The sequence below is a fragment of the Enterococcus sp. BWR-S5 genome, assembly GCF_016745255.1.
GTDB lineage: Bacteria > Bacillota > Bacilli > Lactobacillales > Enterococcaceae > Enterococcus_L.
Genome location: NZ_JADOEQ010000025.1, coordinates 1 through 45,989, shown reverse-complemented (window position 1 = coordinate 45,989; position 45,989 = coordinate 1). Strand labels below are relative to the sequence as shown.

Genomic DNA, 45,989 nt, shown 5'->3' with positions numbered 1-45,989 from the left:
GGTAGCCTTTATCTAGTATATCGAAAGGAGTTTTATCGCTAAAGCTACTTCTTCCACGCGCAGTACGCGTGGTTTTTTTGTTTCAATCACTTTAGTGATTGAAACCGACTAAAGTCATTAACATAAAAAACTGACAAGGAAAGAGCGACTCTCTCCTTGCCAGTTTTCTAATTGTCTATCAGACAGTTAGATGCTAGACATCTAATAATTCTTTTTCTTTATCAGCTGCGATTTGATCAATGTTTTTCACACTGTCGTCTGTGATTTTTTGAACATCTTTTTCAAAGCCTCTCAGCTCATCTTCAGTGATGTCGCCATTTTTTTGTTGCTTTTTCAAGTCGTCCATCGCATCACGACGTACGTTTCTTACTGCTACTTTAGCATTCTCAGCTTCTTTTCTTACGTCTTTTGTTAATTCTTTCCGACGCTCTTCTGTTAGCTGAGGAATCACCAAGCGGATAACATTCCCGTCATTGGTTGGGCTGATACCGATATCGCTGGCTTGAAGTGCTTTTTCAATATCCTCCAATGAGTTCTTATCAAATGGAGTAATCATTAGAATACGCGCTTCCGGAATCGTAATACCTGCAAGTTGGTTCACAGGAGTCGGTGCTCCATAATATTCTACAGTGATACGATCAAGCAGACTCGCATTTGCTCTGCCGGCACGAATTTGTCCCAGTTCACGTTGTAAATTTTGTTCTGCTTTTTTCATTTTTTCTTGTGCAGTTGCTAAAATTTCTTTCGACATATTATTTCCCCCTAACAGTTGTTCCGATATTTTCGCCAAGACATGCTCGACGGATATTTCCAGGTTCATTCAGGTTAAAGACAAGCAATGGAATATCATTATCCATGCTTAGAGAGCTTGCTGTAGAGTCCATTACTTGCAGACCTTTAGAAATCACATCTAAATGTGTCAGCTCGTCAAATTTTACCGCATTGGCATCCAGCTTAGGATCTGCAGAGTAGACACCATCAACATTGTTTTTCGCCATTAAGATGACATCAGCATCAATTTCAGCTGCACGAAGTGCGGCTGTAGTATCCGTTGAAAAGTAAGGATTCCCTGTTCCGCCAGCAAAAATAACTACACGGCCTTTTTCAAGGTGACGTTCTGCTCTTCTGCGAATATATGGTTCTGCAATCTGACGCATTTCAATAGATGTCTGCACACGAGTTGGTACACCTAGATTTTCCAATGTATCCTGTAAAGCCAGCGCGTTCATCACTGTAGCCAGCATACCCATGTAATCTGCCTGAGCTCTTTCCATACCCATTTGAGCGCCAATTTGTCCGCGCCAGATATTGCCGCCGCCGACAACGATAGCCATCTCAATGCCCAGTTCGTGTACTTCTTTGATTTCTTCGACGATTTCCGCAATAACTGGAGGTTTGATGCCAAATCCATCTTCTCCGGCTAATGCCTCACCACTCAATTTCAATACTACACGTTGATATTTAGGTTTTACCATCTTGTCTTTTCCCTCCAACAATTCTCTATAGCCATTCTATCATAAGATGGCTGTTCTTTCAGATAAATCTTTGATATTGCTTAAAAAAAGGGAGCGCAGCTGCCTGCGTTCCCGAGTGGCTGACACAGAAACGATTCACCTCAAAAAATTAAGAAGAAACTGCTTCGGCATCAGCCGTTGATTCAGTTGAATTATTTTTTCATTTGGCTCATTACTTCATCAGCAAAGTTATCTTCACGTTTTTCGATTCCTTCTCCAACTTCAAAACGTACGAAAGATTTCACTGTGCCGCCTTTAGAAGCAACATATTTTGCCACTGTCATATCTGGATCTTTAACAAACGGCTGATCTACAAGAGAGATTTCAGCTTTGAATTTATTCAAACGGCCGACAACCATTTTGTCAACGATATTTGCTGGTTTACCTTCATTTAATGCTTGTTCAGTAAGAACTGATTTTTCATGTTCCAGTTCTTCTTGAGGGATTTGAGACTCATCAACATAACGAGGATTGATTGCAGCGATGTGCATTGCAACATCTTTCGCAACTTCTTCATCAGTTGTTCCATCAAGAACAGTCAATACAGCAATACGTCCACCCATGTGCAGGTAAGCGCCAAATGCAGCATTGTCAGCTTTTTCAACTAACTCAAAACGACGGAAGCTGATTTTTTCTCCAATAACAGTTTGAGCTTCGATTAATTCAGTTTCGATTGTACCCTTTTCTGTTTTAAGAGCTAATGCTTCTTCCATAGAAGCTGGTTTGTTTGTCGCAATTTCTTGTGCAACAGTTTTAACTAAGTCTTGGAACATTTCATTTTTAGAAACGAAGTCAGTTTCTGAGTTGATTTCTACGATTGCTGCAAAGTTTCCGTCTACAGCTACGTTTGCCAAGCCTTCAGCGGCAATACGGTCATTTTTCTTACCAGCTTTTGCCATTCCTTTTTCACGTAGATAGTCAACAGCTTTATCCATGTCGCCTTCTACTTCTACCAACGCTCTTTTCGCGTCCATCATACCGACACCAGTCATGTCACGTAATTGTTTAACTAATTTAGCTGAAATATCTGCCATTTTTCTATATCCTCCTCAAAGTGGTTGTATCAATTGTTTCAAAAAAGCTATCTCAAAGGAGCAGCAGGCTTTTTCGCCCAGCCCTTGAGACAGCTCCGTTCATTTATTCGTATAGTTTTTACTGCTTTGGATTACTCAGCAGCGCCTTCGTTAGTACCTTCAACAACTTCAACGATTTCTTCGATTGATGTTGCTTCTTCAGGTGCTTGCTCAACGAACATTTCTTCTACTGCTTGGTCTTCACCTTGGTTTCCTTCGATGAATGCATCAGCCATTTTAGCTGTAATCAATTTAACGGCACGAATTGCATCGTCATTTGATGGGATTACTACATCAATCTCATCTGGATCACAGTTAGTATCAACCATTGCTACGATTGGAATGTTCAATTTGTGTGCTTCTTGAACAGCGATGCGCTCTTTACGAGGGTCAACGATGTACATAACATCTGGAATTCTAGGCATATCAGCGATACCGCCCAAGAATTTTTCAAGACGTTCACGTTGTTTGTTCAAGCCAACAACTTCTTTTTTAGGAAGAACGTCGAATGTTCCGTCTTCTTCCATTCTATTGATATCTTTCAAACGTTTGATACGTTTTTGGATTGTATCCCAGTTAGTCAATGTTCCACCTAACCAACGGTGGTTTACAAAGTATTGACCTGCACGGATTGCTTCATCTTTGATTGCTTCCTGTGCTTGTTTTTTAGTACCTACGAACAATGCAACGCCGCCTTCTTCAGCAACATTTTTCATGTAATCGTAAGCTACATCTACCAATTTCACTGTTTTTTGCAAATCAATGATGTAGATTCCGTTTCTTTCTGTGAAGATGTATTTCTTCATCTTCGGGTTCCAGCGACGAGTTTGGTGTCCAAAATGTACGCCGGCTTCAAGTAATTGTTTCATAGAAATTACTGCCATGATGTTGTTTCCTCCAATTTGGTTTTTTTGTTTCCTCTCCTGTTCTCTTCTTTATGAAGAACCGTAAACGGCACCACTTCATAAATCAAATCAGGATGTGGATTTAGCGCCTAAAAGCAGCACCTTTGATAGTATACAACAGAAATGTATCAAACGCAAGGCAATTAAAAGGAAATCCTTTATTACTCTTGATTGTTTCAAAAATGGAATCGTTAGAGTGCTCTTCCATCCGTTCATTCATTTAATGATGCATCCAGCTGTTTTTCACACTCCTTACACCCAGCTAGACCGACTCGATGTATTGATTCCGTTATCGAATTGAAGCATTTCTCTGTGATATGGTACCATATAGATAGGTCTTAAACGAAATGACAGGTTCAATTATTTCGTTATCGTTCGTTGATTTATGAAGACTTTTACAAAAGGTATATCTTTAGAAAGAGAGGTTTTATATCATGTCAGATTACAAAGAAGCTTATAAAGAATTAGCACATAACCAAGCAGTACTGGTAAAAAACTGTCCTGAATTAATGACTGCCTTCAGAGGCATTCCCAAGGAAGCACTTAAACCAAAGCATTTAGACACAAAAACGAAGGAACTGATGGCTGTTGCGATTGCTATCTCCGTTCGTTGTGAAGGATGTATTCTTGCCCATGTCAGAGATGCCTTGAAAGCGGGAGCTACGATGGAAGAACTCGCGGAAACAGTTGAAGTTGCGGTCTTGATGGGTGGCGGTCCTGCAACAGCTTATGGAGCTAAAGCGTTGGCTGTCGCAGAATCATTAGTGAAAGAAAAGTAAAAAAGCATGCAGACTGTCTCAATTGGGGCAGCCTGCATGCTTTCACTTTATCATCACAGAAAAACACGAACAATATTTTACTTCCAACGAAGCGGAATTTGTCCTTCTCCAGAGTAAAAGAAGTTTCCCTTTTGAATATCAAACTCAAACGCTAGAAACTCTTCCTTACCAGTTAAGCCAGACCAAACGAGCTCTTCATTACTTCTTGTACTCTCAGTCCCATTACTGTCAAATGTACAATACGTAAGCTGGGCGCCTTCAAACTGAGAGGATAAGATAATCGGATCATACAACTGATAACTTGTTGTATCCTTTTTCATTGTTACAGGTGTTAAGATACCTTGAGTTGAAATATCGGCCCTATTCAACTGAGACAACTCAGATAGTGCAGAAATATCTGTTAGTAATGGCTGGGTATAGGGAGCCTGCCACCCCTCGTCACCAATTGAATTACCCACAGTGTACAGCTCCAATACTTTCAATTGCGTATTGTTTTTGAAATCGTCCAAATTAACAACGCCGGAAACCGCTGTTCTTACATACTCCAACGAAGTCATTCCTCTAAACGGACGAATATCAAGAATTGGGCTCGCACCAAATTCGCCAGTTACTTTCTTCACATTTTCAAAGTTTTCAAATCCGGCAATGTTATTATAGGTTTGACACCAATCCAAATCAATTACTTCAATGGTTGGCAAAACATTTTTATGAACCAAGCCATAGGTATTTAAAAAATCACTTTCTTCTACGTGTGTTTTATCTAAGCTTGTTATACCTTGCTCATATTCACTTGCCAAGAGCTCAAGCTTTTGCTCTTTTTCCTCATAAAATGCAGTAGATTGCAAATCAATTTTTTCTGTTTCTTTGTCATACTCTTCCTTTGACAGCTCGCCATTAGACAACTTACTATCTAGTTCAGCCAAAAGAGCTTCAAGTTTTTTTAATTCTGCTTCATAATCCACATTTAATGATTCTTCCTTCGCTGCATAAGCAAACTCTATTTCAAATTTTTCAACATCTGTCGCATATTTGTTATCAATGTAGTTTCTGCCTTTATACGCCAATACTTGTTCAAGTAAATCTGTGTTAGAAAACTGAATATAGTTCTCGGTTGGTTTCTCTGCTTGTGCTGCAGAAGAACCAACTACCCCTCCTAGAAAAATAACACTCATAGACGCTAATAACTTCCAACATTTCATTTTCCACCACTCCTTTTAATAGTATAATTAAACTGTAACACCAACAAACTCAAGCAGTCAATTAGTATTTTAAATATAACTAAAAGATGTAATTTGATATTTATATAAAATGAAAATAATTCATTTTTTATTATGGACATACGCCGAAACCTTCAAAAAATCCTACGACGTTAAAAAGTGTCTTTGCATTAGCGCAAAGACACCTTCTTTTCGTTAGTAAGTATACTGATAAATCAGTCTAAAAATCCATTTTTCTCAATCAGCTCTTTATACCACAACCCGCTCTTCTTCAAGCTTCGCTCAAAATGATTGTCAAGATCCACGCGATAAAAGCCATAACGGTTTCGATACCCATTTAACCAAGACCAGCAATCGACAAAGGTCCATGTATGGTAGCCAAAGCAATTACTTCCTTCTGCGATTCCTCGATGGAGCTCTCGAAGATGCTCTTTCATAAACTCAATACGATAATCGTCTTGAATCATTCCTTGTTCATCCATAAACCGTTCTTCCTCAGCCACACCCATGCCGTTTTCAGAAACATACCACGGAATATTCCGGTATTGTTCCTTCATCATTACAGCAACATCGTATAGAGCCTCTGGATAGATTTCCCATCCTCTGTAAGGATTAATGCGTTTTCCAGGCATATCATAAGGGATATAGAAATCTGAAGGCATTTCAGCGGGAAAATGAACAGTAGTTGGTGCCTGCACCCTTCTTGGCTGATAGTAATTCAAACCGATAAAATCTACTGTGTTCTGTCTAATCAGCTCTTTATCCTGCGTTTCAGTTACTGGTGTCAGCTCATGCTCTTTTAGAACAGTAATGAGTTTTTCAGGTATTTCCCCATGGACTGCTGGGTCAAGAAAACTGTTGGTATTGAATAAATCAGCTAATTCCTTGGCTTTGAGATCCTCTGAGGACTGACTTTTCGGGTACGCGGGAGAGATGTTGAGGATAATCCCTATTTGCCCGTTCTCAATTTGCAGCTTTCTAAATTCTTCTACTGCCCGCACATGTGCCATTAGAGTATGGTAGCCCACCTGAACAGCCTTTTTAAAATCGACAATAGCCGGATAGTGAAAACCATATAAATACCCACATTCAATATGAACTAGCGGCTCATTGAAGGTTGTCCAATACTTGACTGTATCCCCAAACAACTCAAAAGCAGTTTTTGCATAAAAAGCAAATGCTTCTACTGATTCTCGTATCTCCCAACCACCTTTTTCCATCAGCCACCAAGGCAAATCAAAGTGAAAAAGATTGATAATTGGCTCGACACCATTTGCTTTCAACTCAGAAAAATAGGCCTTATAAAAAGCAGTACCCTCCGGATTTACTGTACGTCCATCCGGAAGCAAACGTGTCCAGGCAATCGATGTTCGATAAGAGTTCATCCCCAGTTCCTTCATACGCTGGATATCCTTGCTATACTCCTCATAAACATTTGATGTATCACTCGGTCCTTGCTGCTCATTAAATTTTTCAGGCGCCAGCTTGAACCATTCATCCCAAGTTGAAGCAGATTTTCCATTTTCCAAGCTGTGTCCTTCTGTTTGCGGTGCTGAAGCTGCTGCACCCCATAAAAATGCTTTTGAGAATTCTCTCATTTCTGTTATCCCTCTGTTCCTATTTGAATTTCTATTCCAGTGACAAACTCCCTTTGGTCTTTCTCAGTTAGTTGGATTTTGCCATTCTGAATTAAATACCTATCATTGCTCTTTAAACCGCTAACCGTTACTACTGACGCATCCACTGCCAGTTCGTCAAGACACAGTTCCGGTACTGCCTCTGTCTCTTTATTAAAATGAAACGCATAAATCGTCTGACCCTTTTTGGTAAAGTACCAATGATCGATTTGCGATACACTGTTCTTTCTTGTGCCATAAATCCCTTGACCATATATTTGAAGCCAATCGCCTAACTGCGCCAGCAACGAAACAGCCTCTTTCGGCAACGTCCCATCCAGCTTGGGTCCAACACCTAACAGAAGGTTTCCTCCCTTGGAAACAATCTTAATTAAAAGTGATAAAATTTCTTCAAATGATTTATACTCATCATTTGGAACATATCCCCAGTTTTTCGCTAAAGGGATATTGCTCTCCCATACCTTTTCCGGTAGAGTGTCAGGCACTTTTCTTTCCGGCGTAACGTAATTTTCGTAGGCTCCTCCAATCGTGCGATCCACCACAATTAACTGCGGTTGTTTTTCTCTTAGTTGAGGGATGATTTCATCCATTGCCAGATACTCATTATTCGCCGAATTGACCCAACCTGCATCCAGCCATAGAATATCTATATCCCCATAGGAACTACATATCTCCTTCAGTTGGCTAAAAACAAATTGCTGATATTTCTGCCATTTCCTCGGTTTTTCTAAAGGATCATAGCTGGCGTATCTGCCGACAGGTCTGCTTTCAGGCTCCCAGTATAACGGACTTGACCAATCTGCTTTTGAATAGTAAGCACCTATAGACAGACCTTCCTTGCGAAAAGCGTCAACTACCGTTTTAAATATATCCTTATGTTGGTTTGTATGAAACGGACAGTGCTCCCCTGATACCTTATACTCTGAAGCCTGTGTATCATACATATTGAAGCCATCATGATGCTTTGTTGTAAAAATCATGTAATTGAATCCCGCTTGTTTACACAGAACAGCCCAGTCCTCCGGACAAAATTTCTGTGGGTTAAAGCTTTCTTCTAACTGCCAGTAATCTCGTCTAAGTTGATTCAAATCGTTTCGCCAAGGTTTTTTCCTTGCCCAATCATCTTCCTCAGAAAGCTGCCACGACTCAACAATCCCCGCTACAGCATACAAGCCCCAGTGAAAAATGACACCTAGCTTGTCATCCTGAAACTGTTCCAGCTGTCTTTTTACTTCTAAAGGAAGCTCTCCGTAGGCTTCTTGCTGCGTTTGGCTGTTTTCTTCAATGTCCTGCCTGATTTTCATCCTTCGTCTCACCTTTGTCATTGTTTGAATTAACGCTTGCTGATTGAATCCCGCCAAAGAATGTCATTTTCAATAATAAACTGCTGTCCGGCTGCTGTCGTTCGATCCTTGACACGCTGCAAAATCCGCTGTGCAACCAATGTACCAAACTCGGCTACTGGCTGCTTGATGACAGTCAGCTTGGGATAAAAGATATCGCTGGCTTCAAAATAATCGTAGCTGGCAAAGGAAATATCCGTTCCGATCTTCATTTCATGCTGGTAGATAGCCTCTAATGCGCCTAGCGACATATTGTAGTTACAGACAAATACAGCAGTGATTTCTTCAAGCTGCAGCAGCTCTTCCATACACGCATACCCGCTTTTTCTTGAGTAATCACCATAGACGATGTAGCGCTCATCTAACACAACATCCGTCTGGCTAAAGGCATCATAAATACCACGCAGTCTTTCCTTTGCTACATAATCAATTTGAGGCGCTGCAATAAAGCCGATTTTTTGGTGTCCCTGTGCCAGAATACGCCGAACCAGCTCCGCCGTACTTTGCCGATTGTTCAATAAAATAGAGTCCACATTGGGATACTCCAATGGTGTGATTGCTGAAATAACGGGGATATCAAGCCTCTCAATTTTTTCAATCCCCGGCCAGCTTTGCTCAGCACCAAAAACAACTAATCCATCCACACCACGTGAAAGCAGGAAATCCAGCTTGCGTTCGATTTGCTCAGCGTCATCTCGATAGCCGGAGAGCAGTGTACCATAACCCTCCTGCTCAAAGACATCCTCAATCGTTGCCACTACAGAAGAGCTGAACTGACTCTGCATGTTGTTCATCAGCAGGCCAATCGAATAGCTTTGATTGCTTTTTAAACCCTTTGCCCAAAGATTCTCTGTATAATTCAGTTTTTCGATTGCTATTCGAATACGCTCCATGTTTTCCGGACGCAATGTATGTCCATTCAAATATCGAGAGACACTGCCTACCGAAACCTGCGCCGCCTTTGCTACTTCCTGTATAGTGGCCACCTGTTGTTCCTCCTAGTTATCAGCTATTTTCGAAGCTGATTAATTGTTCTAACTCATTGATTCTAATTGTCACCTGATCTGTCAGCTCAAAAGCGCCTTGACTATTACAATATGCCAGCTCTTCAACCCCAAGCTTGAAGCTTATCCGTTCAGCCTGATTAGGGGAAAGTTCAACCTTTTCAAAGCCGCGAAGCAACTGCTTTCGTTGAATAACATCCCCACCATGAAGTTTCACAAAAAGGAGAGCTGTTTCCTTCCCTATATACTGACCAGTATTTTTCACTGTGACTTCTACTTGGAGTTTCTTTCCATCTTTCAGCGCTTGCTTCGTCACTTCTGGATTCAGCACAGTCAATTTCTCATAAGAAAATGTCGTAAAGCTCTCTCCATAACCGAATGGGAATAACGGTGCACCGGATAAATCATAGTAATTCTCATTCATCGCAATATCTCGCTGATAATGATAAACCGGTAATTGTCCACTACTGCGCGGATAACTAATACTGAGTTTACCGCTTGGGTTGACAGTACCAGTCAGAATTTGTGCTAAAGCAAGACCGCCCTCCTGTCCCGGATACCAGGCAGAGATAACCGCAGCTGAGTGCTGGCAGACAGTCTCTATATCATGGGGACGTCCTTGAACCAGAATTGTGATAATCGGCTTTTCTGTTGCCTTTAAGCGAGCTAACAATTCAAGCTGTTTCCCACCTAAAGAAAGTGATGCAACATCTACATTTTCTCCGGAGTCCATATTGACCCCTTTTGAAGAAACAGCACCATTGGCAAAGAATTCCATGTCAAAATTTCTAGCACTGGAACCGCCAAGTACAAGAATAATTTTATCACTTTTTTCGGCTAGCTCAACAGCATTTTCTATTAAGGTTTCCTGATTTTGCTCATCACGTACATCACAGCCCTGACTATAAGCAACCTGCGAGCGAGAGAAAGCCTGTTTGACACTGGTAAAAATAGTTTTGCCCAACTGTTCATCTGTCTGCGGTGCGGTATAGTCTCCTAACTGATTGTAGAGCGCGTGTGCATTGGGACCGATAACCGCCAGTTTCTCTCCGCTGTCCGTCAAAGGAAGCAGCCCTTCATTTTTCAGCAAAGTCATACTTTCTGCAGCCATCTTTTGATTACCTTTCTGATAGCAGTAAATTCGTTCCTTATAATTCGTTTCCGGTTTTTCAGTAAACGGACGATCAAAAAGACCCAGCATAAATTTGAGGCTCAAGATTCGATATACCGCTTGGTCTAACGCCTCCATCTGAATAACGCCTTGTTTGAGTCCATTCTCAATGGTCAAGTAGGTTCGATCCCAAAGGCTTAAATCAATCCCCGCCTGTAAGGCTTGCCCGGCAGCTCGTTCATCTGATCCGTAAATTGGTTTTAGTCGATCCAAGGCTGTCCCATCTGCCATGACGATTCCTTGATAACCGATAGCTGTCCGCAACTGCTCCTGAAACAGCTGTTGATTCGTATGACAAGGAACACCATCGATGTCATTATAAGCTGCCATAATTCCAGCTGCATTTTTTGCACTATTCAACAATGGGTAATATATTTCCATAAATTCACGTTGCCCAATAGTCACAGCACCGGAGTTATGACCGCCAAGTCCATCTCCTTGAGCAATACAATGCTTTAATACTACGCCCAGCTGATTCGGCTTTCTGTCAATTTCTGCTACCGTTTGATGAACAAATGCCTGATGATCATTAATCATGTCTCCCTGAAATCCGGCAATGATTGAGCGATTAAATGCAGCTGCCACATAGGGGTCCTCTCCGTAACACTCCTCTGTTCTTCCCCAGCGCGGGTCGCGGCTTAAATCAAGGGAAGAAACAAGCGCCAGATGAACACCTTTCGCAGCAAGCTCTTCCGCCATCAATCGAGAGGTTTCTTCAATTAGTGACGTATTGAAAGAGTTTCCTCTCCCAATATTCGTCGGATAAGAAATACTGCCCAGTCCTTGATGACCATGAGGACATTCTTCAGCTAGTAACACAGGTATCCCCAATCTTGAATGGTTTATTACATAATCCTGAATGTCATTTGCTACCTTCCAGCTATCCTCAGCAGGTATGCCATTCAACTGATTCACCTTTGACCAGGGATCAGCACGAAATAATCCATATAGTGCACCCATCCCCTGCCCCCAGCGAACATGTTCCTTGAAATAGTCTGTTAATCGAAAGCCTGTTTTGTCCTTTTCGTAAGCTTTCCACCCATATAAATGCTGATTAACTTGTCCAACCTTCTCTTCTACTGTCATTTGCTTCAGTAAATCTTCTACACGCTCATGAATCGTTCTGTCAGGATTCTTATAGCTCATCTTACTTGTTCCTTTCCGCTTCTTACTATAATATTACGCGATTTCCAGACCTTTAGCTTTATTGCTCGCCATGATAAATGGAATGAAGAGTAAGATATCCATAATGAAGAGCAGTAATGCCAAAATTGCTGCCGGCAAATTACCACCAGTTGCAATCCATGCTTGGAACACAGGTGGTGTAATCCATGGCGCAGCAGCAACTGTTTTTCCAATTAACCCAACACTTGTTGCAAAATAGGCAATAATCAAATTAATAGAAGGAATCAATGCACAAGGAATCATAAAGATTGGATTCATTACTACCGGTAGACCAAACATAATCGGCTCTGCAATATTGAAACAGCTCGGTGCCAGACCTAGTCTTGCAACATCCTTTTGTTCTTTTCTTTTTGAAACAATAAAAATGGCGATAATCAATGGTAAAATACAGCCTCCGCCTCCAAGTAAACCGAAGCTGCCTACAAATGGTTCCGTTACAATATTTGGAATTGCTGTTCCAGCTTCAAAGGCTGACATATTTTCTTGAATCGCCGCCAGCATTGGTGCGGATTTTATTGGAGACAGAATACTTGAACCGTGCATTCCGAATACCCACAGCGTATCAGAAATGAATTGAATGAACAGCATACCAGGGGCAGAAAGTACAAATCCCTTCAATGGCGTTTGAATGATAACATCCACTACCTCCGGAACAGTCAGGCCAGTTGTTTTATCTAAAACAAATACGGCGATAGCAAAAATAATAATAACCAATACTTCCGGAATCAACGAATTGAAGGATGTACCCACAGCCGGCGGTACACTTTCCGGCATTTTGATGCGCAGCTTTTCTACTTTAGAAAATAGAACAAACAGTTCAGTTCCCACCAACGCCGCCAGCATTGCTAAGAACAGACCGGAAGAAGAGGTTAATGACTGAAGATACACACCACTCACTTCTGCAGTTGCTCCATCAGCTAATGTAACCGTGCTGTTCAATGGAATCATGATAAACATCAATGCAACACTTAGTCCGCCTGCATGTGTTGGACTAAAGCCTTTATTCTCGATTTTTCCAGATGAAGCATACCAGGTGGCTAAGTTGAAGCCGATATTATAACAAACTAAAATTGCTAAAATCCCCATCGTTCCGTTGTTTACAATACCAGCCAACCCTGCCAAAAAGCTTAAATCAACAAATTGCTGTACCCAAGCATTTGAAAAGACCACCGCATTCAGTAAAATGAAAAAAGATGCTGCCATGATTAATGGCATGGTGATAATAAATCCATCTCGAATGGCGCTTAGGTGTCTTTGGTTATTGATTTTCGCAGCAACAGGCAACAATTTCTCAGATAACTTGTCAATAAATTTCATTAGGACTCCTCCATATCTCATTAGTTAGTTTAATGTCCTAACTAATTGATTAAAAAAATAGTTGATATTACTTGAATCGATTCAAATATATTCTAGCAGTTCTTTTTTCTATTTGCAACCGCTTTTTTGAATCGATTCAACTTTTTATCTTTTCCTAATTTTGAGCACCCCTTCTATCATTTGTCATACGCATTCGATGAGCTAAATAATTGCCATAAATAGAAAACAAGCAGCCATTTTGCTCCTGCTTTCACATCCCCACTCTTTTGATAGCCAACGTACAAGAAACTGCTTCTCATTCTTCTCAAGCACTCTCTCATTTTTCATTTTTTCCTCTAAGTTGCCTAAGAAAAAACGATTCATTCAGTTGAAGTCTGGGCTTTAATCGATAGGCAAAAAAAGAGCGGGCATCATCGCTGGCCCACTCACTTCCTTCTTTTATTCCGCATTTAATGCAAACATCAATACACCAGCAGCAATCGCAACATTTAGCGACTCGGCTTTCCCTTTGATTGGAATATACAGGTTCTCCGTTGTATGAGCCAACACTTCCTCACTTACCCCGTTGCCTTCATTCCCCATAATCAACAAAAAGTTTTCCTGTGCAGATACCGTTGAATAAGGAACAGCTGCCTCGTTGAGCTCCGTTCCGTACACTGCGCTTCCCTGCGCTTTAAACTTTTGGATAAACGGCAAAAGCTCCCCGCGAATGATAGGCAAATGAAAATGACTGCCCTGCATCGCACGTAACACCTTTGTACTGTAAATATCCGCTGCGCCCTCTCCCATAATGACTCCTGAAAAACCGGCAGCATCCGCCGTTCGAATCATAGTTCCTACATTTCCCGGATCTTGTACTTGATCCAGTGCCAGCCACGAACCAGTCAAATCAAGCTGTTCTTCCGCTTCGACAGAGGGCATGTTTACTACAGCCATAATCCCTTGCGGAGTAGGCAAATCAGACAGACTTTTCATTACTTCATCGCTGACAAGCGTTAGCTTTTCCGTCTCTTGCTGCTCAATCCATTCCTGCCATTCCGCCAATCCACGCTTCGTTACAAGAATCGCTTCTACAGTGGCCGAATAATTGATTGCTTCTTCCACCAGATGAAACCCCTCTAGCAAGTATTGCCCCATTTCCTCTCGCTGTTTTTTTCGATGCAATTTTTTTATCGCTTTAATCCATTCATTTTTACTGGATGTGATTTCTTTCATGCCGTCACCTCGTTTGCTATTATACCATGGTTCAAATTGAACAATGAGAGAAAACTTGAACGATTATGAAAAAAACGCTATCATTGATTTAGATAATTGAGTAACGGAGGGTTGACTATGAGAAAAATCAGGATGAATGTGCAAGGTCGTGTTCAAGGTGTTGGCTTTCGGTATACAACAAAAATGGTTGCCGATCAGCTGGAAATCACCGGAACTGTGCGAAATGAAGAGGACGGCTCTGTATCGATTGAAGCTGTCGGTTCACTAGATGCTATGGATGCTTTTATAAAAAAAATCAAAGATTCACCCACGCCAGCTGGTCGTGTTACGTATGTGGATATTCAAGACGATCCCTTAATTGAAGACTACAAGTCATTCAAAGTCACAAATTAGTAAATATCGTATACCATTGAAAAGTTCCAATGCTTGAAACATCTGTTTATTCTCATACAGAAAAAACAGGGAGTGGACTAACGGTTACCCACTCCCTTATTTGTATTGATTCAACGGATATTCAATAAGATTCCTGTAGTTTTCTGAATTATTATTGAAAAAGCAGTGGATTTAAAGTATAGTTAAATTTGTGCAAATTTTAGAAAAAGGAAGAATTTTATGAAGAAATTTAATAAATGGCTACTTGGATCAGGACTTATCACATTAATGTTATTTTTATCTGGCTGTGTAAAAACAGGCAGTGACGGACAACCTACAGGCGAAGGCTTCGTCTATAATTACTTAGTTCGACCGATGAGCACGATGATTACATATCTGGTTGATAACTTTAACTGGAATTACGGTTGGGCAATTGTTGTTATCACAATCATTGTTCGTTTAATCATCTTACCGATTGGGCTAAACCAATCACGGAAAAGTATGATTCAAACAGAAAAAATGCAGGCAATCAAACCGCAAATTGATGTCATTCAAGCAAAATTGAAGCAAGCGACAACAAGAGAAGAACAAGCAGAAGCGCAAATGGAAATGCAGCGTGTCTACAAAGAAAACAATGTCAGCATGATGGGCGGTATCGGCTGTCTGCCTCTATTGATTCAGATGCCGATTTTCTCAGCATTGTTCTTTGCAGCACGATATACTGAAGGAATTAGTGATGCCAGCTTCTTTGGAATTAATCTAGGACAACCAAGTATTGTCTTTGTTGTTCTGGCCGGTGTAGCTTACTTGATTCAAGGGTATATCTCAACAATCGGTATTCCCGAAGAACAGAAGAAAACAATGAAATCCATGTTGATTGTTTCACCTTTAATGATTGTATTCATGTCCTTCCAGTCTCCTGCAGGTGTCGCTTTATACTGGGTTGTCGGTGGTGTCTTCAGTTGTATACAAACATTTATCACTAATATTCTTTTGAAGCCTCGAATCAAAGCACAGGTTGCGGAAGAAATGAAGAAAAATCCGCCAAAACAGGTGATTACACCAATTAAAGATGTTACGCCTGAGAAAGAAGCTGTCCAACTGGATAAAAAACCAACAAATAGTGGTCGTAATGCCGGAAAACAGCAAAATAGAAAATAAACTTAAAAAAGTGGTTCAACCTATCTTCTTGATAGCTGAACCACTTTTTATTTAGTTTAGCTGCTTTCGCAACTTCATTGTTTCAATTTCATAACCAAGGCGCTGATAAAAAGATACTGCATGCTGATTTGTTGCTATGACCATCAAACTGATACCTGCATAGCCTTGCTTTCTTGCCCACTCCTCTGCATAATTCATCAGTTTCTTACCATAGCCCTGCCCTTCGCTCTCTTTTCCTAAACAGATTCTCGATAAATATGCTTGTTTTTCATCCGTGAGCCAATCCGTCTCAACAGTTATCTCTAAAAAACCGCCAATAGCTTCATCTTCGTCTGCCAACACCCACCAATGACTATTACTATTCTCAGCTTGCTGTTTTAAATCCTCAGCCAACCAGCTTTTTTGCTGTTTTCCTAATGTCTCTTTATTGGTTCTCTTAGGCAGATTGAAGTCTGCTAATCGTTCACTCAAAGAAAGAACAGCCTCATAATCCGTGCCTGCCTGATACCTTCTAATTTCCAATTGCTTTATCCTCCTACACTCTTTCGAATTACATAAAAAGAGAGTCCGGAAAACCAAGAGCATTCTCTTCCCGCTCTTGGTTTAACAAACTCTCCAGCTTCTATTTTACATTCAGCAGATCCAAGCTTGCCAATGATAGAACCATGCGGGCGATACGAGTCAATTCCGCCAGTCTGTTCATTTTCACTTGCTCATCATCGACCATAACCATCGTGTTGTCAAAATAGTTCTCAATTAATGGCTTCAAGCCTACCAATGCCTGATAATTTTCAGCCATAGTATTGTCTTTAAACACGGATTCTACATCGTTTACTGCTTTATGCAGTGCTTTTTCAGAATCATTTTCAAAGAGCTTCGCTTCAACAGTCACCTCTTCACCAAACAGTTCACTGCTTTTCTTCGCCAGATTCAAGACACGTGTCAATGCTTCAATGGATGGTCTGAAATCTGCATCTGCCAAGTGTTCTCTAATAATCATGGCAGAAGCAAAGAGCTTCATCATATCTCTCTGATCCGCAGAAATAACCGCATCAATGATGTCATGGCGAATATTTTTTGTTAACAGCAGCTGACGTAACCGTGCCTTAACAAAATCAATAACTTCGTTTTGACCGCTTGTCAGCTGGATACCAAAACGTTCGATATCGCTATTGATTTGATTATCGATATCCTTTTGCAGCTCCGCTAACGGGAACTGCCATTTTTTACTTTCTACAATACGGATAACGCCATATGTCTGACGACGTAGTGCATACGGATCGTTCGAACCGCTCGGAATCATGCCAACTGCAAAGAAGGTCAGAACGCTATCCAATTTATCTGCAACAGCCAAGACAGAACCAATGATTGATTCCGGCAGCTCTCCCTCACTGGAAATCGGCATGTAGTGTTCACGAATTGCTTGAGCAACAGCTGGTGTTTCTCCTTGCAGCAACGCATATTTTTCACCCATAATCCCTTGAAGCTCAGGGAATTCGCCTACCATATTTGTTACTAAATCAAATTTATAGATTTGAGCTGCTCGATTCAAATCAGTCAGCTCTGCTTCCGTTAAGCCTACCTGTTTTCCGATAATCTCGGCAATCACTGATACACGCTGCATCTTCTCATAGATAGAACCAATTTTTTCATGGAAGGTAACATTTTTCAGCTTGTTCACACAGGCGTCAATCGATAGTTTTTTATCTTCATTGAAGAAGAACTCTGCATCCTCCAAACGAGCGACAAGGACCTTTTCATTCCCTTTAATAACATTTTCTAAATGAACGTTATCCCCATTTCTGACAGCGATAAAGTGAGGAAGCAGCATTCCACGTTCGTTTCGAACATCAAAATAGCGCTGGTGCTCCTTCATCGAAGTAACCAATACTTCATCAGGAACCGATAAGTATTTTTCATCGAAATTACCGATAAAAACAGTCGGGTACTCCACTAAGTTGTTAACCTCTTCCAACAGCTCTTCATCTAAATCCAATGCCCAGCTGTTTTTAGCTGCCAAAGTCTCAGCTTGTTCAACAATCATTGCCTGACGCTTCGCCGGATCAGCAATAACGAATTGCTCAAGAAGCTTTTCTTCGTACTCGTCCGCATGAGCAAAGCTTGTCTCATCGCCTAAGAAGCGGTGGCCTCTTGAAACATTACCAGTTGTTACGTCTAAGATTTCAAATGGAATAATTTCATCATCTAATAATGCTACAATCCAATGAATAGGACGGATATATTCAAAGTCATAGTCTGCCCAATGCATCGTAACTGGGAATGTCAAACTAAGAATGACCTCTTTCAAGCCTTGCAGCACTTCTTTAGATTCTTTTCCGTGAACGTACTTTGTTACGTAAACATACTCTACGCCATTCAGCTCTCTGAATGTAATGGCATCTGTTGTCAGTCCTTGACCACGAACAAAGCCTTCTGCAGCCTTAGACCAATTTCCCGCTTCATCCTGCGCGATTTTTTTGGCTGGTCCTTTTACCTCTTCCTGTGTATCCTCTTGTCTTTCAGGAATGTTAGTAATATGGATTGCCAATCGTCTTGGCGTTGAATATGTCTGAACAGATTCATAGCCGAGATTGTTTTCGTCTAGAAACTTCACGACTTTCTCTTCTAATTGCAAACGACTCGGTGTCACTACATGAGCAGGCATTTCTTCCAAACCAATTTCCAATAATAAATTATGGGCCATGTCTATTCAGCTCCTTTCTCAGTATGTTCTTTATTTAACAACGGGTAACCCAGCTTTTCTCTTTCTGCTACAAAGATTTTTGCAACCGCACGTGCCATGTTACGGATACGTGCCAGATAACCGGCACGCTCAGTGACAGAAACTGCACCACGGGCATCTAAAAGATTAAAGGTATGGCTGCATTTCAAAATATAATCATACGCCGGGTGAACAAGACTTTCATCAATACAACGCTTTGCTTCTTTTTCAAATTTATCAAAATTTTCCAACAGCATATCCTGATTGCTGATTTCAAAGGAATATTTTGAATGCTCATACTCAGGCTGCTTAAAGATTTCGCCGTATTTTACTTCTTCTGTCCACTGCAAGTCATACACGCTCTCTACCTCTTGGATATAAGAAGCCAAGCGCTCCAAGCCATAAGTGATTTCTGCTGTTACTGGTTTACAAGGTAAGCCGCCTACTTGTTGGAAATAAGTGAATTGAGTAATTTCCATCCCATTCAACCATACTTCCCAACCTAAGCCGGCACAACCCATTGACGGGTTTTCCCAGTTATCCTCAACAAAACGAATATCATGTTCCAACGGCTCAATTCCTAATAATCTCAGACTTTCCAGATATAACTCTTGAATATTTTCAGGAGAAGGCTTCATGACCACTTGAAACTGATGATGCTGATACAAGCGATTTGGATTCTCTCCATAACGACCATCTGCAGGACGTCTGGACGGCTCAACATAGGCTGCATTCCAAGGCTCTGGTCCAATCGCCCGTAAGAACGTATACGGACTCATTGTTCCCGCCCCCTTTTCCGTATCGTAGGACTGCATTAGCATACAGCCATTTGATGACCAAAATTTCTGCAAAGTTAGGATCATGTCCTGTAAAGTTAATTTCTGCTTCATTTCTTTTCCTCCCGTTTCTTTCATATCTGCTAAACACGTACACTGTTTCCATTTACTCACGTAATAACCAGCTAAACAGAATAATTATGTTACTCTTTTCTCTGATTTACCTGCACAAAAACAAAAAGTCCCTATGCCTCCAGAGAGACATAGGGACGAAAATTCATTCGCGGTTCCACCCTACTTCTGATTCATAGAATCAGCAGCTTCATTCAGCGTACTCAAAAGTGCCATTCAAAAGGATTGAGTTTCGGCTTCCACTCTCCCGAAATCGCTTTTCACACAATAACCTTCCTACTCTTCTTTATCAACATACGTATTTCATTACTATCAATAATAAGGCGTTCTAATAGAGTTGTCAAATGATTTTTCATTCTGCAAAGAGTTTTTCAAAAAAATGGTCCTTTCGATCGAAAATCATAGCCCATTCTTGATAGAGTTTTGTTTCTTCCAGTGCTTTTTCACTAATCCCAGCTTCAGTAAACTCATAAATTTTGGCCTTTGGAAAAAAGAGCAAAATCGGAGAATGCGTCGCAATGATAAATTGAGCGTTGTCATCGGCCAGCTCCTTCAATAAAACCATTACCTTCAGCTGTGTACTCAGTGACAACCCTGTTTCCGGCTCATCAAGAAGATAGATTCCCTTTCCAAAAAAACGATTGGAAAGCAGCTCGTAAAAGGATTCCCCTCTGGAAAATTGATGGAGGCTTCCTTCAAAAGCGGTAGAACCAGTCCTTTCTATATCTGTCATCAAATTATAAAAAGATTCTGCGCGATAGAAATAGTAATCCTTTGGATGATTTGGGTACCGCACCGGTCGACACGCTTCAACTAAGGCATTCGATTCCTCATAAGTTGAAAACAGCTGATTCCGCGATCCGCCTTCCAAATTCATCCCCATCAATTCAGCCAGTAGTTCCATGATGGTTGATTTTCCAGTACCATTTTCACCAATGAAAAAAGTAATTGGTTGATCAAAAATCAGCTCGTTAAGATTAGATAAGGCAGGCAAATGAAAAGGAAAGTCATCACAACATTCAGGCGCTGTGTAGATAACACTTTTTAAATAGCCGCTAGTTGTCATGCTCTTCCCTCTTCTCTTTGAGTGTATTTTCCCACGTCTTCATCTGATCTATAAACTTTTTGCTTTTCAAATGGATACCGACATATTCATCATACAGCTCATCAATAATTTTACGAATCTCCGCTTTTATTTCAGTGTTAACCTCGATTTTATTCAGCTTTTCATAGGAAACCGCTGAAAATAGTCGAATAAAGTGGATTGCCTTAGGATCGCCGTGGTATCGATGCTGATCCATCGGCCAATGCTGTTCACAAAGTACGCCGCTATATTTCGAGGAATAATCAAAACGGCCATGGGTTTGCCCACAAACACGACAGCTCCGCCAATCGATTGCTACACCAAATCTATGTAAAAGTTGTATCTCGTAAATGTTGGTTATCACCTCAGGGTCTTTCCCCTCATCAATCAATTCCAAGGCTTGCAGACTAAAAGAAAAGAGACCAGGATCGTACACCCTATCTTCAATTGCTGTATCCGCAAGATTCAAAATATACGTTGCATATGCATTGAGGAAAATATCCTGTTGAATCGCTAAAAATGGTTGCACGTCTTTACTGCTATTGATAAAGGACAATCCTTCGGTTCTGAAATCCCCGATATAGACAGCTTGTGTAAACGGCAGCAACGCAGGTACCAAAGGATTATTCTTACGATGGGCATTCTTAATAAAAAACATTTGCTTTCCAAAAGACTCAGTAAATATTTTAACCAGCTTATCCTTTTCCTTATAGTCCTTTGCAAAAAGAACCAAGCCTTTGCTTTCCCCTAATACCATTTTTTTCACCGCCTTCCTTTCCTATTTTATCAAACAATACAAAAAAGAACAGCAACTATATTTCTCCAATTTAATTTCTTATGAGGGGCAGTCTTAAACTCCACCACAAACTACCTTAGTAGTCAGCTGACTGCTGCTGGATTCACCAGAAATAAAAAATCAAAGCACAGGCTCAGACCATTTCGGCTGTTCCTATGCTTTGAAGGCTCATTAATAGTCTTCTTTTCTATAACCAAAATCCTGAAGATAAACTTTTTTATCTCGCCAGTCTTTTTGTACCTTGACCCATAGCTCCAGATAGACCTTGTCATCTAACAGATGCTCAATATCTCTTCTTGCTTTTGTCCCAATTTGCTTGAGCATTTTTCCGCCTTTTCCGATAATGATGCCCTTTTGGCTATCTCGCTCAACAATGATTGTCGCTTGGATATGCACCTTATCATTCTCATCACGCTTCATCGAATCTACGACTACAGCTACGGAGTGGGGAATTTCATCTCTTGTTAAAAGTAAGACTTTTTCTCTAACAAGCTCGGAAACGATGAAGTATTCCGGATGGTCTGTTACCTGATCCTCTGGGAAATACTGAGGTCCCTCAGGCATTCGATCCACTAGAATCTCCATTAAGCGATCGAAATTGTTTCCTTCTGTAGCTGAGATTGGCACAACCTCGGCGAATTCCATTTGGCTGGCATAATCTTCAATAATCGCCAGCAGCTCATCAGGATGTACCTTATCAATCTTGTTAATGACTAGAAAAACAGGGGTATTCTGCCCTTTCAGGCGCTCAATGATGAAATCATCCCCTTTTCCTCTTTTTTGATCGGCACTAATCATGAATAATACGGCATCCACTTCACGGATTGCACTATACGCAGTTTCCACCATAAAGTCCCCTAAGCGATGCTTAGGCTTGTGGATTCCAGGTGTATCAATAAATATTAACTGAGCCTCCGGTGTCGTATACACTCCTTGAATTTTATTTCTAGTTGTTTGAGCCTTATCGCTCATGATGGCAATTTTTTGCCCGACAATTCTGTTCAACAAGGTTGATTTCCCAACATTGGGTCTGCCAACAATTGCCACAAAACCGGATTTATGTGCTTCGGTCATTACATCCTCCTTCTAATCGACAGTCGTTATTAAAACAATTCAATCCTGTCGATGTCTCTCTCTTTTCAAGCTTTTTCTACTTCATTAAAATATATTCTTCAACTAACTGCCAGACCTTGGGTAAAAAAATGATACAGCCAACAATGACTGAGAAACAAGCGGTAATCAACACCGCTCCGGCTGCCATATCCTTAATCTTTTTGCCAATAGGATGGAAGTGAAAGTCTGTACACATGTCTACTACATTCTCAAAAGCAGTGTTAATGATTTCCACAATCAATACCAGAAATATCACAAATAGCAGCCATAGCCATTCCATTGTATGTAACCCAAATAGAAAGCCTGCAATGATAGCCAATACCCCCATCAATACATGGGTCCTCATATTTCGCTCTTCTTTAAAAACCGTACGAATCCCTTGAATAGCAAACTCCAACGAGGTGATAAAATGCTTATTTTTCTCTGTCTGTTTATCTTTCAAGGCCATAGGCATTCAATATCTCTTTCTGCAGCCCGAACATCTCTTTTTCATCCTGTTCATTCATATGGTCATACCCATTCAAATGCAGGAATCCATGAACAGCCAGAAAACCCAGCTCTCTTTCAAAGGAGTGCCCGTATTCAACCGCCTGCTCCTCTGCACGTTCAATAGAAATCATCAGGTCTCCAAGATTTCGAGGAAAGACAACATCCTCGTCTTCATCAAAAATGATTGGAATCTCTCCGGCGCCCTCTTCCTCCATCGCAAAGCTGATAACATCTGTTGCGGTGTCTTTGCCACGGTAATCACGATTGATTACACGAATCCCCTCATTATCCATAAATGATACAGATAGCTCTGCATCATCCGGAATATCCAGAAAATCTGCTGCGAACTGCAGCAGATTTTCTACCTCTTTTATATGCTCAGAGGAGACCTTTTCCGTTTCATCAATAAACGTTATGTCCATTAAACATCTCTCTTTTCTTGTTCATCTTTCATTCGTTCCGCTTCATCCTTCATCTTTGGATATTTGATTCGGGAATGGAAGGTACTACATAACCCATTGATTAAAGATTTCTCAACCAAACGAATCTCCTTCATTGTCAATCCACATTCATCCATCTGCCCATCGGAAATCCGTTCCTGAATAACCGAATGAACAAACTCTTTGATTTTTTGATTGGAAGGATCTGTCATTGCTCGAACCGCCGCTTCACAGGTATCGGCAATATTGACAATTGCTGCTTCTCTTGTTTGAGGCTTCGGTCCAGGATAGCGGAAGTCTTCTTCTTTTGTTTCAGGGTTACGTTCCTTTTCCTTCATATAGAAGAATTTCATCAATGTTGTACCATGATGCTGACGGCAAATATCAATCACCATTTGCGGCATGTTGTAGTCCTCTAATATTTTAGCACCGTCAATCACATGACCGAAAATAATTTGTTTACTGTCTTCAGGCAAAAGGAAATTATGCGGGTTTTCTGCACCGGAAGGTAAATTCTCAACAAAAAAGTTTGAGTGCTTAATCTTACCAATATCATGATAATAACAGGCCACACGGGTCAATAATGAACGACCCCCAATTTCGGCAACAGCATTTGCACTGAGATTGGCAACCATCATACTGTGATGATAAGTCCCTGGTGCTTCCTCCAGCAACTGCTTCAAAAGCGGATGGTTTGGATTGCTTAGCTCATTTAGAATAATCATACTATCATCGGTTACGACCAACTCAATATACGGATGAAGACCAATTGTCAGAAGAAAGGCCAGCACACTTCCTGCAAAGGTTGAGATGATTAACGTAATTGTTTTAGCATCCAATAAGCTCATCCCTTGATAAATGGCTAGAATAAAAGCCAAAACAACAGGGAAGATGATAACCCAGACGGCTGCTGTCCAGCCCTGTTGGCTGACTCTCGTTCGATTAACCACTGCCGCCAAGGCTCCTGAAAACAGATAGGTGACCAGAATAATTGTTAACGTATTGGTACCAATCGTGTCATAGAAGACAAACAAAGCAAAAAACACTTGAAATACAGCAGACAAAATTCCCGCTCGTCGATTGACAAAATAGCTTAAAACCAACGGCACAAATGCTGCTGGGAAAAATAACGGAATATAAAGCAGCTGCTCACTTTGGAAAATCTGAAAGAACTTCATCAATAAAATACTCAACGACATTGCACTGACATAAAACAGAACAAAGGAGCGTCTTGTATACTCATGGTTCATTTGTTTAGTAAAGAACAGCAGAACACCAATTTGGAAAAGAATCGTCAATGCCAACGCAACAATCGGAAAAGCTGAGGGATTCTGATTCATCATCCCTAAAAGCTTCAACTTCTCAATTGCTTTGGAGTCAATCTGCGTTCCTTCACGAACAATAATCTCTCCCTGATAAATCATTACCGGCTGTACAGCATCACGTGCGCTTTGCCGCAGCTCTTCAGTTTTCTTTTCATTTGGAAAATCATTGACAACGATTCCCGCATTAACGACATAGCGAATCTGTTGCTGCATGCTTGAACCCACGTCCAGAAATTGAATCTTGTTAATGGCTTTCTGACGAATTTCAGACAGCTCGTTTTCACGTACATGATTCTGCATCGTTTCATCAATCAGCTTAAGGCTTTCTGTTTCAACGATAGCGATTTGTTCTGAACTTAGATTAAATATGTTTTGATAGAACACACTCGGAAACGATTGATACAGCGTTACTTCATCCTGATCCAGCTTTTCAAACTCAGATTTCAACGCAGCGACACGTTCTTCATTTGTAGGCTGAGGAATCGTTTCATCTTTTTTTGCTTCGGATTTTTGTTTCTCATAATCCTTATCTATTTTAGAATTGACTGTACCGATCAAATCAAATAGTTTTTCAATTCGATCATGCTGTGTCTCAGCAGTATCCTCCTGAAACGTATACTCCGGAGTCACTGCTTCTGCAGCCAGCTGTCTTTTCTGATCCGTTTCATATGTATTTTCAATATTTTTATTTGCTCGTATTGTCGTATCTGCCAGCTGGCCTTCTTTAATAGCCACCTTCTTCTCGTAAACACTACTGAAAATAATCGCAAATATAAGTAATGAAAAACTAACTAACAAAACCGGAATAAATGCTTTTCCCAGCTTGTCCCGTATCTTCAACAACCATTGCTTCAAAAGTATATCACTCCTTCCTTATCAACAAATCTCAAGAATCTCTTTTCTGCTCTTCATAGGCTTGAATAATTTCTGCTACAATCGGATGTCTGACAACATCGCCGGCTTCAAAATGGATAAACGAAAGCTTTTTAATTGATTTCAAGGTTTTCTCGGCATGCACTAATCCGCTGATTACACCTTTGGGTAAATCAATCTGACTAGTATCTCCATTAACAATCATTTTTGATTGATACCCTAAACGAGTTAGAAACATCTTCATCTGAGCGACTGTCGTATTCTGCGCTTCATCTAAAATAACGAAGGCATCGTCCAATGTACGACCACGCATATAAGCAAGTGGCGCAATTTCAATCACGCCGCGTTCCATTAAGCGATTCGTATGCTCAGAACCAAAAATTTGGTAAAGGGCATCGTAAACCGGACGCAGGTAAGGATCGACCTTCTCTTTTAAGTCTCCCGGTAAGAAACCAAGATTTTCTCCTGCCTCAACTGCCGGTCTGGTCAAAATGATTTTCTGGACCTCGCCTTTCTTCAGTGCAGCAACAGCCATGACAACAGCTAAGTAGGTCTTCCCTGTACCGGCTGGTCCCACACCAAAAACAACATCATGCTGCTTCACAGCATCAATATATCTCTTCTGCCCGGCATTTTTGATTCGAATTGAACGACCATGATGGTCCTTCAAAATTTCCTCTTCGTACATCGCGATAAACGAGTCCAGCTGTTTGCTCTTCGCCATCTTCAATGCAGTAACAACATCGGGTGTTCCTATTTTAATTCCTCGTTTGATTAACTCTTGTAAGGCACGGAAAACTGATTCCACAATATGGACATTCTCCTCAAGTCCAATAATCTGAATCGTCTCTCCTCGTGTGTTAATAACCACTGCGCCATTCTCTTCTAAAAATTTCAAATGCTTATCATGTGTTCCGAACAACATACTCGCATCATCGGAATCGGTCAATTTGATTTCTAAAGAAATTGCCTGATTTTCATTTTCTGTCAAAAAAAGTCCAGCTCCTTTTATATTCATTCCTTGTAATGATACCATATTCTTCTTTTTTAAAAAAGAAGCACAGTAAATGATTAAAATTCCTATCATCTTATGCTGGGTATTTGCTGGGTATTTTTTGTCAAACTTTAATTATTTGATGCAGACAGCAGGGGAAATTCATTTAGATTGCTTTAAAAAGACATGAAAGAGGGAAAACCGATGGACCTTGCCGTCAAAACAGACGAAAAGGCTGAGAATCAATGATTCTCAGCCTTTAATCTTAATTCTTCTTCAGCATTTCTTTGACGATTGCACTCGCTGAGTTGCCATCTGCTCTACCTAATATCTTAGGCATTATCAGACCCATCACTTTCCCAAATTCAGCTGGGGAAGCAGCTCCTGATTCTGTAATTGCAGACTGAATGATTTCGCGAAGCTCATCTTCAGTTAGCTTTTCAGGCAAATACTTCTCAACAATTGTAATTTCAAATTTTGCTTTATCTGCAAGATCTTCTCGTCCCGCCTTTTCAAACTCTAATAAAGAATCTTTGCGTTGCTTCATTTCTCTGGATAAAACAACCAACTCTTCTTCTCCGTTCAAGTCACGGTTCATTTTGATCTGCTCATTTTGAACACCGCTTTTCAACATACGTAAGACAGATAAAGTTTCTTTATCCTTTGCCTTCATCGCAGTTTTAATATCGTCATTCAAAGTTGTCAGTAATGACATACAACCAGCTCCACTTCATCAGAGACTAGAATTTTTTACGTTTTCTAGCAGCTTCTGATTTCTTCTTACGTTTTACGCTTGGTTTTTCGTAGAATTCACGTTTACGTGATTCTTGTAGAGTACCCGCTTTTGAAACGGAACGTTTGAAGCGACGAAGAGCGTCATCAAGAGATTCGTTTTTACGAACGACAGTTTTTGACATTGTAATTCCCTCCCTCCGAGCTTAAAAAGTAACCGTTTTTCTTATTTACAAATTATTTCTTCATAAATAGAACACTGTCCTTTTTACATTATATCGAAAGGTAAATTTAACGTCAACCTCTCTTATGAAAATAAGCAGAAAATATTTCGTTTTATCAGAATCACCTTGTTATTTTCTGAAAGCTATTGACAGTTTTCACATCTGCCCAATATCTCAAATCGATGTCCTTCGATTGTGCAGCCATTCAACTGATCTTCAAAATAAGTCATCGGACACATATGAATTTCTTTGGTTTTTCCACAGACCACGCAGATGAAGTGATGATGATGCTCTAAATGCTGGCTGCAATGAAAGCGAAATTTCTTCTCGCCATTCAATTCCGTTGTTTCTAGCAGCTCCATTCGCTCAAAATCATGGAGATTCCGATAAATGGTGTCATAGCTGACTCCTTTATATTCTTGATTCATGAATTCATAGACTTCTTTTGCTGATATATAGCGATTCCGTTTGATTAGATAGGTAATGATCGCTTCACGTTTCTTTGTATACTTTAGTCCATTAGCCTTCATGACATCCAGCGACTCTTCAACCTTGGATTTTACTTGCGCCATTTTTCCCTTCTCCTTCTCAAATCAAAATTATTACGAATAACTTCTTTGTTGGTATGGTATAATAAACTCATCAAAAAATCAAGAAAGGTCGTTTTTAATGGAAAATAATGAAACTAAGACTGTTACTATCTTTGTCATCTCAGATTCTGCCGGAGAGACTGCTTCTAAGCTCGCAGCAGCAATCATGGCTCAATTCCCTTCAATTGATTTCTCCCTGTACAGAAAAACTTTTGTGAAGGAAGAAAGCCGCCTGAAGGAAGCCTTGGAAGATGCAAAACGTGAAAATGCGATGGTTCTCCATACAATCATCAGCAAAGATTTAGTAAAAACAGCATTGGCGTTTTTTGAAGAAAATGCTATTTATCATTTTGACATCTTGACATCACCTATTGAAGAAATTGAACGCTTTACAGGGGTGCAGCGTTCCGGAGAAGCAGGTGCCCTTCATCATCTGAACGAGAACTATTTCAATCGAATCGAAGCAATGGAGTTTGCTGTTAAATATGATGATGGTAAAGATCCAAGAGGCTTCCTTGAAGCCGATGTAGTATTACTAGGCGTTTCACGTACGTCCAAAACACCGTTAAGCCTATTTCTAGCAAATAAAAATTTGAAGGTTGCCAATCTGCCGTTAATTCCGGAAGCACATCTGCCAAAAGAATTATGGGAAGTAGACGCTTCTAAAATTGTTGGTTTGACGAATGATCCGGATATCTTGAACGGTATTAGAAAAGAACGTATGAGAGCCTATGGTTTACCTGATAATACGTCTTATTCAGATATCGAGAAAATCAGAAAAGAGCTGGCTTATGCTGCCGAGCTTTATGAAAAAATCGGTTGTGTAACGATCAATGTAGCTTCTCTGTCAATCGAAGAAACAGCAGCAATGATTCTAAGTGCACTACACTTAGAGGATCACAGCTATTTTACAACAGACGAATAAGAAAAATAAAACGAGCTTGTTCAGCTCTCAATCTATAATAAAAAACTGCGGAGCATCTTCCTAAATCAAGAAATTATCGCTTGATTTAGGAAGACAGCCGCAGCTTTTTTATTGGTAAAGCTGTTATAACGTTTTTAAAGCTATAATTCTGGTGCTATCAAATATCGGGAGGAGCGCATTGGGATGCTTCCAGCTTTAGCAGCCAGCTCTCTTCAGCAATAGGCCGAGTCTGTCTCGAACTTATTGTTTGCGCAGCCTTTCTAATTTTAGAAAACCTGTACGCCTTCCTGATCGATAGATAGTAAATGGATAGATGCTTTTCCAGGGAGCTTTTCAAGCTCCTGTATCATCTGCTCCGTCTTCTCTTCGGGCGACAAAACCAATATTGTTGGCCCCGCCCCACTCAAAAATGCACCGTAAACACCTAAAACATGTGCAAGATCACGAATTGTTTTAAGATGAGGAACCAAATGATCGCGGTGTGATTCATGCCAACGATCCTTTTCCATCATAACTCCCGCCAGAGGCAGATTCCCATTAAGGATTGCTGCAATCATCACATTGGCAATAGAGCTCGCCTGTACTGCTTCAGGATAAGACATAGACTCTGGGAGAACACTGCGACTTTCATGTGTCAACAGCTCATGATCCGGAACATAGGCAATCACATCACACATTGGAAAATGATGCTTCACAAAACGAACCTCGCCATCTACATAGCTGGCTACGACAAAATCTCCGCAGATTGCAGGAGCAACATTATCGGGATGCCCCTCCATCTCTGTAGCAATCTGCACCTTATCCTTCTGTGAAAGATGCATATTTCCCAACCGATTCGCCAATTCAATCCCAGCTACAATGACACTTGAACTACTCCCTAAACCTCTCGCAAGCGGAATATCAGACGTCATTTTCAATAGCTTAGGTGACAGCTTAGGATTCACTGTCAATGCCGTTTGTATTAATAAGTTCGTTTTATCCTTTGGAATATCTTCACCTAGAGAATGCTGAATTTCCCATTCATCTGCATTTTTGATGATTTCAATACTTAAATACTGTGATAGTGCAATACCGCAGGAATCAAAGCCTGGCCCCAGATTGGCACTGGTTGCCGGAACTCTTATCTTCATAGTTTCGCCACTCCATTACGTAAATGAAGACGCATTTCCTCAAGGTCACTCATTTTAGAAATCGATACATCTACAGCACTCATCGCTGTATCCGGGTCCTTCAAGCCATTCCCGGTGAATACAGCGACAACTGTTTCACCTTGTTTGATTTTTCCTGATTTCACATGCTGAATAACACCTGCAAGAGATGCAGCAGACCCAGGCTCAATAAAGACGCCATCCTGTGCAGCTACTTTACGATACGCATTTAAAATCTCTTCATCGGTTACGCTATCGATGTACCCTTTTGATTCATCACGTGCGGCTTCTGCCAGCTTCCAACTTGCCGGGTTACCGATACGAATGGCTGTTGCTATTGTTTCAGGCTGTTCAATCACTTCGCCCTTAACGATAGCCGCGGCTCCTTCTGCTTCGAAACCATGCATTCTAGGCAAGAAAGTGCCTTGACGGTCATGCCATTCCTTGAATCCCTTCCAATAAGCAGAGATGTTTCCGGCATTTCCTACAGGAATCGCCAGCACATCCGGTGCTTGTCCTAACTGTTCGCAAACCTCAAAGGCAGCTGTTTTTTGTCCTTCAAGACGATAAGGATTCACAGAATTCACCAAAGCGACAGCTTCTGTCTTGGCGATATCTCTTACTGCCTTCAAGGCTTCATCAAAGTTCCCCGGAATAGAGATGATGTCTGCCCCGTAAATGATTGCCTGAGCAAGCTTACCCATTGCAATTTTTCCATCAGGGATAATTACATACGCCTTGATTCCCGCACGTGTTGCATAAGCGGCAGCTGCTGCACTGGTATTTCCTGTTGAAGCACAGATAATCGCTTTTGCACCTTCTTCAACTGCTTTGGCAACAGCCATAACCATTCCACGGTCTTTAAACGAGCCTGTTGGATTCAAGCCTTCGTATTTTCCGTATAAAGTAATCCCTAGTTCCTTCGATAAACTGTTTAACGGAATCAACGGTGTATTCCCTTCAGCAAGAGAAATCATGGGTGTTTTATCTGTTATCGGCAAGTATTGTTTGTATTGTTTTAGTAATCCTTCGTACATGTTTTATCCCTCCAAAACCTTTAATGTGTTTAATAGCTCGAAATCAGTAATTTTCTCAATTTGTTTGGTTACTTCTCGCATTTGAGCTTTACTAATTGTATGTGTGATTGTCGCAAATTTTGCACGTGTACCATCTGATTTCTGCTGCAGCAGCTGATCAAAGCTAACATTCGCTTCAGCCATAAGCTTCGTCAATTTTAATATTTGTCCCGGTTTGTCCGGCATCTCAATAGAGAAGTAATATTTCCCAAAAATCTCTTCATCTGCGGTCAGCTTCGTATCATGCTGGTACTCGTTGAACATGTGCCCAGTTGTACCTAATCGAACATTTTTAGCAATCGTAATAATATCACTGACAACACTTGTTGCTGTCGGCTTGGCACCGGCACCCGGTCCATAATACATGGATTCACCCACACCAGCACTATAAATAAACACTGCATTAAACTCGTCTCGGATTGATGCCAGAGGATGAGCCGCTGCTACAAGCATTGGTGCTACCTCCACAGCAATTCCGCCATTATTTTTTTCAGAAGAACCAATCAGCTTTATTTCATAGCCCAGATGAGAGGCAATCGCCACATCATCAGAGGAGATGCCGCGAATTCCGCGAATGTCGACTTGCTTCAAACTGATGTTCATTCCAAAAGCAAATTGACTGAGAATAACCATCTTATAGGCTGCATCAATCCCATCGACATCATTAGTCGGATCAGATTCTGCAAAGCCAAGCTCTTGCGCCTTTGCCAAAGCTTCTTCATAGGTTTGCTTTTCTGCAACCATTTTTGTCAACATATAGTTTGTCGTTCCATTGACGATTCCCAAGACCTTCTGAATATCATCAGCTGCCAGACTGTTGGCGATTGTTCGTAAAATCGGAATTCCTCCGGCAACACTTGCTTCGTAGTATAAGTCACAATGGTTTTTTTGTGCCAAAGCAACCAACTCACTACCATGTTGAGCAAGCAAGTCTTTATTAGCTGTTACAATGTGTTTGCCACTTTCCAAGGCCTTCATGATGTAGGTTTTTGCAGGCTCAATTTTTCCAATCAATTCAACAATAATATCAATTTCTTCATCGTTGATGATGTCATCAATGTTCGTTGTCAATTCAATATCGAATCTTTCTGATTGGTATTGCTTTTCCTTTTCATCACGAACAAGTGCTTTACTCACAGTGATGTCCATCCCTGTAACCTGAGAAATCTTTTCACGATGCTCCTCTAAAATGGTCGGAACACCAGAACCAACTGTTCCCAGACCTAATAAGCCGATTTTTAACTTTTCCTTCATTCTGCTTCCTCCAACCGTTTGATTTATATACAACTGATAATACCAGTATTTACCCTATTCAAAAACGAAAAATGAGAATTTTATCATTTTGTTCTCATAAAACATGTATCTAGTATACCGAACCCGTAAATAAAAAACTACCCCTTTCTTTTATTTTCTTGGATTTATCCGTTGAAATTCTTTTTCATTCAGTTTTATGTAGAATAGCAGCTCCAAATGTGTCTGTCTTACGAATCAAAATAACAGTTATTTTTTATGAATAAAAAATCGCTTGTCTCAACTGAACAATAATTCAGCTGGAACAAGCGAATGGTTGCGTCTTTTAATGATGGTTAATATGATTAAATGTCTGAGTCAATATATCGATTACATGATCGTCATCCAAAGAATAGTAAATCGTCTTTCCTTCTCGCTTTGATTTAACGACTCGATTCTGTCGAAGCAGCTTCAGTTGATGCGATACGGCAGACTGCTCCATCGATAATTGTTCAGCAAGTGCTGTCACATTCAGCTCGCCCTTCTTCAAGATTAAAAGGATACGTAATCGTGTCGGATCGCTTAAAACCTTATACAGCTGACTGACCTTTTGAATGTCTTCTGTTAATTCCATAAAATTCAACTCTTTCTATGAGATTGTGACCAGCCTTTCCATATACATGAGGGTAATGAATGAACCGGACTGAACGATGCAGCTTGAAATTGCAGCTTATTTTTAGCGTAATTGCTTCAAGTAAAAAGCAAACGATTACTCACTATAAGACAAATTAGCTGTTTGCTTGTTTCACCGCATCAATCAAAGCATAACGAAAGCCATGTTTTTCCAGTGCAGCTACTCCCTTAATTGTACTGCCGCCGGGAGAAGTCACGCCATCTTTCAGCTCCCCCGGATGCTTTCCTGATTCAATCGCCAATTTTGCGGAGCCTAGAACCATTTGTTCTACAATTTCGTATGCCAGGGCTCTTGGTAAGCCTTCCATTACCCCTGCATCTCCCAGCGCCTCTATCAACATATCAACAAAGGCAGGGCTGCAGCCGGCAACTGTTCCCACTGTTCCTAACAGCCTTTCCGGTACTTCACTAACTTTTCCAAGGCTTTCCAACAGCTTACGTGCAATCTCTTTTTCTTCCTCAGGAATATTTTCTGCATAATGAACACCAATCATGCCTTCATTTACACTAACTGGTGTATTAGGAATTGCATGGACAACATAGCCCTTGCCTAGTGCATCCTGCGCTTCTTTTGTTGTATGTCCTGCTGCAACTGAAATCAAGATACTATCATCGGCAAGAAAAGGAGCCAGTTCTTTTAAGATACTTAGTACAATTTTCGCGCCAGTCGCAATAAAAACGACTTTACATTTTCCAAACTCTTGATAGTCATCAACTAATTGAAATTTCAGCTTTTCCTGAAGCTTTTCTGCGGTACCGCTGGAGCCGCCTTTAACAAATAGTTTCTCACCTGTGACTGCTTCAGCTTTTAACAGCCCCTCAATCATCGCTCCACCCATATGACCTGCGCCTATAAATCCAATATCCATCTTCATTGCTCCTTCCTTGTTGTCTGCCATTATAGATGAATGGAAGAGAAAGAGCGTGGGATCAAATCATCCTGCGCTCTTTCCCATCAATCACCAGCTATCATTACTCTGTGATTTTATTGATTGCTTCTTCGAATGAAACAAGCTTGTTACTTGCTTCTTCGTCAGATGCTGCTTTTGTTGCTACATAGAATTTAATCTTCGGTTCTGTTCCTGAAGGTCTGATAGCAATCCAGCTGCCATCCTCCAGATAATATTTCAACACATCAGAAGGCGGTGTTGTCAGTTTTTCTGTTTGTCCATCTGCTGAACGGCTAACCAGCTCTTTGAAGTCTTCTGTTTTTACAACTGCTGTTCCGGCAAATTCCTTCGGTGATTCTTTGCGGAATTTCGCCATCAATTCTTTGATTTTTTGACTTCCTTCAATCCCGCTTAAGGTAACAGAGATTGTTTTCTCTTTGTAATAGCCATATTCTGCAAATATATCTTGCAGCCCATCATACAAAGTCTTGCCTTGTTTTTTATAGTAAGCTGCTACTTCAGCCAATAATACTAACACTTGAATCGCATCTTTATCACGAACAAAGGATTTCACCAAGTAGCCATAGCTTTCTTCAAAACCAAACATAAAGGTTTGCGAATGGTCTTCTTCATACTGCTCAATTTTTTCCGCAATAAACTTGAAGCCAGTCAGTACATCAACCATCTTTGTATTGTACTTTTCAGCTACAGCTGTTGCCAATTCACTGGACACAATTGATTTTAGGACAACCGCATTTTCAGGCAATGTACCTGCTTGTTGATGGGCTTCTAAAATATATTGAATCATAATTGCACCTAACTGATTTCCAGTAAGAACCTGATAAGAACCATCAGGCAGACGTACTGCCGCACCTAAACGATCGGCATCCGGGTCTGTCGCGATTAAAAGATCCGCATTTTCCTTTTCACCAAGACGAATCGCATATTCAAACGCAGAGTGTTCTTCCGGATTCGGTGACTTAACAGTTGTAAAGTCCGGATCAGCTATTGCTTGTTCAGGAACTAAAACAAACTGCTTAAAGCCTGCTTGCTTTAATGCTTTTTCTCCCAGCATCTTCCCTGTACCATGCAACGGTGTATAAATCAATTTTAAGTCTCCACCCATTTCGTCAATCAGCTCTTGATTGATGGTCACAGAACGAAGCTCTTTCAGGTACGCGTTATCTATTTCTTCGCCAACAATCGAAATAAGCCCGCTGTTTTCTACCTGCTCATCTGCAAGAACTTCTACCTTTAATGGATTTTCAACAGAACGTACGTAAGAAGTCAATGCATCCGCATCTGCCGGCGGCATTTGTCCGCCATCTGCACCATATACCTTATAGCCGTTGTATGCAGCTGGGTTATGGGATGCAGTAATCATAATACCGGCAAAAGCATTCAGATATCTAACTGCAAAAGATAACTCCGGAGTTGGACGCAAGCTTTCAAAAACAAATGAAGGGATACCATGATGTGCTAATGTTTTTGCTGACTCCATAGCAAACTCCGGTGACATATGGCGAGAGTCATAGGCAATCGCAACACCTCTTCTTTTTGTTTCTTCATCCTGTGAATCGATAAATCGAGCCAGTCCTTCAGTTGCCTGACGGATAGTAAAAATATTCATTCGGTTAATCCCAGCTCCGATGATTCCACGCATTCCAGCTGTACCAAATTCCAATGGTGCATAAAAAGCATCTTCACACTTTTCAGGATCCTGATGTAATTCCTTCAGCTCGTTTTTCATTTCTTCCGGTAAATTTTCTTCGTTTATCCACTGTTCATAGACTTGCTCCCAAGACATGAATGAAACACCTCTTTTATCTTTGTTTTTTTCTCTTTTAACAGTATAGCATTCCTTGATTGCTTAAGAAAGTAATCCGTAAAAAATACTCCTCAGAATACTTAGCGGTGGAACAGTTTTTTCATCTCCAGCAATTGATCAATAATCATTGTCGGCTGTGCTGAGAAGTAGTCTCTAAATTTAATACTCCATTTCTTCGTTTCTCTCGCTTCCGCGAATTTTTCCATTGTATCATCGTATTCTTCTATTAATGAAAAATCATACGGCGTAAATTTGTCATAATAAACCACTGCCTGCTCGGGTAATCGAGGCTTAACCTTCATCTCAACAACCGGTTTACCGATGCTCAACCCAAACAAAGGGAACATTCCTTCCGGCAGTGCTAAAAGCTCACTGATTTCTTTTCCATGTTTACGAATGCTGCCAACAACGACCGACCCCAAGCCTAAACTATCTGCTGCAATTACTGCATTCTCAAGAGCTAATGAAGCATCCGTTGTAGCAACTAAAATCGGCTCAATACTTTCACCAGTGACATTTTCCGTCCCGTAAGCTTCGCTGACAAGCTGTGTCCGATGAAGGTCACCAACAAAAATTAGAAAGACTGAGCTTTTTAACATGTGCGGATTTCCCGGATTCCAGTCAACTAACTGCTTCCTAGTCTCTTTATCTTGAATCACAAAAATGCTATAAAATTGACCGTTCATCCAGCTAGGTGCTTGTCTTGCAGCAGTCAAAATTTGCTGCAGCTCTTCCTCCTGCAAGGTATAGTTCTCATCAAAATCTCTGTATGTTCTGCGGTTTAGCAGTAAGTTCATTGTCTCATTCATACAAAATCCCTCCATTCCTCCACTATTTTATCATATTCTTCGGGAACCAATTATCTCTAAATGAAGAGAAGTGTAAAATGATTACAAAATTTTCTCTTACAGCAGCACGCTCCTAGCCATGTAAACAGTTATCCCCACAATCTTTATGATACAGTGCGATGCTATCTGTTTGTGGTGTCATGTTCTCGATTCTTCAAAAGCAGCTGGGTAATCTTCTTCATTTTTTCTTGAAACATCGGCTGTTGTTCTTTCGAAATTCTTGAAAAGTTAATTCGTATACTATCTTTTTTCTCGCTAAACAAAAAGCTGGGTGCTATCAGCAAGGCTTCTTTTATAAAGTATTGCCATTCTTGCTGCTTCAAGCTTCCTTTGGAAAACGTCGCCCACACATAGAAGCCCCCTTGAGGACGTTCTACATGCCATTCACCCAGCTCCTCTAAAATAGAGCAAACGGCCTCTCCTCTGGCACTAACTTCCTTTTTCAGCTCAGCCAGCTTTTGATAAAAAGAAGTATCATTCAGTGCGATGGTTGCAAGCACCTGCGGAAAAATACTCAATGAAAAATCCATAATTTTTCTTGCCTCCGCAATTTGGCGATTCACTGAGAGCGGTGCACTCAACCAGCCAATCTTGGTTGTTGAACCTAATATTTTAGAGAGCGAACCTATATAAAGAACGTTATCCGGGTCCAGCTTCTTCAACGGCGGGATTTTTTCACTGGCTATCTGTCTCAGCTGACCAAAAACATCGTCTTCAATAATCGGGATTTGATAGCTTTGACATAACTGAACAAGCTGCTCGCGACGCGCTCTCCCCATCACCTTCCCAGTCGGATTTTGAAAGGATGGATTCACCATGACCATCTTCACTCTATGCTGTCGAATCGTCTGCTCTAATGCAGATAGCTCAATCCCTTCATTATCCATAGGGACACCGTAGAGGCGAATACCGGCAGCCTGAAAAACTGGCAGGGCATACAAAAATGACGGGTCCTCAATGGCTACAGCATCTCCTGCACTCAGTAATACCTGCAAAATCATAAACAATGCCTGCTGGGCGCCGGAAGTAATCAACAGTGTTTCTTTTTCTAATAATAGGCCATATTCCTCTTCAGTCATCTTGCTAATTGATTCTCTCAAAGGAAAATAGCCAAAGTCATCCTGCTGTTCCTCCTCCAAAAACTGTTTCCAAGTCAGAGGCGGAATATCAAAGCTTGGAATCAGCTCCAATGGTAGCTCTCCTGTATATCCATCAATTACTTGCTTATCATTTTGACGAAGAACCTGCTTCATATCCTCAATAAACGGCTCTGTTTTACTGAAAGCATTCTGCTCTAAGTACCGCTTCCAATCGGTTCGAGCAGCAGAGGTCACGCCCCATTTCCCCTCTGCAATAAAGGAGCCGCTGCCTTGCTTTCGAACAATCCAGCCCATATCCTCCAGCTCTTCCAACGCATGAACGACAGTTGAACGATTGACACCCAATTGACTGGCTAGCTTTCTTTCTGCCGGCAAGCGATCACCAGGCATGAGCTCTCCTTTTTTTACAGCAGAGAGCACCAGCTCTGTAATTTCCTGATAAACGGGCACACCTTTTCTTCTATTTAATTGCCACATAACTTCCTCCGATCGAAAAATTGGATGAGTTAAAAATAATCCAATTGGCTGTTTTTGTCAATAAACAACTGGTATACAATACTAGATATTCAAGTTGAATGTCTCAAAGGAGGAAATTGTCATGATTAAAAAAGTATTAACTGTCGCCGGATCAGATTCTAGCGGAGGCGCAGGTATTCAAGCTGATTTAAAAACCTTTCAGGAGTATGGTACCTTCGGATTCTCTGCATTGACGAGTATCGTCACGATGGACCCGGATGAAGGCTGGAGTCACACAGTCACACCAATTGATCCTGAATTAGTCGATAAGCAATTGAAAACAATTTTTGCAGGCGGTGCTTTAGACAGCATGAAAACAGGGATGCTGGGAACTGTAGAAGCCATTGAAATTACCAGAAAATATATTGACCGGTTTGCTATGAAAAATATAGTGATTGATCCGGTAATGGCTTGTAAGGGAACGAGCGAATTACTACAGCCCGAGAACGTGGCTGCAATGATTCATCATCTATTACCCACGGCAACTATTACTACTCCTAACCTAGTGGAAGCAGGCATCCTATCTGAAATGGGCGATTTAACCACAGTCGATCAAATGAAGCAGGCCGCAAAGAAAATCCTGTTGCTAGGTCCTGATAATGTCGTAATTAAAGGCGGTCATCGTCTTGGAACTGAAAAGGCGGTTGATTTGTTCTATGATGGTACAGATTTCACCTTGCTTGAGCATGAGATGATTACAACAGACTATAATCATGGAGCTGGCTGTACCTTTGCGGCAGCTATCACCGCTGGATTAGCCAAAGGTTATTCTATCGAAGCTTCCGTTCGACTAGCCAAAGCGTTTGTAGCTGCTGCCATTGAAAACGGACAAAAAATCAACCCATTTTTAGGTCACGTATGGCATGGTGCTTACAATCATGCGGATCAACGAATGACCGATTAATAAATAACCAACATAAGGAGTCTATTAATGAAAAAGAATTCAACCCTTTCCATCGTACTGATAGCCCTCTTCGCCGCTTTGACGATTCTGGGCACAATGCTGAAAATCCCGTTACCGACAGGAGCCTTTGCGCATTTGGGGAATGCGGTCCTTCTGTTAGCGGTGTTATTGTTGGGCTATCCCAGAGGCGCACTTGCCGGAGGCTTAGGCTTTGCCATTTTTGATTTGATGAATGGTTTTGCAGCAGAAGCCCCCTATTTCTTTATTGAAAGCTTCATCGTAGGAGGTGCAGCAGCATTGGCAATCGCCGGCTTCCATAATAAAATTGATTCCTTCAAGAAGCTGATTACAGTTGCATTTGTTACCGGTCTGGCAAAAATTGTCATGACTCATTTAAAAAATACGGCGTTCGCTATGATTGCAGGCAGCAGCTTCAATGCCGCTTTCTCTGCCTCTTTTTCAATGCTTCTCGCCACTGTACTGAATGTAATGACTACAATCATTATTGTATCCTTCGCTTACTTCCCTTTAAAAAGAGCGATGCGAACTATTTTCAGGGAACAATAGATTGATTTTTTTGATTTTTGATGTAAATACGCAGAAATACTTATATTTCCACTAAGTACATCAAAATGCCATTTTCATTCTGCAAAAAACTCCTTTCGATAGACAAGATAGAGGCTGTCAGCCGTTATCTAATCGAAAGGAGTTTTTTACTATTTAAGCTGCTCGCTTCACCTCCACTATGAATGGAAGCTTTTTCCAAGCAGCAGCCATAAAACAAGCGGAATCATTAATACACCTGAAACGACCATTATTAAATCAATGGACACCGTATCAGAAAGTGGACCTAAAATAAGCATGGTTGAAGGTGAAGCAATACTGATTGTCATAGTCACTATGCTCATAACCCGTCCCATATGTTCATCATCCGTTTTCGTTTGAAAAAAAGATACCATAGCTGTCCGAGAAATCGGAACGACAAAGCCAATCACGACCATTGTTACACCATAAAACCAGAAAGTTGAGGTAAGCCCTAAGATAACAAATGGAATGATTAGTAGTGCGTAACCCAAAGCAACAGTTTTAATTCTATTTTTCATTCCGCCCCAGATACTCATTAGAGCCCCGCCAAGCAGCATACCGGAGGCAAAACCAATCTCGATAGCGGATAATTGCCATAAACCATCGTTAAACTTACGAGTAATCTGCAAGGGTGCCAAGCTTGATGCCGGAGTTGAAAATATGCTTCCCAGAAAACCGGCAGCAATCAATGCAATCAGTATTTTGTGGGAACGAAGATACTCTATGCCAACTCTTATTTCATTCCTGACATTGATTTTTTTATTTCCTTTTGATTGCAAATCGGGAACTGTCACTTTAAAGAGCATCATAGTAATACCAATCACCGCCGTGACAAAGTCAATCATAAGAATCCCAGATAGCGGCAAAATTGTAAGTAATACCGCTGCTAAGGCAGGGCTGGCAAGCATCATAACTGCTTGAATCGTTTGATCAATTCCGTTGACTCGAACTAAATATTTCTCTTGCGTAATTTGGGGAATGATTGAGGAAATCGCCGGAGTTTGGAATCCTTGCCCTACAGAACGAATCAACGTTACTCCCAGCAGTAATAGAATATTATTTTCCAAGCTGGTATTGAAGGTCAGCAAGATGGCCATTACCAAAGAAGCGATAGCCACACAACCATCAGAAATCAGCGCAAGCCATTTCCGATTGTAATGATCGGCAAGTGTTCCGGCGAATGGCATGACTAGCACCATTGGTAAGAGTCCTACACAGCTCATTAATCCGATCATTGTTCCGGAATTCGTTGACAGCGTGACATGCCAAATAATAGCATACTGCACCAGCATCGTGCCAATCATAGAGATAGCCTGCGATGATAGTAAATATGCTATGTTCCTTTTCCAATTCTTTTGTTGATAAACAGTTTTTAACATTATTATTCTCTCCCTTTTGATATAAATTAGTGTTCCTAACAATTTATATGCCCAAAAGGGTTTTTCGGAGAATCTGTCCTAATTGCTGGCATCATAATATCACAGTTACTGAGAATTGAAAAGAAAAAACATATTTTTTTCTGTCACAAATACAAATAAAAAAATCAAGGACAGAAGATTTCCTGACTAAATAGGCAAAGGCACAAAGAACGTTAACTATGACAGTCAACATTCTTTGTGCCTAATTTTCTTCCTATTTACTTAATTAGATGTAAAAATACTTTCAAAAATCCCAAACAAAATACCTGCGATTGGAAAAATAACCCAGGATGTTCCCCAGTTCCCCATTAGAAAGCTTTGAGAAAGAAATATTACGACGACGATTGGCCAATAGACTTTTTCAATAATCAGCCAAAAAACGGGTTTTTTTTTATTCTTTTCAGCTTTTGCCTTTGGGCCCAGCTTGTCTTCATCACTGATGAAATACTTATGCTTCAACAGTTGAGTGAAGCTGCCCATGATTACTCCGGCATAGATGAACAGAAATACACCAGCTGAAACGAGCAACAAGGTAAGACCCAACCCCAACATCTCATAACGTTCGCTTTCACTCATTGTAGTGAAAAACATTAGTGGTGCTGCTGCAATAATACAGAACACTACTCCAGCAGAAATACTGAAAACGTAAGAGCGCTGAAAATCTGCTTTTTTATTTTCTACCAGCTTCTTTACTTGAACCGGAATCAGACGATCATTCAATGAATTGCGATTATTTGACATACTGGTCCCCGCTGTAATAAACAAAGGAACACCGATAGCGACCCCGCCTAGAAGGAAAATAAAGCCAATAGCCTCACCCATTCGTTCGCCATATAACGCCTGCGCCCCGAACATCATCGCTGCTCCGAGGATAATGGCGGCGACTCCAATCGAGATGAATAGCGCCCCTCTTTTTTGGACCTTCAAAAAGGTTTCTGCCTCATCAATCATGATTTCATCGATTTCTCTTCCCATTTCTTCGCTATACTCTGTTTTCATATTCATTTCTTCTAAAAGCTCATCAATGTTTCCAAATTCAGAAATCACTGCACCAATTGCTTCATTTTCAGATTTCCCCTGACTTTTTAAGTCTTCGTAGCGGTCTTCCGCACCTGCCAATAAATCTTCTTTCAGCTTCTGAATTTGAGGAGTCTCCTGAATCCCCAAAAACAGGCTTTCTATATAATCTCGAATTGTCTTCATTCTTCTTCCTCCTTGATAAAGCACTCTACAACCGTCTTAGTCAGCTGCCATTCCTCTATTTTTTCATTCAAATAATTTCTTCCGGATGCTGTGATTTTATAATAAGTCCGCTTCTTCCCATGCGTAATTTGTCCCGGATAAGAGGCAATAAAACCATTCTTTTCCAACCTTGTGAAAGCAGAATACAATGTCGTTTCTTTAATCGAATAATTTTCCTGAGAAATCTCTCTAATCCTTTTAGATACTGCATACCCATAAGAGTCGCCCTCGGATAAAATGGTTAAAATAAACGTGTCATTATAGCCGCGGATTGCATCGCTTCCAATCATTTAACCACCTCCGAAATTACTTCATCCATCGTACTACGTCTGTCGTTGTAATTATAATAGCATGATTACTACGACAGGTAAAGTAAAAAAACAAAGTTTTCTTTTTTTTAACAAAAAAAGAGCTCGAGGTTCTCCCCAAGCTCCTATATCAGAAATATTCTATATAGCTGCTAAAATAGTTCGTTTCTAATCGTTCATATTCTAAAACAACACATCTATCTCCGTTAACTATATATTATCCTTACATCATCAATTGTCTTCTCGAACAACTTCCGACCAGTTTTTTGATTACTAACCAACCTTGTTCTATTTCCGATAAGATTAGATATACAAAAAAATGTCAACCTATTGAACAACCGTTCGACTGATAATTTCATCCTGCACTTCCTTACATAATTCTCCAAAAAAGGCACTGTATCCAGCAACTCGCACAATAAGGTCTCGGTACTCTTTCGGATGACGCTGCGCTCTCAATAAAGTAGCATTGTCCACACAATTAAACTGCATCTGTCCATTCCCTAATAAAGAAGCTGTTCGTAATAATGTAATCACTCCGGCTTTCCCTTCAGAAGTATTCAAAGAATTTTTTGTAACTTTAAAATTATGAGCCATCCCCAGACTCATAGATGCTACATTTATTTTTGATACTGACTTAATTGCCGCTGTTGCTCCCTTTGTATCAGCTCCCTGTGACGGACTCATTGCGTCAGATAAAGGAGCGAAAGCAAAGCGGCCATTAGGGGTTGCTCCTAGCATTTCACCAAGTGGTGTATTGAAAGATTGCGACAACGTACCATGTATCTGTCTCGCGTAAAGAGATTTATGACTGTTCATCCTTTTTTCGGTGTAATCAACTACCTCTGCTGCTATATAATCAACATAGTCATCGTCATTTCCATATTTTGGTGCCTCTTGACAATCACGTAACATTTGTTCATGACCCTGCCAGTTACAATCCAACGCTTCTTTCATTTCCATAAGTGTATACTTTTTTTCTTCGTAGACAAGCTTCTTTATTGCAGCCATACTGTCAACATACGTTCCCAGACCTGCAAAAATAGTCCCTGGTCCTTCATAAAGTACTGCTCCCCCTGCCGTTACATCTTTACCATTTTTCATGCAACCGTCCACAAATAATGACATGTATGGAGTAGGCGTAATATCTCTAAAAATCTTTTGAATGATTGTTGTGCCCTCGGCGTTTCGATCAATCAAGTAATTCAATTGACTTTTTACAGCAGCTTCAAATTTTTCATAGGTTGTCATCGCTTGTAGATCACCTGTATCAAGCCACTGCTTCTCTCCATAAGATTTTAACGCGCCTCGATTCAGTACCATCTCGATAGTAATCGGCCATTGTGTAAATCCACCGGCTGTCCATTGATGAATCCGCCCTGATTTTTGTGGTTCAACACATCCCATCAGGCAATAATCACGTGCATCTTTACTGTCGAAACCTTTTGAAAGCATCATTTTTATATGAGAATCATCAAAATGACAAGCAGGCATTCCGACACCCGCTTTGATTACATCAACAATTTTATCCAGATATTTGGCAGGTGATTGATTATGGATTCTACAAGCTAACGATGGTTGATAAACTTTTACTTTTTCAACCGCGTCCATAATCAAGTAGGTTAATTCGTTTGTTCCATCCCCACCCTCTCGCTTCAATCCTCCGACAGTCATATTGATAAATGGCATATACCCAGCAAAATACTTTGCAGTTGTTCCCGGTGTATACCAAATCATTTCTGAGCATTTAAGAATGAAGCATCCCATTAATTCCAACGCCTCTGCGTTATCAATTTTGTTTGCTCGTATATCTGAGTCATAACAGGGATAGACATATTGATCGATTCTGCCTAATGATGTACTACATTGATTTTCTTCCATCAGAAACAAAGACTGGATTGTCCAAATAGCTTGTAAGGCCTCTTGAAAACTTTCAGGGGGATTGGCAGGAACATTGGCATTTACTTTGGAAATCATCTCAAGTTCCGCTTTCCTTTTTGGCTCTTGCTCTTTCTCTGCCAGTTCAGACGCATACGCTGATAGCCTTGCCGCATATGTTAATATCCCTTCACAGGTTTCTATTGCTGCTTCATAGAAAGCAACTTTTGCTTCGTCTTTATTTTCTTTTTTCATAAGATTCATCAAATACTCTTCTGCTTCTGATTTTATTCCGTTTATCCCCTTTTTAAACAGAATAATGTCATATCCCGGGCTGGTATCTCCACCACCGCTTGTCATATGATACGTGAGGTCACTAATACAAGCTTCCGCTCCAAATTCCCATAACTCTTCGTTCTCGCTACGAATGGCCTTTTCACATTCTTCCGCTAATGATTTTCCTTGCCAAAATGGAAACAATCGTTCACGCATGATTCTTTTATCCTCTTCGCTGATAAAATACGGATCTTGCGGTCTTGTACTAATTGTATCCAACTCCTCCGCCAGCCATTCCCATGCTGTATCCGGAGAAAATGCTCCTGCACGCGGTTTCCCACAAGGATGGCCAATAATTAACTCATGGTCCTGAATCAGCATTGGAGCTGTCTCACAGGCTCGCCGAAATCCTTTTGCTCGCAATATATTTCTCGGAAGATCGCCATATTTTTCAAACACTTCTGTATAAGCTAATGCTCGTCCAATTGAAATACTCGGCTTTACAGTTAAGTACCTTTCTTTTAAACTCCTTAATCGTGCTAAGATGTCATTCTGCTCTGTTCCCATATATAGCACTCCCCTTTCACCTAATTTTTTAGTCAGTTCAAAAATACAAGCGTTTTCATTTTAATTATCTTCACACTTGATAGGATGAAATAATAGATGTTACGTAAATTTATACTAAACATTCTATTTAGAGCATAGCATAAAATACAGGAACAGAATTGAACATACTAAATGCATTGACAGAACTATTCACTCATTTCTTACTGAAAAGAAGACAATTATGTTTTTCTTGAACTTTTTGCACTTTTATAAGGCAAGTAATTATCCACCCGCATAGCGGGTGGCTTTTTAATAGCCCTAGAAGGGCTCATTACTTGCTGCTCCCTTCAAGGGAGCTTTTTAAGAGACCGCCAACCGCTATCTCTCTATTTTTTTCT

Annotated in this window: 43 protein-coding genes; 6 read left to right on the top strand and 37 right to left on the bottom strand. The window is 40.6% G+C overall.

Features of this window, described 5'->3' with window-relative positions:
- Positions 1-193: 193 nt before the first annotated feature.
- From frr to rpsB, 4 genes are all read right to left on the bottom strand, one after another.
- Complete coding sequence (gene frr, locus IW510_RS20375) at positions 194-751, bottom strand: ribosome recycling factor (protein WP_202062855.1); 558 nt, start codon at positions 749-751, stop codon at positions 194-196.
- A 1-nt stretch (position 752) separates the two neighbouring features.
- Positions 753-1,475 (bottom strand): UMP kinase, encoded by a 723-nt coding sequence (gene pyrH / locus IW510_RS20370; RefSeq protein ID WP_202062852.1) that lies wholly within the window; start codon positions 1,473-1,475, stop codon positions 753-755.
- A 191-nt stretch (positions 1,476-1,666) separates the two neighbouring features.
- A complete protein-coding gene (tsf, locus tag IW510_RS20365; RefSeq protein WP_202062850.1) occupies positions 1,667-2,548 on the bottom strand; it encodes a translation elongation factor Ts in 882 nt (293 codons plus the stop codon).
- Between the two features lie 131 nt (positions 2,549-2,679).
- Complete coding sequence (rpsB, locus tag IW510_RS20360; protein WP_202062848.1) at positions 2,680-3,471, bottom strand: 30S ribosomal protein S2; 792 nt, start codon at positions 3,469-3,471, stop codon at positions 2,680-2,682.
- Between the two features lie 455 nt (positions 3,472-3,926).
- On the opposite strand from rpsB, the gene IW510_RS20355 reads away from it, so the two are divergent.
- Positions 3,927-4,271, top strand: coding sequence for a carboxymuconolactone decarboxylase family protein (locus IW510_RS20355; RefSeq protein ID WP_202062846.1), 345 nt, complete (start codon positions 3,927-3,929; stop codon positions 4,269-4,271).
- Between the two features lie 77 nt (positions 4,272-4,348).
- Here IW510_RS20355 and IW510_RS20350 read toward each other — a convergent pair whose 3' ends face one another.
- The 8 genes from IW510_RS20350 to IW510_RS20320 all read right to left on the bottom strand — a co-directional run bounded on the left by IW510_RS20350 (position 4,349) and on the right by IW510_RS20320 (position 14,360).
- Entirely contained in the window at positions 4,349-5,470 is a 1,122-nt protein-coding gene (locus IW510_RS20350) for a hypothetical protein (RefSeq protein WP_202062844.1), read from the bottom strand.
- 233 nt (positions 5,471-5,703) lie between these two features.
- Positions 5,704-7,086 carry a glycoside hydrolase family 1 protein gene (locus IW510_RS20345; RefSeq protein WP_202062842.1) on the bottom strand — a complete coding sequence of 461 codons (1,383 nt, stop codon included), beginning with the start codon at positions 7,084-7,086 and terminating at the stop codon, positions 5,704-5,706.
- 5 nt (positions 7,087-7,091) lie between these two features.
- Positions 7,092-8,429 carry an alpha-L-fucosidase gene (locus tag IW510_RS20340; RefSeq protein WP_202062840.1) on the bottom strand — a complete coding sequence of 446 codons (1,338 nt, stop codon included), beginning with the start codon at positions 8,427-8,429 and terminating at the stop codon, positions 7,092-7,094.
- A 29-nt stretch (positions 8,430-8,458) separates the two neighbouring features.
- On the bottom strand, positions 8,459-9,454 hold the full coding sequence (locus IW510_RS20335) for a LacI family DNA-binding transcriptional regulator (protein WP_202062838.1): 996 nt from the start codon (positions 9,452-9,454) through the stop codon (positions 8,459-8,461).
- Between the two features lie 19 nt (positions 9,455-9,473).
- The gene (locus tag IW510_RS20330; RefSeq protein ID WP_236674841.1) at positions 9,474-11,789 is read right to left on the bottom strand and encodes a glycoside hydrolase family 3 N-terminal domain-containing protein; all 2,316 of its coding nucleotides are present in this window, start codon (positions 11,787-11,789) and stop codon (positions 9,474-9,476) included.
- Between the two features lie 33 nt (positions 11,790-11,822).
- Positions 11,823-13,145: a PTS sugar transporter subunit IIC gene (locus IW510_RS20325; protein ID WP_202062836.1), complete on the bottom strand. Its 1,323-nt coding sequence runs from the start codon at positions 13,143-13,145 to the stop codon at positions 11,823-11,825.
- A gap of 201 nt (positions 13,146-13,346) precedes the next feature.
- Positions 13,347-13,472, bottom strand: a complete 126-nt coding sequence (locus IW510_RS21525; RefSeq protein WP_269092914.1) for a hypothetical protein — start codon at positions 13,470-13,472, stop codon at positions 13,347-13,349.
- Positions 13,473-13,583: 111 nt separating this feature from the next.
- Entirely contained in the window at positions 13,584-14,360 is a 777-nt protein-coding gene (locus tag IW510_RS20320; RefSeq protein ID WP_202062834.1) for a TrmH family RNA methyltransferase, read from the bottom strand.
- Positions 14,361-14,477: 117 nt separating this feature from the next.
- Between IW510_RS20320 and IW510_RS20315 the strand changes: the two genes are divergently transcribed.
- Both IW510_RS20315 and yidC read left to right on the top strand, forming a co-directional pair.
- A complete protein-coding gene (locus tag IW510_RS20315; protein ID WP_202062832.1) occupies positions 14,478-14,753 on the top strand; it encodes an acylphosphatase in 276 nt (91 codons plus the stop codon).
- 219 nt (positions 14,754-14,972) lie between these two features.
- Complete coding sequence (gene yidC, locus IW510_RS20310) at positions 14,973-15,893, top strand: membrane protein insertase YidC (protein ID WP_202062830.1); 921 nt, start codon at positions 14,973-14,975, stop codon at positions 15,891-15,893.
- 51 nt (positions 15,894-15,944) lie between these two features.
- Here yidC and IW510_RS20305 read toward each other — a convergent pair whose 3' ends face one another.
- From IW510_RS20305 to IW510_RS20245, 13 genes are all read right to left on the bottom strand, one after another.
- On the bottom strand, positions 15,945-16,415 hold the full coding sequence (locus IW510_RS20305) for a GNAT family N-acetyltransferase (protein ID WP_202062828.1): 471 nt from the start codon (positions 16,413-16,415) through the stop codon (positions 15,945-15,947).
- Positions 16,416-16,515: 100 nt separating this feature from the next.
- Entirely contained in the window at positions 16,516-18,597 is a 2,082-nt protein-coding gene (gene glyS / locus IW510_RS20300; RefSeq protein ID WP_202062826.1) for a glycine--tRNA ligase subunit beta, read from the bottom strand.
- A gap of 2 nt (positions 18,598-18,599) precedes the next feature.
- Positions 18,600-19,505, bottom strand: coding sequence for a glycine--tRNA ligase subunit alpha (gene glyQ, locus IW510_RS20295; RefSeq protein WP_202062824.1), 906 nt, complete (start codon positions 19,503-19,505; stop codon positions 18,600-18,602).
- 370 nt (positions 19,506-19,875) lie between these two features.
- Complete coding sequence (locus tag IW510_RS20290) at positions 19,876-20,589, bottom strand: AAA family ATPase (protein ID WP_202062822.1); 714 nt, start codon at positions 20,587-20,589, stop codon at positions 19,876-19,878.
- Positions 20,579-21,364 (bottom strand): DNA repair protein RecO, encoded by a 786-nt coding sequence (gene recO / locus IW510_RS20285; protein ID WP_202062857.1) that lies wholly within the window; start codon positions 21,362-21,364, stop codon positions 20,579-20,581. Before recO ends, IW510_RS20290 begins: the two co-directional genes overlap by 11 nt.
- 210 nt (positions 21,365-21,574) lie before the next feature.
- Complete coding sequence (era, locus tag IW510_RS20280) at positions 21,575-22,477, bottom strand: GTPase Era (RefSeq protein ID WP_202062820.1); 903 nt, start codon at positions 22,475-22,477, stop codon at positions 21,575-21,577.
- Between the two features lie 76 nt (positions 22,478-22,553).
- A complete protein-coding gene (locus tag IW510_RS20275) occupies positions 22,554-22,970 on the bottom strand; it encodes a diacylglycerol kinase family protein (protein ID WP_202062818.1) in 417 nt (138 codons plus the stop codon).
- A complete protein-coding gene (gene ybeY / locus IW510_RS20270; RefSeq protein ID WP_202062816.1) occupies positions 22,948-23,427 on the bottom strand; it encodes an rRNA maturation RNase YbeY in 480 nt (159 codons plus the stop codon). Before ybeY ends, IW510_RS20275 begins: the two co-directional genes overlap by 23 nt.
- The gene (locus IW510_RS20265; RefSeq protein WP_202062814.1) at positions 23,427-25,625 is read right to left on the bottom strand and encodes an HD family phosphohydrolase; all 2,199 of its coding nucleotides are present in this window, start codon (positions 25,623-25,625) and stop codon (positions 23,427-23,429) included. Before IW510_RS20265 ends, ybeY begins: the two co-directional genes overlap by 1 nt.
- Before the next feature lie 31 nt (positions 25,626-25,656).
- Positions 25,657-26,568, bottom strand: a complete 912-nt coding sequence (locus IW510_RS20260; protein WP_394701572.1) for a PhoH family protein — start codon at positions 26,566-26,568, stop codon at positions 25,657-25,659.
- 334 nt (positions 26,569-26,902) lie between these two features.
- Positions 26,903-27,352, bottom strand: a complete 450-nt coding sequence (locus IW510_RS20255; RefSeq protein WP_202062810.1) for a GatB/YqeY domain-containing protein — start codon at positions 27,350-27,352, stop codon at positions 26,903-26,905.
- Between the two features lie 25 nt (positions 27,353-27,377).
- Positions 27,378-27,554 carry a 30S ribosomal protein S21 gene (gene rpsU / locus IW510_RS20250; RefSeq protein ID WP_002356740.1) on the bottom strand — a complete coding sequence of 59 codons (177 nt, stop codon included), beginning with the start codon at positions 27,552-27,554 and terminating at the stop codon, positions 27,378-27,380.
- A gap of 182 nt (positions 27,555-27,736) precedes the next feature.
- A complete protein-coding gene (locus tag IW510_RS20245; protein ID WP_202062808.1) occupies positions 27,737-28,165 on the bottom strand; it encodes a Fur family transcriptional regulator in 429 nt (142 codons plus the stop codon).
- A gap of 97 nt (positions 28,166-28,262) precedes the next feature.
- On the opposite strand from IW510_RS20245, the gene IW510_RS20240 reads away from it, so the two are divergent.
- Positions 28,263-29,108 (top strand): pyruvate, water dikinase regulatory protein, encoded by an 846-nt coding sequence (locus IW510_RS20240; RefSeq protein WP_202062806.1) that lies wholly within the window; start codon positions 28,263-28,265, stop codon positions 29,106-29,108.
- 266 nt (positions 29,109-29,374) lie between these two features.
- On the opposite strand, the gene thrB is transcribed toward IW510_RS20240, so the two are convergent.
- The 8 genes from thrB to IW510_RS20200 form a co-directional block, all read right to left on the bottom strand.
- Positions 29,375-30,238, bottom strand: a complete 864-nt coding sequence (gene thrB, locus IW510_RS20235; RefSeq protein ID WP_202062804.1) for a homoserine kinase — start codon at positions 30,236-30,238, stop codon at positions 29,375-29,377.
- On the bottom strand, positions 30,235-31,293 hold the full coding sequence (gene thrC, locus IW510_RS20230) for a threonine synthase (RefSeq protein WP_202062802.1): 1,059 nt from the start codon (positions 31,291-31,293) through the stop codon (positions 30,235-30,237). The genes thrB and thrC overlap by 4 nt, the downstream gene beginning before the upstream one ends.
- Positions 31,294-31,296: 3 nt before the next feature.
- Positions 31,297-32,586 (bottom strand): homoserine dehydrogenase, encoded by a 1,290-nt coding sequence (locus IW510_RS20225; protein ID WP_202062799.1) that lies wholly within the window; start codon positions 32,584-32,586, stop codon positions 31,297-31,299.
- Positions 32,587-32,908: 322 nt separating this feature from the next.
- Entirely contained in the window at positions 32,909-33,196 is a 288-nt protein-coding gene (locus IW510_RS20220; protein ID WP_202062797.1) for an ArsR/SmtB family transcription factor, read from the bottom strand.
- A 154-nt stretch (positions 33,197-33,350) separates the two neighbouring features.
- Entirely contained in the window at positions 33,351-34,124 is a 774-nt protein-coding gene (gene proC / locus IW510_RS20215) for a pyrroline-5-carboxylate reductase (RefSeq protein ID WP_202062795.1), read from the bottom strand.
- A gap of 103 nt (positions 34,125-34,227) precedes the next feature.
- Entirely contained in the window at positions 34,228-35,952 is a 1,725-nt protein-coding gene (locus tag IW510_RS20210; RefSeq protein WP_202062793.1) for a phospho-sugar mutase, read from the bottom strand.
- A gap of 101 nt (positions 35,953-36,053) precedes the next feature.
- The gene (locus IW510_RS20205; RefSeq protein WP_202062791.1) at positions 36,054-36,782 is read right to left on the bottom strand and encodes a nitroreductase family protein; all 729 of its coding nucleotides are present in this window, start codon (positions 36,780-36,782) and stop codon (positions 36,054-36,056) included.
- Positions 36,783-36,943: 161 nt separating this feature from the next.
- The gene (locus tag IW510_RS20200) at positions 36,944-38,398 is read right to left on the bottom strand and encodes an aminotransferase-like domain-containing protein (RefSeq protein WP_202062789.1); all 1,455 of its coding nucleotides are present in this window, start codon (positions 38,396-38,398) and stop codon (positions 36,944-36,946) included.
- 121 nt (positions 38,399-38,519) lie between these two features.
- Between IW510_RS20200 and thiD the strand changes: the two genes are divergently transcribed.
- Both thiD and IW510_RS20190 read left to right on the top strand, forming a co-directional pair.
- Positions 38,520-39,341, top strand: a complete 822-nt coding sequence (gene thiD, locus IW510_RS20195) for a bifunctional hydroxymethylpyrimidine kinase/phosphomethylpyrimidine kinase (protein WP_202062787.1) — start codon at positions 38,520-38,522, stop codon at positions 39,339-39,341.
- 27 nt (positions 39,342-39,368) lie between these two features.
- On the top strand, positions 39,369-39,908 hold the full coding sequence (locus IW510_RS20190; RefSeq protein ID WP_202062785.1) for an ECF transporter S component: 540 nt from the start codon (positions 39,369-39,371) through the stop codon (positions 39,906-39,908).
- 176 nt (positions 39,909-40,084) lie between these two features.
- Here IW510_RS20190 and IW510_RS20185 read toward each other — a convergent pair whose 3' ends face one another.
- From IW510_RS20185 to cutC, 4 genes are all read right to left on the bottom strand, one after another.
- Entirely contained in the window at positions 40,085-41,305 is a 1,221-nt protein-coding gene (locus IW510_RS20185) for an MFS transporter (protein ID WP_202062783.1), read from the bottom strand.
- Positions 41,306-41,566: 261 nt separating this feature from the next.
- On the bottom strand, positions 41,567-42,547 hold the full coding sequence (locus tag IW510_RS20180) for a permease prefix domain 1-containing protein (protein WP_202062781.1): 981 nt from the start codon (positions 42,545-42,547) through the stop codon (positions 41,567-41,569).
- The gene (locus IW510_RS20175; RefSeq protein ID WP_202062779.1) at positions 42,544-42,876 is read right to left on the bottom strand and encodes a PadR family transcriptional regulator; all 333 of its coding nucleotides are present in this window, start codon (positions 42,874-42,876) and stop codon (positions 42,544-42,546) included. The genes IW510_RS20180 and IW510_RS20175 overlap by 4 nt, the downstream gene beginning before the upstream one ends.
- Positions 42,877-43,221: 345 nt before the next feature.
- Positions 43,222-45,612, bottom strand: coding sequence for a choline trimethylamine-lyase (gene cutC / locus IW510_RS20170; protein ID WP_202062777.1), 2,391 nt, complete (start codon positions 45,610-45,612; stop codon positions 43,222-43,224).
- Between the last annotated feature and the right edge of the window lie 377 nt (positions 45,613-45,989).

Excerpts from the sequence above, each read along its gene's own strand:
- frr (WP_202062855.1), bottom strand. The coding sequence starts at position 751 with ATGTCGAAAGAAATTTTAGCAACTGCACAAGAAAAAATGAAAAAAGCA.
- pyrH (WP_202062852.1), bottom strand. The coding sequence starts at position 1,475 with ATGGTAAAACCTAAATATCAACGTGTAGTATTGAAATTGAGTGGTGAG.
- tsf (WP_202062850.1), bottom strand. The coding sequence starts at position 2,548 with ATGGCAGATATTTCAGCTAAATTAGTTAAACAATTACGTGACATGACT.
- rpsB (WP_202062848.1), bottom strand. The coding sequence starts at position 3,471 with ATGGCAGTAATTTCTATGAAACAATTACTTGAAGCCGGCGTACATTTT.
- IW510_RS20355 (WP_202062846.1), top strand. The coding sequence starts at position 3,927 with ATGTCAGATTACAAAGAAGCTTATAAAGAATTAGCACATAACCAAGCA.
- IW510_RS20350 (WP_202062844.1), bottom strand. The coding sequence starts at position 5,470 with ATGAAATGTTGGAAGTTATTAGCGTCTATGAGTGTTATTTTTCTAGGA.
- IW510_RS20345 (WP_202062842.1), bottom strand. The coding sequence starts at position 7,086 with ATGAGAGAATTCTCAAAAGCATTTTTATGGGGTGCAGCAGCTTCAGCA.
- IW510_RS20340 (WP_202062840.1), bottom strand. The coding sequence starts at position 8,429 with ATGAAAATCAGGCAGGACATTGAAGAAAACAGCCAAACGCAGCAAGAA.
- IW510_RS20330 (WP_236674841.1), bottom strand. The coding sequence starts at position 11,789 with ATGAGCTATAAGAATCCTGACAGAACGATTCATGAGCGTGTAGAAGAT.
- IW510_RS20325 (WP_202062836.1), bottom strand. The coding sequence starts at position 13,145 with ATGAAATTTATTGACAAGTTATCTGAGAAATTGTTGCCTGTTGCTGCG.
- IW510_RS21525 (WP_269092914.1), bottom strand. The coding sequence starts at position 13,472 with ATGAAAAATGAGAGAGTGCTTGAGAAGAATGAGAAGCAGTTTCTTGTA.
- IW510_RS20320 (WP_202062834.1), bottom strand. The coding sequence starts at position 14,360 with ATGAAAGAAATCACATCCAGTAAAAATGAATGGATTAAAGCGATAAAA.
- IW510_RS20315 (WP_202062832.1), top strand. The coding sequence starts at position 14,478 with ATGAGAAAAATCAGGATGAATGTGCAAGGTCGTGTTCAAGGTGTTGGC.
- yidC (WP_202062830.1), top strand. The coding sequence starts at position 14,973 with ATGAAGAAATTTAATAAATGGCTACTTGGATCAGGACTTATCACATTA.
- glyS (WP_202062826.1), bottom strand. The coding sequence starts at position 18,597 with ATGGCCCATAATTTATTATTGGAAATTGGTTTGGAAGAAATGCCTGCT.
- glyQ (WP_202062824.1), bottom strand. The coding sequence starts at position 19,505 with ATGAAGCAGAAATTAACTTTACAGGACATGATCCTAACTTTGCAGAAA.
- IW510_RS20290 (WP_202062822.1), bottom strand. The coding sequence starts at position 20,589 with ATGACAACTAGCGGCTATTTAAAAAGTGTTATCTACACAGCGCCTGAA.
- recO (WP_202062857.1), bottom strand. The coding sequence starts at position 21,364 with ATGGTATTAGGGGAAAGCAAAGGCTTGGTTCTTTTTGCAAAGGACTAT.
- era (WP_202062820.1), bottom strand. The coding sequence starts at position 22,477 with ATGACCGAAGCACATAAATCCGGTTTTGTGGCAATTGTTGGCAGACCC.
- IW510_RS20275 (WP_202062818.1), bottom strand. The coding sequence starts at position 22,970 with ATGCCTATGGCCTTGAAAGATAAACAGACAGAGAAAAATAAGCATTTT.
- ybeY (WP_202062816.1), bottom strand. The coding sequence starts at position 23,427 with ATGGACATAACGTTTATTGATGAAACGGAAAAGGTCTCCTCTGAGCAT.
- IW510_RS20260 (WP_394701572.1), bottom strand. The coding sequence starts at position 26,568 with ATGTTGTTCGGAACACATGATAAGCATTTGAAATTTTTAGAAGAGAAT.
- IW510_RS20255 (WP_202062810.1), bottom strand. The coding sequence starts at position 27,352 with ATGTCATTACTGACAACTTTGAATGACGATATTAAAACTGCGATGAAG.
- rpsU (WP_002356740.1), bottom strand. The coding sequence starts at position 27,554 with ATGTCAAAAACTGTCGTTCGTAAAAACGAATCTCTTGATGACGCTCTT.
- IW510_RS20245 (WP_202062808.1), bottom strand. The coding sequence starts at position 28,165 with ATGGCGCAAGTAAAATCCAAGGTTGAAGAGTCGCTGGATGTCATGAAG.
- IW510_RS20240 (WP_202062806.1), top strand. The coding sequence starts at position 28,263 with ATGGAAAATAATGAAACTAAGACTGTTACTATCTTTGTCATCTCAGAT.
- thrB (WP_202062804.1), bottom strand. The coding sequence starts at position 30,238 with ATGAAGATAAGAGTTCCGGCAACCAGTGCCAATCTGGGGCCAGGCTTT.
- thrC (WP_202062802.1), bottom strand. The coding sequence starts at position 31,293 with ATGTACGAAGGATTACTAAAACAATACAAACAATACTTGCCGATAACA.
- IW510_RS20225 (WP_202062799.1), bottom strand. The coding sequence starts at position 32,586 with ATGAAGGAAAAGTTAAAAATCGGCTTATTAGGTCTGGGAACAGTTGGT.
- IW510_RS20220 (WP_202062797.1), bottom strand. The coding sequence starts at position 33,196 with ATGGAATTAACAGAAGACATTCAAAAGGTCAGTCAGCTGTATAAGGTT.
- proC (WP_202062795.1), bottom strand. The coding sequence starts at position 34,124 with ATGGATATTGGATTTATAGGCGCAGGTCATATGGGTGGAGCGATGATT.
- IW510_RS20210 (WP_202062793.1), bottom strand. The coding sequence starts at position 35,952 with ATGTCTTGGGAGCAAGTCTATGAACAGTGGATAAACGAAGAAAATTTA.
- IW510_RS20205 (WP_202062791.1), bottom strand. The coding sequence starts at position 36,782 with ATGAATGAGACAATGAACTTACTGCTAAACCGCAGAACATACAGAGAT.
- IW510_RS20200 (WP_202062789.1), bottom strand. The coding sequence starts at position 38,398 with ATGTGGCAATTAAATAGAAGAAAAGGTGTGCCCGTTTATCAGGAAATT.
- thiD (WP_202062787.1), top strand. The coding sequence starts at position 38,520 with ATGATTAAAAAAGTATTAACTGTCGCCGGATCAGATTCTAGCGGAGGC.
- IW510_RS20190 (WP_202062785.1), top strand. The coding sequence starts at position 39,369 with ATGAAAAAGAATTCAACCCTTTCCATCGTACTGATAGCCCTCTTCGCC.
- IW510_RS20185 (WP_202062783.1), bottom strand. The coding sequence starts at position 41,305 with ATGTTAAAAACTGTTTATCAACAAAAGAATTGGAAAAGGAACATAGCA.
- IW510_RS20180 (WP_202062781.1), bottom strand. The coding sequence starts at position 42,547 with ATGAAGACAATTCGAGATTATATAGAAAGCCTGTTTTTGGGGATTCAG.
- IW510_RS20175 (WP_202062779.1), bottom strand. The coding sequence starts at position 42,876 with ATGATTGGAAGCGATGCAATCCGCGGCTATAATGACACGTTTATTTTA.
- cutC (WP_202062777.1), bottom strand. The coding sequence starts at position 45,612 with ATGGGAACAGAGCAGAATGACATCTTAGCACGATTAAGGAGTTTAAAA.